The sequence below is a fragment of the Blattabacterium cuenoti genome, from assembly GCF_014251655.1.
GTDB lineage: Bacteria > Bacteroidota > Bacteroidia > Flavobacteriales > Blattabacteriaceae > Blattabacterium > Blattabacterium cuenoti_I.
Window position 1 is genome coordinate 529,042 of record NZ_CP059225.1, and the last position, 57,671, is coordinate 586,712.

49 protein-coding genes, 2 tRNA genes and 2 pseudogenes (2 of these 53 only partly in view) are annotated in these 57,671 nt (G+C 24.6%); 28 read left to right on the forward strand and 25 right to left on the reverse strand.

Annotation, left to right across the window (positions count from 1 at the left end; translation table 11 throughout):
• The 5 genes in view from ubiE to H0H63_RS02595 are tightly spaced (at most 35 nt apart) and all read left to right on the forward strand, a layout consistent with a single transcriptional unit that may run on beyond the window.
• On the forward strand, positions 1-410 hold the 3' portion of the coding sequence (gene ubiE, locus H0H63_RS02575; protein WP_185858451.1) for a bifunctional demethylmenaquinone methyltransferase/2-methoxy-6-polyprenyl-1,4-benzoquinol methylase UbiE. 325 nt of this gene lie to the left of the window's left edge; 410 of the gene's 735 nt are visible here — the last part of the coding sequence; its start codon lies off the left edge, out of view; the stop codon is at positions 408-410.
• A 35-nt stretch (positions 411-445) separates the two neighbouring features.
• Positions 446-1,960: a GH3 auxin-responsive promoter family protein gene (locus H0H63_RS02580; RefSeq protein WP_185858452.1), complete on the forward strand. Its 1,515-nt coding sequence runs from the start codon at positions 446-448 to the stop codon at positions 1,958-1,960.
• Between the two features lie 33 nt (positions 1,961-1,993).
• Positions 1,994-2,260: a 30S ribosomal protein S15 gene (rpsO, locus tag H0H63_RS02585; RefSeq protein ID WP_185858453.1), complete on the forward strand. Its 267-nt coding sequence runs from the start codon at positions 1,994-1,996 to the stop codon at positions 2,258-2,260.
• A 32-nt stretch (positions 2,261-2,292) separates the two neighbouring features.
• Positions 2,293-4,476: a polyribonucleotide nucleotidyltransferase gene (locus H0H63_RS02590; protein ID WP_185858454.1), complete on the forward strand. Its 2,184-nt coding sequence runs from the start codon at positions 2,293-2,295 to the stop codon at positions 4,474-4,476.
• Positions 4,477-4,486: 10 nt separating this feature from the next.
• On the forward strand, positions 4,487-5,350 hold the full coding sequence (locus H0H63_RS02595) for a sigma-70 family RNA polymerase sigma factor (RefSeq protein ID WP_185858455.1): 864 nt from the start codon (positions 4,487-4,489) through the stop codon (positions 5,348-5,350).
• A 15-nt stretch (positions 5,351-5,365) separates the two neighbouring features.
• Here the strand turns inward: H0H63_RS02595 and H0H63_RS02600 are convergent.
• The 3 genes from H0H63_RS02600 to H0H63_RS02610 all read right to left on the reverse strand — a co-directional run bounded on the left by H0H63_RS02600 (position 5,366) and on the right by H0H63_RS02610 (position 6,774).
• Positions 5,366-5,439 (reverse strand) — tRNA-Arg (locus H0H63_RS02600).
• Between the two features lie 37 nt (positions 5,440-5,476).
• Positions 5,477-6,235, reverse strand: a complete 759-nt coding sequence (gene tpiA / locus H0H63_RS02605; protein ID WP_185858456.1) for a triose-phosphate isomerase — start codon at positions 6,233-6,235, stop codon at positions 5,477-5,479.
• Between the two features lie 17 nt (positions 6,236-6,252).
• Positions 6,253-6,774: a DUF1599 domain-containing protein gene (locus H0H63_RS02610; RefSeq protein WP_238784397.1), complete on the reverse strand. Its 522-nt coding sequence runs from the start codon at positions 6,772-6,774 to the stop codon at positions 6,253-6,255.
• Positions 6,775-6,797: 23 nt separating this feature from the next.
• Between H0H63_RS02610 and folP the strand changes: the two genes are divergently transcribed.
• From folP to H0H63_RS02635, 5 genes are all read left to right on the forward strand, one after another.
• Positions 6,798-7,634, forward strand: coding sequence for a dihydropteroate synthase (gene folP / locus H0H63_RS02615; protein WP_185858457.1), 837 nt, complete (start codon positions 6,798-6,800; stop codon positions 7,632-7,634).
• Positions 7,635-7,662: 28 nt separating this feature from the next.
• Positions 7,663-8,439: a diadenylate cyclase gene (locus H0H63_RS02620; RefSeq protein WP_185858813.1), complete on the forward strand. Its 777-nt coding sequence runs from the start codon at positions 7,663-7,665 to the stop codon at positions 8,437-8,439.
• Positions 8,440-8,450: 11 nt separating this feature from the next.
• The gene (locus H0H63_RS02625) at positions 8,451-9,749 is read left to right on the forward strand and encodes a UDP-N-acetylmuramoyl-tripeptide--D-alanyl-D-alanine ligase (RefSeq protein WP_185858458.1); all 1,299 of its coding nucleotides are present in this window, start codon (positions 8,451-8,453) and stop codon (positions 9,747-9,749) included.
• 76 nt (positions 9,750-9,825) lie between these two features.
• The gene (gene pdhA, locus H0H63_RS02630; RefSeq protein WP_185858459.1) at positions 9,826-10,833 is read left to right on the forward strand and encodes a pyruvate dehydrogenase (acetyl-transferring) E1 component subunit alpha; all 1,008 of its coding nucleotides are present in this window, start codon (positions 9,826-9,828) and stop codon (positions 10,831-10,833) included.
• 19 nt (positions 10,834-10,852) lie between these two features.
• The gene (locus H0H63_RS02635) at positions 10,853-11,986 is read left to right on the forward strand and encodes a dihydrolipoamide acetyltransferase family protein (protein ID WP_185858460.1); all 1,134 of its coding nucleotides are present in this window, start codon (positions 10,853-10,855) and stop codon (positions 11,984-11,986) included.
• On the opposite strand, the gene H0H63_RS02640 is transcribed toward H0H63_RS02635, so the two are convergent.
• Positions 11,970-12,674, reverse strand: a complete 705-nt coding sequence (locus H0H63_RS02640) for a TerC family protein (protein WP_185858461.1) — start codon at positions 12,672-12,674, stop codon at positions 11,970-11,972. The genes H0H63_RS02635 and H0H63_RS02640 overlap by 17 nt on opposite strands.
• Before the next feature lie 3 nt (positions 12,675-12,677).
• Positions 12,678-14,504, reverse strand: coding sequence for an ABC transporter ATP-binding protein (locus H0H63_RS02645; RefSeq protein ID WP_185858462.1), 1,827 nt, complete (start codon positions 14,502-14,504; stop codon positions 12,678-12,680).
• Positions 14,505-14,656: 152 nt separating this feature from the next.
• Here H0H63_RS02645 and secD point away from each other — a divergent pair, with 152 nt between their 5' ends.
• Complete coding sequence (gene secD / locus H0H63_RS02650; RefSeq protein WP_238784398.1) at positions 14,657-17,278, forward strand: protein translocase subunit SecD; 2,622 nt, start codon at positions 14,657-14,659, stop codon at positions 17,276-17,278.
• Positions 17,275-17,517, forward strand: a complete 243-nt coding sequence (locus H0H63_RS02655) for a Sec-independent protein translocase subunit TatA/TatB (protein WP_185858463.1) — start codon at positions 17,275-17,277, stop codon at positions 17,515-17,517. Before secD ends, H0H63_RS02655 begins: the two co-directional genes overlap by 4 nt.
• On the opposite strand, the gene H0H63_RS02660 is transcribed toward H0H63_RS02655, so the two are convergent.
• Genes H0H63_RS02660 through H0H63_RS02670 form a run of 3 tightly spaced genes read right to left on the reverse strand, consistent with a single transcriptional unit; the run spans position 17,514 to position 21,363 of the window.
• Positions 17,514-19,637, reverse strand: a complete 2,124-nt coding sequence (locus H0H63_RS02660) for a SurA N-terminal domain-containing protein (protein ID WP_185858464.1) — start codon at positions 19,635-19,637, stop codon at positions 17,514-17,516. The two genes, H0H63_RS02655 and H0H63_RS02660, sit on opposite strands and share 4 nt — an antisense overlap.
• Position 19,638: 1 nt before the next feature.
• Complete coding sequence (locus H0H63_RS02665) at positions 19,639-20,904, reverse strand: hemolysin family protein (protein WP_185858465.1); 1,266 nt, start codon at positions 20,902-20,904, stop codon at positions 19,639-19,641.
• Between the two features lie 9 nt (positions 20,905-20,913).
• The gene (locus H0H63_RS02670) at positions 20,914-21,363 is read right to left on the reverse strand and encodes a hypothetical protein (RefSeq protein ID WP_185858466.1); all 450 of its coding nucleotides are present in this window, start codon (positions 21,361-21,363) and stop codon (positions 20,914-20,916) included.
• A gap of 122 nt (positions 21,364-21,485) precedes the next feature.
• Between H0H63_RS02670 and H0H63_RS02675 the strand changes: the two genes are divergently transcribed.
• Positions 21,486-21,558: transfer RNA gene (locus tag H0H63_RS02675), tRNA-Phe, on the forward strand.
• A gap of 9 nt (positions 21,559-21,567) precedes the next feature.
• Here H0H63_RS02675 and H0H63_RS02680 read toward each other — a convergent pair.
• The 4 genes from H0H63_RS02680 to H0H63_RS02695 are packed head-to-tail and all read right to left on the reverse strand — an operon-like array spanning position 21,568 to position 26,261.
• Entirely contained in the window at positions 21,568-22,071 is a 504-nt protein-coding gene (locus tag H0H63_RS02680) for an OmpH family outer membrane protein (RefSeq protein ID WP_185858467.1), read from the reverse strand.
• Between the two features lie 26 nt (positions 22,072-22,097).
• Complete coding sequence (locus H0H63_RS02685; protein ID WP_185858468.1) at positions 22,098-24,587, reverse strand: BamA/OMP85 family outer membrane protein; 2,490 nt, start codon at positions 24,585-24,587, stop codon at positions 22,098-22,100.
• A 12-nt stretch (positions 24,588-24,599) separates the two neighbouring features.
• Complete coding sequence (locus H0H63_RS02690) at positions 24,600-25,331, reverse strand: isoprenyl transferase (protein WP_185858469.1); 732 nt, start codon at positions 25,329-25,331, stop codon at positions 24,600-24,602.
• A gap of 45 nt (positions 25,332-25,376) precedes the next feature.
• Entirely contained in the window at positions 25,377-26,261 is an 885-nt protein-coding gene (locus tag H0H63_RS02695; protein ID WP_185858470.1) for an NAD kinase, read from the reverse strand.
• Positions 26,262-26,360: 99 nt separating this feature from the next.
• Here H0H63_RS02695 and H0H63_RS02700 point away from each other — a divergent pair.
• The 3 genes and pseudogenes from H0H63_RS02700 to aroQ all read left to right on the forward strand — a co-directional run bounded on the left by H0H63_RS02700 (position 26,361) and on the right by aroQ (position 28,450).
• Positions 26,361-27,286 (forward strand): annotated as a pseudogene (locus tag H0H63_RS02700) (mevalonate kinase family protein).
• Between the two features lie 16 nt (positions 27,287-27,302).
• Positions 27,303-28,028 carry a pseudouridine synthase gene (locus H0H63_RS02705; protein WP_185858471.1) on the forward strand — a complete coding sequence of 242 codons (726 nt, stop codon included), beginning with the start codon at positions 27,303-27,305 and terminating at the stop codon, positions 28,026-28,028.
• Positions 28,025-28,450 carry a type II 3-dehydroquinate dehydratase gene (gene aroQ / locus H0H63_RS02710; protein ID WP_185858472.1) on the forward strand — a complete coding sequence of 142 codons (426 nt, stop codon included), beginning with the start codon at positions 28,025-28,027 and terminating at the stop codon, positions 28,448-28,450. The genes H0H63_RS02705 and aroQ overlap by 4 nt, the downstream gene beginning before the upstream one ends.
• Before the next feature lie 6 nt (positions 28,451-28,456).
• Here the strand turns inward: aroQ and H0H63_RS02715 are convergent, their stop codons facing one another.
• The 4 genes from H0H63_RS02715 to H0H63_RS02730 are packed head-to-tail and all read right to left on the reverse strand — an operon-like array spanning position 28,457 to position 31,550.
• Positions 28,457-29,239, reverse strand: a complete 783-nt coding sequence (locus tag H0H63_RS02715; protein ID WP_185858473.1) for an alpha/beta fold hydrolase — start codon at positions 29,237-29,239, stop codon at positions 28,457-28,459.
• 17 nt (positions 29,240-29,256) lie between these two features.
• The gene (locus H0H63_RS02720; protein WP_185858474.1) at positions 29,257-30,009 is read right to left on the reverse strand and encodes a ribonuclease III family protein; all 753 of its coding nucleotides are present in this window, start codon (positions 30,007-30,009) and stop codon (positions 29,257-29,259) included.
• Positions 29,999-31,258 carry a beta-ketoacyl-ACP synthase II gene (gene fabF / locus H0H63_RS02725; protein WP_185858475.1) on the reverse strand — a complete coding sequence of 420 codons (1,260 nt, stop codon included), beginning with the start codon at positions 31,256-31,258 and terminating at the stop codon, positions 29,999-30,001. Before fabF ends, H0H63_RS02720 begins: the two co-directional genes overlap by 11 nt.
• A 22-nt stretch (positions 31,259-31,280) precedes the next feature.
• Entirely contained in the window at positions 31,281-31,550 is a 270-nt protein-coding gene (locus tag H0H63_RS02730) for an acyl carrier protein (RefSeq protein WP_185858815.1), read from the reverse strand.
• A gap of 97 nt (positions 31,551-31,647) precedes the next feature.
• Between H0H63_RS02730 and H0H63_RS02735 the strand changes: the two genes are divergently transcribed.
• The gene (locus H0H63_RS02735) at positions 31,648-33,228 is read left to right on the forward strand and encodes a phosphoenolpyruvate carboxykinase (ATP) (RefSeq protein ID WP_185858476.1); all 1,581 of its coding nucleotides are present in this window, start codon (positions 31,648-31,650) and stop codon (positions 33,226-33,228) included.
• On the opposite strand, the gene H0H63_RS02740 is transcribed toward H0H63_RS02735, so the two are convergent.
• Complete coding sequence (locus H0H63_RS02740) at positions 33,223-33,798, reverse strand: riboflavin synthase (protein ID WP_317168041.1); 576 nt, start codon at positions 33,796-33,798, stop codon at positions 33,223-33,225. The genes H0H63_RS02735 and H0H63_RS02740 overlap by 6 nt on opposite strands.
• A gap of 52 nt (positions 33,799-33,850) precedes the next feature.
• Between H0H63_RS02740 and pdxA the strand changes: the two genes are divergently transcribed.
• Positions 33,851-34,891: a 4-hydroxythreonine-4-phosphate dehydrogenase PdxA gene (pdxA, locus tag H0H63_RS02745; RefSeq protein WP_185858478.1), complete on the forward strand. Its 1,041-nt coding sequence runs from the start codon at positions 33,851-33,853 to the stop codon at positions 34,889-34,891.
• On the opposite strand, the gene H0H63_RS02750 is transcribed toward pdxA, so the two are convergent.
• Positions 34,886-35,122 carry a FoF1 ATP synthase subunit delta/epsilon gene (locus H0H63_RS02750; protein WP_185858479.1) on the reverse strand — a complete coding sequence of 79 codons (237 nt, stop codon included), beginning with the start codon at positions 35,120-35,122 and terminating at the stop codon, positions 34,886-34,888. The genes pdxA and H0H63_RS02750 overlap by 6 nt on opposite strands.
• A gap of 3 nt (positions 35,123-35,125) precedes the next feature.
• Positions 35,126-36,640 (reverse strand): F0F1 ATP synthase subunit beta, encoded by a 1,515-nt coding sequence (gene atpD, locus H0H63_RS02755; protein WP_185858480.1) that lies wholly within the window; start codon positions 36,638-36,640, stop codon positions 35,126-35,128.
• A 78-nt stretch (positions 36,641-36,718) separates the two neighbouring features.
• Between atpD and H0H63_RS02760 the strand changes: the two genes are divergently transcribed.
• Positions 36,719-37,666 carry a bifunctional riboflavin kinase/FAD synthetase gene (locus H0H63_RS02760; RefSeq protein ID WP_185858481.1) on the forward strand — a complete coding sequence of 316 codons (948 nt, stop codon included), beginning with the start codon at positions 36,719-36,721 and terminating at the stop codon, positions 37,664-37,666.
• On the forward strand, positions 37,638-40,259 hold the full coding sequence (locus tag H0H63_RS02765) for a PD-(D/E)XK nuclease family protein (RefSeq protein ID WP_185858482.1): 2,622 nt from the start codon (positions 37,638-37,640) through the stop codon (positions 40,257-40,259). Before H0H63_RS02760 ends, H0H63_RS02765 begins: the two co-directional genes overlap by 29 nt.
• Here H0H63_RS02765 and leuB read toward each other — a convergent pair.
• The 4 genes from leuB to H0H63_RS02785 are packed head-to-tail and all read right to left on the reverse strand — an operon-like array spanning position 40,253 to position 44,497.
• Positions 40,253-41,311, reverse strand: coding sequence for a 3-isopropylmalate dehydrogenase (gene leuB / locus H0H63_RS02770; protein ID WP_185858483.1), 1,059 nt, complete (start codon positions 41,309-41,311; stop codon positions 40,253-40,255). The genes H0H63_RS02765 and leuB overlap by 7 nt on opposite strands.
• Positions 41,308-41,898 (reverse strand): 3-isopropylmalate dehydratase small subunit, encoded by a 591-nt coding sequence (gene leuD / locus H0H63_RS02775; protein WP_185858484.1) that lies wholly within the window; start codon positions 41,896-41,898, stop codon positions 41,308-41,310. The genes leuB and leuD overlap by 4 nt, the downstream gene beginning before the upstream one ends.
• Positions 41,873-43,279, reverse strand: a complete 1,407-nt coding sequence (gene leuC / locus H0H63_RS02780; RefSeq protein WP_185858485.1) for a 3-isopropylmalate dehydratase large subunit — start codon at positions 43,277-43,279, stop codon at positions 41,873-41,875. Before leuC ends, leuD begins: the two co-directional genes overlap by 26 nt.
• A 12-nt stretch (positions 43,280-43,291) precedes the next feature.
• On the reverse strand, positions 43,292-44,497 hold the full coding sequence (locus H0H63_RS02785) for a 2-isopropylmalate synthase (RefSeq protein ID WP_185858486.1): 1,206 nt from the start codon (positions 44,495-44,497) through the stop codon (positions 43,292-43,294).
• Between the two features lie 266 nt (positions 44,498-44,763).
• On the opposite strand from H0H63_RS02785, the gene H0H63_RS02790 reads away from it, so the two are divergent.
• Positions 44,764-46,194 carry a hypothetical protein gene (locus H0H63_RS02790; RefSeq protein WP_238784399.1) on the forward strand — a complete coding sequence of 477 codons (1,431 nt, stop codon included), beginning with the start codon at positions 44,764-44,766 and terminating at the stop codon, positions 46,192-46,194.
• Between the two features lie 405 nt (positions 46,195-46,599).
• Positions 46,600-47,874: a tyrosine--tRNA ligase gene (gene tyrS, locus H0H63_RS02795; protein ID WP_185858488.1), complete on the forward strand. Its 1,275-nt coding sequence runs from the start codon at positions 46,600-46,602 to the stop codon at positions 47,872-47,874.
• Here tyrS and era read toward each other — a convergent pair.
• A complete protein-coding gene (era, locus tag H0H63_RS02800; RefSeq protein WP_185858489.1) occupies positions 47,871-48,749 on the reverse strand; it encodes a GTPase Era in 879 nt (292 codons plus the stop codon). The two genes, tyrS and era, sit on opposite strands and share 4 nt — an antisense overlap.
• Positions 48,739-51,384, reverse strand: a complete 2,646-nt coding sequence (gene clpB, locus H0H63_RS02805) for an ATP-dependent chaperone ClpB (RefSeq protein WP_185858490.1) — start codon at positions 51,382-51,384, stop codon at positions 48,739-48,741. The genes era and clpB overlap by 11 nt, the downstream gene beginning before the upstream one ends.
• 91 nt (positions 51,385-51,475) lie before the next feature.
• Here clpB and prfB point away from each other — a divergent pair.
• The 6 genes and pseudogenes from prfB to menD all read left to right on the forward strand — a co-directional run.
• Positions 51,476-52,554, forward strand: a pseudogene (prfB, locus tag H0H63_RS02810) (peptide chain release factor 2).
• A 45-nt stretch (positions 52,555-52,599) separates the two neighbouring features.
• Positions 52,600-53,991 (forward strand): type III PLP-dependent enzyme domain-containing protein, encoded by a 1,392-nt coding sequence (locus tag H0H63_RS02815; protein WP_185858491.1) that lies wholly within the window; start codon positions 52,600-52,602, stop codon positions 53,989-53,991.
• Complete coding sequence (speB, locus tag H0H63_RS02820) at positions 53,979-54,863, forward strand: agmatinase (RefSeq protein WP_394798817.1); 885 nt, start codon at positions 53,979-53,981, stop codon at positions 54,861-54,863. The genes H0H63_RS02815 and speB overlap by 13 nt, the downstream gene beginning before the upstream one ends.
• 9 nt (positions 54,864-54,872) lie before the next feature.
• Positions 54,873-55,565 (forward strand): (d)CMP kinase, encoded by a 693-nt coding sequence (gene cmk / locus H0H63_RS02825; RefSeq protein WP_185858493.1) that lies wholly within the window; start codon positions 54,873-54,875, stop codon positions 55,563-55,565.
• A gap of 26 nt (positions 55,566-55,591) precedes the next feature.
• Positions 55,592-56,326 (forward strand): 3-oxoacyl-[acyl-carrier-protein] reductase, encoded by a 735-nt coding sequence (gene fabG / locus H0H63_RS02830; RefSeq protein WP_185858494.1) that lies wholly within the window; start codon positions 55,592-55,594, stop codon positions 56,324-56,326.
• Between the two features lie 16 nt (positions 56,327-56,342).
• Positions 56,343-57,671, forward strand: partial view of a 2-succinyl-5-enolpyruvyl-6-hydroxy-3-cyclohexene-1-carboxylic-acid synthase gene (gene menD, locus H0H63_RS02835; RefSeq protein WP_185858495.1) — the 5' portion only. Its footprint extends 363 nt past the window's final position; only the first 1,329 of its 1,692 coding nucleotides appear in the window; its start codon is at positions 56,343-56,345; the stop codon falls past the right edge of the window.

The following is a 57,671-nucleotide window of genomic DNA, read 5'->3' on the forward strand; positions in this document are numbered from 1 at the left end:
TAATTCAAGGATTTTCTCAAAAAATGCCATTTGAAAATAATATTTTTGATATAGTAACTATTTCTTTCGGATTAAGAAATTTTCAATATATTCATTTATCTATGAGAGAAATATATAGAATTTTAAAACCTTTAGGAATATTAGGAATATTAGAATTTTCTAATCCTTCCAACTATTGGATAAAAAAAATATATAATTTCTATTCTCATTTCATAATGAGAAAAATAGGAGGGTTGTTATCTAACAATTATAACGCTTATAATTATTTAAAAGAATCTATTCAATCCTTTTCCTATTTTTGTGAAAAAAAAATGAATAAACTTTTAAAATATCATCAATTTGATACAATATACATACAAAAATATACTTTTGGAATTGTGACTATTTATTTTTATTTGAAAAAAACTTAAAAGATAATTTTTCATCTACTTTAAACTTTATTCCGATGATCAAATATTTATGTGGATATTTTACATCTTCTTTTCTTAAAAAAAGAATAAAAAATATAGAATCTTTTATGCGTTATCCTATAGAAATTCAGAATCAATTAATTCATCAATTAATTTTTTACGCTAGAGATACTGAATTTGGAAAAAAATATGGATTCCGTGATATAAAAAAATATCAACAATTTGATGAAAGAATTCCCCTATGTAAATATTCGGATTTAAAATCTATCATTAAAAGAATCCGAAAAGGGGAAAAAAATATCCTTTGGCCAGGATCCGTTAAATGGTTCGCTAAATCTTCTGGAACTACAAATGCAAGAAGTAAATATATTCCTGTTACTTCATTTTCTATGAACGAATGTCATTATAAAGCGGGAAAAGATCTATTATCTATTTATATACATAATCATCCAAAAACAAAAATATTTTTTGGAAAAGCAGTTCGTTTAGGAGGAAGCCATAAATTGTATAAAAATTATAATACGTTTTATGGAGACTTGTCTTCTATTCTAATTAAGAATATGCCTTTTTGGGCCGATTATATTTGTATTCCTGGTAAGGAAATAGCTTTAATGAGCGAATGGGAAAAAAAATTAGAAAATATTATAATAAAAACCGTAAATAAAGACGTTCGTATTATGCTTGGGGTTTGTTCTTGGATATTGATCCTTTTAAATAAATTTTTGAAAAAATTTAATAAAAAAAAAATTAACGAAATATGGCCTAACATAGAAGTAATATTTCATGGAGGAGTAAGTTTAACTCCTTATATTCATCAGTATGAGAATTTGTTCGAAAAATCTATTAATTACTATAATGTATATAGTGCTTCAGAAGGTTTTTTTGCTGTTCAAGATAAGAAAAATGTAGAAGATCTTTTACTTTTATTAAATCATGGAATTTTTTATGAATTTATTTCTGTTAAAGATATAAATGAACCAAATCCTAAAATTTTATCCCTTGATAAGGTTGAATTGAATAAAAATTATGCACTTGTTATTTCTACCAATGCTGGATTATGGAGATATATAGTTGGAGATACTATTAGATTTACAAATTTATCTCCATATAGAATATCTATTTCAGGAAGAACTTCACATTATATTAATTCTTTTGGAGAAGAATTAATTATCGAAAATGCAGAAAAAGCTTTAAACGTCGCTTGTATAAAAACAGATTCTATTATTCATGAATATACAGCTGGACCTATTTATATAAATAAAAAAAATTCGGGAGCTCATGAATGGATTATAGAATTTAAAAAACATCCCAAAAATTTAGTCGATTTTAGAGATATTTTAGATAAAGAATTAAAATTTTTGAATTCAGATTATGATACTAAACGATATAAAGATATTGTTTTAGGTCCACCTATTATATATGTAGCTAGAAATGGTTTATTTTATGATTGGTTAAAAAAACATAAAAAACTTGGAGGACAAAACAAAATACCTCGTTTATCTAATGATAGAAAATATATCGATTCCATTTTAAAAATGGAAAGGATATGATTATTAAAAACATTTATTTATAACTTGATCATTATGACTATTATAGAGAAAAAAAAAGAAATATTCAAAACTTATGGAAAATCTATTCATGATACAGGATCTGTACAAGGACAAATTGCTTTATTTACTTATAGAATCAATCATTTAAGTAGACATCTAAAAAATAATAAAAAAGATTTTAATACGGAAAGAACTTTAGTAAAATTAGTGGGTAAAAGAAAAAAATTGTTAAAATATATAGAAAAACGTGATTTCAACAGTTATAAAAATATAATTAAACATTTAGGATTAAGAAAATAGCGTTTTACTACATTATTATTTAAAAAGAAAATATGCAACAAGATATAGTAAAGGAAACCGTTTCTATGAAAGATGGACGAACTATCGTTATAGAAACCGGTTTATTAGCTAAACAAGCTGATGGAGCGGCTATTGTACGAGTACAAGATACCATGTTATTATCTACTGTAGTGATTTCTAAAGAAATAAAAAATAAAACAAATTTTTTTCCCTTAATTGTGGATTATAGAGAAAAATATTCGGCTGGGGGAAAAATTCCTGGAGGTTTTATAAAAAGAGAAGGAAGACCTTCCGATGAAGAAATATTGACTATGAGATTGGTCGATCGTGTATTAAGACCTATGTTTCCAAAATATTTAAAAAAAGAAATACAAATTATGATTTCTTTACTATCATATGATCATACTGTTTTACCAGATGGATTAGCAGGATTAGCCGCATCAACAGCTTTATCTGTATCAGGGGTTCCTTTTTATGGACCAATATCAGAAATACGTATTATTCGAATTAAAGGAGAATTTTTTATTAACCCTAGTTTAGATCAATTAAAAGAAGCCGATTTAGATTTAATAGTAGGTGCGTCAAAAAATTCAATTATCATGATAGAAGGAGAAATGAAAGAAGTAAAAGAAGATGAATTTTTGAAAGCTATTATTATGGCTCATGAAGCTATAAAACCTCAAATAGAAGCTCAAATACGTTTATCTAATAAATTGATAAAAAATCGTTTTTATAGTGATGAAACGATGAAAAATACAGCTATAATAGAAACAGAATATGAATTTTTAGAAAAAAAACTTTTTACTTTTTCATATGAAAAAATAAATGAAGTTTATAGCAATTTTTTAGATAAAAAAAACAGATCTATTCAAGAAAAAATTATCTTAAACAATTTTAAGAAACAATTTTTAATAGAAGAAGAAATAGAAAAAAAAGAAATTTTCATTGATCAATCATATGAAGAAATCAGAAAAAAAATAATCAGAAATTTAATTTTAGAAAAAGGGATTCGACTGGATGGAAGATCTAATCGACAAATACGTTCTATTTATAGTATTGTTGATTATTTACCTGGAGTACATGGATCTGCTTTATTTTCAAGAGGAGAAACCCAATCTTTAACCACAGTGACATTAGGATCGTCTTTAGATGCTAATAGAATAGATAATGTAATCATGGAAAATCAAGAAAAATTCTATTTACATTATAATTTTCCTCCCTTTTCCACAGGAGAAATTCGTCCAATAAGAGGGATATCTAGACGTGAAATAGGTCATGGAAATTTAGCTCAACGTGCACTAAAAAATATGATTCCTAATAATCCATATACAATTCGTGTTGTATCAGATATTTTAGAATCTAATGGATCTTCTTCTATGGCTACAGTTTGTGCTGCTAGTTTAGCTTTAATGGATGCTGGAATTTCCATTAAAAATCCAGTATCAGGTATTTCTATGGGGTTATTCATGGAAAATGAAAAACAAGTTATTATATCCGATATACTAGGAGAAGAAGATCATTTTGGAGATTTAGATTTTAAAATAACAGGAACAAAAAATGGAATTACAGCTTGTCAAATGGATGTAAAAAAAATACAAGGACTCACATATAATCTTTTAAATGAAATTTTAATACAAGCTTTAGAAGGTCGTCTATTTATTTTAAAAAAGATGCAAGAAACTCTTCCTAGATATAGAAAAAAAATGAAAACCAATGCTCCAAAAATATATACTTTTACTATTCCTAAAGATTTTATAGGTTTAGTAATAGGACCTGGTGGAAAGGTAATTCAAGAAATACAATCCTGTACAAATACAAATATAATTATTGAAGAAAAAGGGAATGTTGGTTATATTGAAATTATTGGAAAAGATGATGAAAAAATAGAAAAAGCTATTAATAGGATCAAAAAAATAGCTTTTGTTCCTGAATTAGGAAAAATTTATAAGGCTAAAGTAAAATCTATAAAAGATTTTGGAGCATTCGTAGAGATAGCTAAAGGGGTAGAAGGGTTGTTACATATTTCAGAAATAAGATGGGAAAGACTAAATAATATAGAAGAAGAATTCCATATAGGGGACATTATCGATGTAAAATTTATGGGAATGGATGAAAAAAATAAAAAAATGAAACTTTCTAGAAAAAGACTATTTCCTCGTCCAGTAAAAAAAGAAAGTATATTATCCAAAAAACAAAGAAAAGAAAAAAAAAGATAAAAAAAGAAATATGAGACAACTTAAAATAACTAAACAAGTAACAAATCGTGAATCAGAATCCTTGGATAAATATCTTCATGAAATTGGAAAAATACCATTATTAACTCCAGAAGAAGAAGTGGAATATGCTCGTAAAGCAAGAAAAGGAGATCCTACCGCTATAACTAAATTGGTAAATGCAAACTTGCGATTTGTGGTTTCTGTAGCTAAACAGTATCAAAATCAAGGATTAAGTTTATGTGATTTAATTAATGAAGGAAATTTAGGACTAATAAAGGGAATTTTACGATTTGATGAAACTAGAGGATTCAAATGTATATCTTATGTGGTTTGGTGGATAAGACAAGCTATTTTACAAGCTATAGCTGAACAATCACGTTCTATCAGACAACCTACAAACAAACTAGCTTTATTAAACAAAATATTAAAAACTTTTGCTCAATTAGAACAAGAATTACAAAGAACCCCTTCTACAAGAGAAATTGCAGACCATTTAAACATGAATGAAAAAGATGTCGAAGAATCTATAAAAAATTCAGGAAGACATGTATCCATGGATGCCCCTTTAATAGAAGGAGAAGATTCTAATTTATATGATTTGGTTAGATCGGATGAATCTCCTCGTCCAGATGAACATTTAGAGAAAGAATCTCTACGAAAAGATATAAAAAGAATTTTAGAAACTTTGAGCGAAAGAGAACGTCGTGTTATTATTTTACATTTTGGGTTAAATGGGTCTCCTCCAATGACTTTAGAAGAAGTTGGACAATCATGTGATTTGACAAGAGAACGTGTTAGACAAATAGAAAGTATAGCGTTAAAAAGATTAAAACATTCTTCTAGAAGTAAAATTCTTAAACCTTATTTAGGATAAAAAGGATAAAAAAGGTGACCTCGAAGGGACTCGAACCCATAACCTTCTGATCCGTAATCAGATGCTCTATCCAATTAAGCTACGAGGCCTATATTCAATTTCACTTAAATATACATACTACTTCAATTATGATTGAACAATTTTTAAAAATTGTTCTAATTTTAGAGAAGAATTTCCTACAATCCCTCCATCTATATCTTTTTGTGAGAATAGGTTCTTTGCATTAATATCATTGATGCTTCCTCCATACAAAATAGATATAATTTTTGAAAAATTAACCCCATATTTATCGGAAAATAAAGAACGAATAAATTCATGCATTGTTTGAGCTTGTTCCAAGCTAGCAGTTTTTCCAGTTCCAATAGACCAAACTGGTTCATAAGCAATATGAAAAGATCTAACTTTATCTATAGAACATTGAAAAACAGTTTCTGATAATTGTTTTTTTACTACGTGAAATTGTTGATTATTATTTCTTTCAACATTCGTTTCTCCTACACAAAAAATAATATTTAAACCATATTTTAATGCAATTTTTATTTTCTTTAGTAAAAGATCATTTTTTTCAAAAAAAAATTCTCTCCGTTCACTATGTCCTAATATAACGTTTTTGATTCCTATAGATTTTAACATAGAAGCTGATACTTCTCCTGTATAAGCTCCTTTATCCATGTAATGAATATTTTGAGCCGAAATATCTAAAATAGTTCCTTGTAATATTTGATTTGAAATATGTAAAAAAGGAAAAGAAGGAGCAATAATAATTTTCTTACTATGATTTATTTTTTTTTCATAAATAATTTGTAATAAATTCCTAAGAAAAGAAGTTGTTTCATAAAAATCATGATTCATTTTCCAATTTGCAATAACAATTTTTTTTCTCATTTTTTTGTGTACAACAATTAATAATTTTTTTTTACTAATAATAAAATGGTTTCAATTAATATTTGAAAATAAAATCCTTCTAATTTTTGAAATGATAGAAATGATATCTCTTTTTTCAAAGATAACATTTTATCTAAAATACTACTAATAGATTGATTTTTAAAAACATATACATTAGTACAAATACAATTTGTTATCTTTTTAAATTTTTCATTATAAAGACGAATAACATCATTATGTGATATTTTATTAATATTTAATACAAAAAAAACATCTAATTTTATCAACATTATAATAATATAATTTATAACATCTATATATGTATCTATTATTTTTTCTTCTTTTACTTCTTGATATCCTTTAGATTCAATATTTTTTATTCTAATCACCTTAATCAAAATTTGATCGGTCATAGAAGAATGTTTCAAATATTTCCATGAAACATCATAATATTTTAATTTACTTAAAAATAATTTTCTACATTTTTGAATAATCAAATCAATAAAAGAATCATTCATATCATTTAATTTTACATACATAGTTAAAAATATGTCTTTTAATAATGATAATTAATTTTGGAGGATCTTTATTACATTTTAATGAACCAAAAATTATGGGAATTGTTAATATAACTCCTGATTCTTTCTATGATGGTGGAAAATTAAATTCTGAATATCGAATATTACAACATGTTGAAATTTTATTAGATGAAGGATCTGATTTTATAGATATAGGTGGGTGTTCTACGAGACCAGGATCAAAATTAGTTTCTGAAGAAGAAGAGTTAAAAAGAGTAATAAAACCTATTCGTTCTATCATAAAACATTTTCCAAATGTAAAAATATCTATAGATACTTTTCGTAGTAAAATAGCAAAAATAGCTGTAGAAGAAGGAGTGATTATGATCAATGATATATCAGGAGGGGAATTAGACAAAAATATGTTTTCCTTACTGGGACAGTTAAATATACCATATATATTAAATCATATGAAAGGAATTCCTGAAAATATGCAAAGTGATCCATTTTATAATGAAAATATAATCACCGAAATAAATAAATTTTTTTCTAAAAAAATTTATTATTTAAAACAATATGGAATTCAAGATATTATTTTGGATCCTGGATTTGGATTCGGAAAAACATTAAAACAAAATTTTCAATTATTGAAATATTTGTCTTTATTAGGGTTTCAAGATCATTTAATTCTAGTAGGAATTTCTAGAAAATCTATGATTAAGGATCTTTTAAAAATAAATATAGAAAATTCTCTCAATGCGACATCAATCCTTCATACTATGTCTCTTATAAATGGGGCCAAATTATTACGGGTTCATGATGTAAAAGAAGCTATAGAATGCATTAAATTAGTACAATATTATTCTGGAAAAATTTTATAATTCATTAATATATATATTATTTTTGTGCATAAATCTTTTGTTTTTATCGAAAATTTCTTTTATTGATATTTTAGATGTCTTTTTAGTTGCTATTATTTTTTTACAGATCTATAGATTAGTCTATAGCACTCCTGCTTTAAATATTTTTTATGGAATCATTGCTACTTTTATCTTCTGGAAAATAGTAGAAATCTATGAAATGAAATTTCTCAGCATAGTTATGAGTGCTTTTTTCAAAGGAGGTTTTTTAGCTTTAATTATTGTATTTCAACCGGAAATTAGGAAATTTCTTCTTATAGTGGGAAGCAGAATTTTTTTTAAAAAATTTATTTTTTCTCTTTTTAAAAAATCTGTAATTTCAATAAAAACTGAAACTATAGATAGCATAGTAAAAGCTTGTGCCATTTTCTCAGGAGATAAAACAGGTGTTTTAATAGTTATTCAATTACATCAAGATTTAAAAGAATTTATTCAAAATGGAGATGAAATGGATACTAAGGTAAATATTCCTATATTAGAAAGCATTTTCTATAAAAATAGTCCATTACATGATGGGGCTGTGGTCATTATAGAAAACCGAATAAAAAAAACAAGAGCAATTCTACCTGTCTCTTACAATAAAGAAATCCCATCTCGTTTAGGATTACGTCATAGAGCTGCTATTGGATTATCAGAAAAAACAGATGCCATCTGTCTGGTTATTTCTGAAGAAACAGGTTATATATCTTATATTAAAGATCAAAAAAGAACTATCATTACTAATATTAATAATTTGAAAACAAAACTAGAAAAAGATTTACTGTAATAATTTTTTTTATGAATATTAAGGATATATATCAATTATACACAACATCTTCTGGAATAGAAATAAATAGCAAAAAAGTAAAAAAAGGATCTCTTTTTATAGCTTTGAAAGGAAAAAATTTTGATGGAAATAAATTTTCTCATGAAGCTATTTCAAATGGGGCCCTATTAGCCATAGTAGATAATAAATTTTTTTCCTGTAAAAAAACTGTTCTTGTAGAGAATAGTATAGATTTTTTACAAAAATTAGCTACGTACCACAGAGAAAAGCTTAATCGTATTCCTATCATTGCAATTACAGGAAGCAATGGAAAAACAACAACAAAAGAGATTCTAATTTGTATTCTTTCTAAGAAATATAAAAAAGTTCATTATACCAAAGATAATTTAAACAATCATATAGGAATTCCATTAACAATACTTTCCATGTCTATAGATACACAGATATCTGTTATAGAAATTGGAGCTAGTCACGAAAAAGAAATAGAAAATATGTGCTCTATTATTAATCCAGATTATGGATACATTACTAATTTTGGAAAAGCTCATTTGAAAGGATTTAAGAATATGAAAGGTGTTATTCGTGGAAAATTAGAATTATATGATTTTTTGAAAAAAAAGAAAAAAGTAGTATTTGTAAATGGAGACGATCCTATCCAACTGTCTAATAGTATAGGAATGAATAGGTATATTTTTTCGGAAAAAAAAGAAATAAATCCCAATATCAATATTAAATACTTGTGGAAAAAAAGTAATTTGAAATCAATTTTATATGTTGATAATATCACAATAAGTTCTTCCTTAGTAGGAAATTATAATCTATACAATATAGCTTCTTCTATAGCTATTGGTAATTATTTTAAAATTCCTTTTAACGATCTAAAAAAAGCAGTAGAAGAATACATTCCTAATAATAAACGATCTCAGGTTGTCGTAAAAAAAAACATTAAAATCATTATAGATTGTTACAATGCTAATCCTACTAGTATGATAAAAGCTTTGACGTTTTTTAACGATCATATAAAAGGAATAAAAATGGTTATATTAGGAGATATGCTAGAATTAGGAGTTTTTTCTAATTACGAACATCAAAAAATAGTTTCTTTTATAGAAAAAAGCAATATTGACGTAACATTTTTAATTGGAAATATATTTTTTCATGTTAATACTTCTTACAGAATAAAAAAATTCCTGAATAAAAAAAATTTCATTGAATGGACCAAAAAATATATAATTCCAAAAACTGATTATGTTCTTCTTAAAGGTTCAAGAGAATTAGCTTTAGAAAATCTTGTTTATTTCATTTCATAGAATAATTATTTGTAAATTGGATCTTAAATATTAAATTTGCATACGTTAAATAATTCATAAAATTATTTTTTCTTTTATGAAAGAAATCACTATGGAAACCTATATCAAGTGGTTTAGAGATATGTCTTTTTGGAGAAAATTTGAGGATAAATGTCGTAGTCTTTATTTAAACCAAAAAATTAGAGGTTTTTTACATTTATACAATGGACAAGAGGCTATTCCTGCAGGATTAACTCATGCTATGGATATGTCTAAAGATAAAATAATCACTGCTTATAGATGTCATATTTTACCCATTTCTATGGGAGTAGATCCAAAAAAAGTAATGGCAGAACTTTTAGGTAAAAAAACAGGGACTTCCCTTGGTATGGGAGGATCTATGCATATTTTCAGTAAAAAACATCGTTTTTACGGTGGACATGGAATTGTAGGAGGGCAAATACCATTAGGAGCTGGGATCGCCTTTGCTGATAAATATTTCAATCGAGAATCGGTTACTATCACGATTATGGGAGACGGAGCCGTAAGACAAGGTTCTTTACATGAAACTTTTAATATGGCTATGATATGGAAACTACCTGTTGTATTTATATGTGAAAATAATAAGTATGCTATGGGGACTTCTGTAAAAAGAAGTACTAATATAGAAGAAATTTATAAAATAGGATTATCATATGGAATGCCATCTTATCCTGTGGATGGAATGAATCCTGAAAAAATAGCACAGGCAGCTTCTACTGCGATAGAAAGAGCTAGAAAAGGAGATGGAGCCTCTTTCTTAGATATTAAAACCTACAGATATAGAGGACATTCAATGTCGGATGCAGAATCATATAGAAGTAAAAAAGAAGTATTTTTATATAAACAAAAAGATCCTATTCTAAAACTAAAAAATATTATACTAAAAAATAAATGGGAACCTGAAGAAAATTTAAATTTCATAGAAAATGAAGTAAAGAAAGAAGTAGAATCTTGTGTTGAATTCGCTAATAAATCGGATTATCCTTCTTTGGAAGAGATGTATAATGTTGTTTATAACGAAAAAAATTATCCTTTCTTAGATAAAGAAGTTATATCTTCATAAGAAGAAAAAAAAATATTATATGGCGAAAATAATATCTATGCCAAAATTAAGTGATACTATGGAAGAAGGAACTGTAGTAAAATGGAACAAAAAAATAGGAGATAAAGTTTCGGAAGGTGATATTTTAGCTGAAATAGAAACAGATAAAGCCACTCAAGATTTTGAAATAGACGTGAATGGAATTTTACTTTTTATTGGAGTAAAAGAAGGAGAAAAAACACGTGTTGATGATGTATTAGCCATTATAGGAAAAGAAGGAGAAAATATTAATCATCTTATTTCAAAATCAAAAAAACAAAAAGAAAAAAAAGAAGAAGAAAAAAAAGATGATAGGATATTTATTTCTCCTTTAGCAAAAAAAATGGCTAAAAGTAGAGGGATCTTTATAAATGATATAAAAGGCAGCGGAGAATACGGAAGAATCGTTAAAAGAGATATTGAATCTTATGAAAGAAAAAAATCCAAAAAAGATTTAGAAAGTAAGAGTCACAGTACTATGAGAAAAAGTATAGCCAAACATTTAACTTTTTCTAAATTTTCAGCCCCTCATTATTATTTATTTAGTAAAATATGTGTAGATGAATTAATTGATCTTAGAAAAAATTTAAATGAAAAACTTTCTTATGAAGAAAAAATATCATTTAATGATATCATTATAAAAGCTGTAGCTCTTTCTTTAAAAAAACATCCTGATATGAATGTATCTTGGGATGAAGAAAAAGTTTTATATCATTCTAATATTCATATAGGAGTGGCAGTAGCTGTTAAAGATGGATTAATAGTTCCAGTTATTAGAAATGCAGATAAAAAATCATTGTTACAAATATCAAAAGATATAAAAGATAAAATATCACGTTCAAAATTAAAAAAAATACAACCGGAAGAAATAGAGAACAGTACTTTTACAGTTTCTAACTTAGGAATGTATGGAATAGAATCTTTTACTTCCATTATTAACACTCCAAATTCATCTATTTTATCAGTAGGATCAATTATGAGGATCCCCATTGTTAAAAATTCTGAGATAAAAATAGGAAATATCATGAAAATTACATTGTCTTGTGATCATAGAATTATAGATGGAGTTATAGGTAGTAAATACATTGATTCTCTTATAAAATTTTTAGAAGATCCCATTAGAATATTGCTTTAAATTTTTTCTTGATCCAAGAAAAAAAAATGGAGAATCCAAATATTAAAAGAGTCAATAAAGAAAATATTCCTTCGGATGAAAAAAAACTAAGTTCCTTTTCATTAAAAGAAGAAAGAATAAGTTTTATTCCAAGAATAATGATTATATAAAAAGAAGAATTTTTTAATTCTGGAAATCTATCCATTAATCGAATAAAAAATTGTGCAATTAATCTTATTGATAAAATACCTATAAATACCCCTATAATAATCAATAACAAATTTTCTGAAATAGCAACAGATGCAAATATATTATCTATAGAAAAAGATAGATCCATCATCTCTATGAAAAAAATAATTTTCCAAAAAGAATATTTTTCTTTTCCATTTTTTGATAAAAAACTATTTTTTTTGATTAAATAATTTAATCCTATAAAAATTAAATATAAACCACCTAATGGTTTGAACCACCATATTTTTATTAATGTAGAAGCAAAAAATAAACATAATCCTCTAAAGAAATAAGCTCCAATCATTCCATATTTTATAGCTTTTTTTCTATCTTCTTTTCTTAGATTCGTAATCATAGAAGCCAATATAACTGAATTATCTATGGATAAAATACTTTCTATCAAAAAAAGATTTCCTATAATAGCAATAGATAAAATAGGATGATCAATAATATCTTTAATATATTTTTCGATATTCATTTTTCAAAAATTTTTCAAAGATAGTAACTCACTATAAAATCCTTTTTTAGAAATTAGAGATTTATGTTTCCCTTGTTCTACAATTTTACCTTTTTCTAATACCATAATATGGTCTGCATTTTGTATAATAGTAGAGGATAATCGATGTGCTATTACTAAAGAGGTTCTATGATTTAAAGCTTTTTGAACTGCTAATTCTGATTCTGTATCTAAAGAATAAGTCGCTTCATCTAAAATCATAATTGGAGGATTTCTTAATATAGCTCTGGCTATACTGATTCTTTGTTTTTGTCCTAAAGACAGTTTATTTCCATTATATCCAATAATTGTATCATATCCTTTTGGAAATCTTTTTATAAAACAATGAGCATTTGCAATTTTAGCCGCTTTTATAACAGAATTTAATGATATTTTTTTTTCTACTCCCAGTACTATATTATTAAAAAAAGAATCATTAAAAAGAACTGGTTCTTGAGTTACCATTCCCAATAATTTTCTATAATCTTTAATTTTTAAATATTTAATATTAATACCATCAACAATTATTTCTCCAGATGTTACATTATAGAAATTAGCTAATAAATTAGCGATAGTAGATTTACCACTTCCTGATTTTCCTACTAAAGCTATAGTTTTTCCTTTTTTTAAAGTAAAACTAAGATTTTTGATTAAAAAAAATTTATTATGATTAAATGATACATTACGAAATAAAATTTCATTTTTAAAACTAAAAATAGATTTAGATCGAATGATATTATTTCCATTTGAAATACATTTAGTATCCAATATTTCTACAATACGTTCCGCTGCAGCTTTTCCTTTCTGAATACTGGATATGGAATTCACTAAATTTTTTGCAGGATTAATAATTTGAAAAAATAATCCTATAAAAGGAAAGAGTATTTCCGGAGCCATTCCTTTTTTTTCTAGAAAAAGTTTTCCTCCATACCAAATAATTAAAATCATAGTAATAGAACCTAAAAGTTCACTGATTGGAGAAGCTAATTCCTTTTTTCTATTTACACGAGAAGATAGTATTTTTTGATATTCAGATACGTTTTCAAAACGTTTTTGCATCTTTTTTTCAGCATTAAATATGCTAATAATTTTAGTAGAATTTAAAGTTTCTTCTACAACAGAAAATAATTTTCCCAACTGATTTTGAGCTCCTCTAGCATCTTTTTTAAGACTATTTCCTATAATAGAAATAAAAGCACCCATTAAAGGAAGTAATAAAAGTACGAATAATGCTAATTGATAACTCATAAAAAATAAGGTTAATAAATGAAATGAAAGCATAATAGGAGAACTAATTAGATTAGCTAAAGCATTAACAATAGATAATTCTATTTCATTCACATCATTAGATAATCTAGACATCAAATCTCCATTTCTTTTGTTTGAGAAAAAAATGATGGGAAAAGACAATATTTTTTTATGAAAATCGTTTCTAATATTTCTAACAATAGAAGTTCTTATTCCAATTAGAAAGTATTCCGCTAAATATCGAAAAATATTACGAATGAAAAAAAGTAAGATAATAAAAATACAAAATATGGATAGAGTATTTATTTTTCCATATTCCTCTGATAATATTTTTATGTATTCGTGAAAATATTTAATGAAACAATCAAAATAACCATTAAAATAATTTAAAGATATTGTTTTATTTTTTTTTTCGGAAACTTCTAATAAAATACTTAATATAGGGGAAATAGATATAATAGACACCACTGAAAATAAAGAATGTAAAAAATTACATGATATATTAATAATGTAATGATATTTATAAGGTTTTGAATAAGATAAAATTTTTTCAAGTGCATTCATTTAATCAAAGGTAGTTATAAAATTTTTTAATGGAAATTTTTTATTTTTATAAAATGCGTATAAAAAATTTTTATATTATTTGTATAACTATTATACTAACTATAATTTGTTCATATTATATATTTCTTAGTATAATAAATAAAAAAAGAATTTTGAATCTAGGTTTAGATTTAAAAGGGGGAATTAGTATGATTTTAGATATATCCGAAAAAGATGTATTAAAACAACTTTCTGAAAATTCTAAAAATGTTTCTGAAAATTCTAAAAATGAATTTTTTGAAAATGCATTAAAAAATGCAGATCATAAAAAAAAAGAAAATCCAAATACAGATTATGTATCTTCTTTCATTAATTACTTTGAAAATAGAAAAATTGGGTTATCATCTTTTTTTGAAAATAAAATAGAAAAAATTGATTCCAATACTTCAAATACAGAAGTAGAAAAATTTATCAGAAAAGAAATAGAATCATCTATTATTTCTATTCAAAATATTTTAAGATCTAGAATAGACCAATTTGGAATTACACAACCAAACATACAAAGAATCCAAAATTCCAATAAAATTTTAATAGAATTATCTGAAATTAAAGATATAGATAGAATAAAAAATATTTTAGAAAAAAAAGCAGAATTACATTTTTTTGAAATTTTCAGTTTACAAGAAATCCTTCCATATTTTAATACAATGAATCATCTTTTTTACAAAGAAAATTACGTAAAAAAAAAATCTTTTATAGATATTTTGAATCTTTCTTATATTAAAGATCCAAATACAGTAGGACTGATTCATAAAAAATATAAGAAAATAATTTCCAAATTTTTAGAATTAAATAAAACCAAAGAAGCTTTACCATATCATTTACATGATATAAAATTTTTGTGGGGATACAAAAATTTGGGAAATTTTTTTCAACTATTTGCTGTAAAAAATACTAAAGAAGAAATGTCTCATTTAGAGGTAGAGGATATGGGGATTCGTGCTTATAAATCTTTTGGTCCTTTTAATGAAGTTTTTATAAACATAAAGATGAATGAAAAAGGAATGAATAAATGGAAAATATTTACTGAAAAAAATATAGGAAAATGCATAGCAATAGTACTTGATGATTATGTTTATACTAATCCTTTAGTAAAATCCGTTATTTCAAATGGAATGTCACAAATATCTGGACATTTCTCTATACAAGAATCTAATGATTTAGTAAATATATTAAATACAGGAAAATTACCTACTTCCATAAAAATTGTTCAAACAGAAATAATAGGACCTTCTTTAGGAAAAGAATCTATTCAAAAAGGAATTCAATCTTTTTTAATAGCTTTATTTTTTGTATTTTTTTGGATGATTTTTTATTATAGAATTTTAGGTTTATATGCTAATATTCTTCTTATTTTTAATATAATATTTATTTTTGGTATTCTGATTTCTATAAATGCAGTATTAACTTTTCCTGGTATTGCAGGAATCATATTAACATTAGCAATATCTATGGATGCAAATATTTTAATTTTTGAAAAAATTAAAGAAAATATAAAAAATAAAATCCATTTTTTAGCTTCTATTAATAATAGTTATACTTTACAAGGAGCTTTATCTTCTATCATAGATGGTCAATTAACTACTTTATTATGCGGAATTATTTTATTTTACTTTGGAATAGGCCCTATTAGAGGTTTTTCTACTACCTTAATTATTGGAATTATCACATCTATGTTTACCTCTATTTGTATAGGAAGGTTATTTTTAGAGTCGCATTCAAAAAAATATCAAAAAATTACTTTTAGAAACAATAATCTACTTTCATATTTATTTCATAAAAGGGTCAATTTTTTATCTAAAAGAAAATTGGTTTATACCATCTCTTCTATTTTTTTAATCACTAGTATATATTCTATGATTTTTAAAGGATTTAATTTTGGATTAGATTTTGTAGGAGGACGTTCCTACGTAATTCTTTTTGACCGTAAAATAGTCCCAGAAAAAATATATAAGATTTTATCAAAAACATTTGTAGAAAAAGGGATCCCTTCATTTCCAAATATTAAAAGATTTGGAAATGAAAAACAACTAAAAATAATAACCAAATATAAAATAGGAGAAGAAAATATAAAAGTAGATGAAGAAATCATGAAAAAAATATTTTTTTCTTTAAGGAGTTATTTTTCTATCAGTTTTAAGGATTTTAAAAATATAAAAAAAAATAAAAATTTAGGCATTTTATCTGCTGAAAAAATTGGCCCTTCAATAGCAAAAGATATAACTAATAGAGCCTTTATTTCTATTATTATTTCTTTAATAGGAATATTTCTTTACATTTTTATCAGATTTAAAAAATGGCAATTTGGATTAGGAGCTGTAGGAGCCTTAATCCATGATATAATTATTGTACTTGGAATATTTTCTTTTTTTCATAAAAAATTTCCTATTTTAGAAATAGATCAAAATTTCATAGCTGCATTATTAACCATAATAGGTTATTCTATTAATGATACCGTAATTATTTACGATAAAATCAGAAATATTTCTGGAAAAACAATATGTAAAAATTCTATTAATAACGGTATTATTCATTCTATAACTAGAACTATGAATACATCATTTATCACTTTATCAGTAATTTTTATCATTTTTTTATTTGGAGGAATAGTAATTCGTAGTTTTATGTTTGCTTTATTTATAGGAGTCATTGTAGGAACTTACTCTTCTATATTTATAGCCCCATCTATAGTATATGATACTTCTAAATTTTTAAAAAATAAAATAGAGAAATGAAAAATTTTTTATTTATTAGTATTGAAGAAAGTTTCTTTATCATTTTTGTAGCTATACTCATATTTGGACCAAAAAAAATAACAGATATAGCTCGTGAATTAGGGGAAGGGGTTCGATATCTGAAAAATGCTAAAAATAAAATTAAAGATGAAATTATGAGGACAAATAACATCAATAAACCTATTCAAGATAATAAAAAAATAAAAAAACCTCCTTATTCTGTAAAACGAAATAATTAAACATTTTTTCTAAAATCCTTTATTTTAGATTGTTTTATTAAAACATCTCCCAATTTTTCTAAAATGCTTTTTCTTAAAAAAGAATTTAAATATTCTATTTCATAAGAAAAATAAGAAGGATTTTTGTATGTGTAAAAACGTTTTAATGGTCTTATAAAAAAGATGCCTCTATTTCCTAATATAGGTTTGGAAGTTTCATATAATTTTGAGGAAAAAGCAGCCCCTACTACTTTTGGCTCTTGATAATTTTCAATCATAGAATAATAAAAATTGATTTTACAATATTTATTTATTTTCTTTGAAAAAAATAAAGCGATATCTTCCAAATTTTTATGAAAAAACTTCTTTCTATTTTTAGAAAAAAAGTTCTCTATTTTTTTATTTATTAAAATAGGAATCAAATTATTTTTTAATTCTTCAATAGGAAATCCTTTTTTTTGAATTTTAGATAAAAACACTATAACATAATCTTTATTTACAGTTGAAAATACTTTTATATCCCCTTTTTTTCTTTTTTTTTCGTAAGACCAATTGATGATTTCCTTATCTAATCCAGTATTTAATCCATGAATATTCCATTTCCATGGAACATTTTTTATTTCTTCTAAAAAGATAGTTTCGTACCTTTTTTTTCTTGCATTATTAATAAATGTATTTAAATTAGAAGTTTTATTTTCTTTTATGAATCTAATAACATTTCTATAAATAGATTCTTCCGTTTTTTTTGATGGAATCAGTTTTTTTATGATAATAGAAAATTGATAAACAGGTTGTAAATCTTTTTTATCATCTATTCTAATAATATGATAACCAAATTTAGTTTCAAATAAACCTACTTTTCCTATTTTATTCCTAAAAGAAAAAATATCAAAATTTCCAGTATTATTTTGTTCTCCATATTTTATCCAACCTAGACTTCCTCTATTTTTTTTTACATGAAAAAAATCATCTGATTTTTTCATAACAAAAGAATTAAATGTTTCAGGATTTTTTTTAACCGTATTATATATATTTTTAGCTATTCTTTCAGCTTCTTTTTTACTTCTTCGATTATAAAAACGTATAGATTTTTTATGACAAATTAAGATTTGTCTAGGTAAAACCAAATTATGTATTATTTTTTTTCCAGTTAATTTAGCTATGATATAAATATTGTTTTCTTTAACAGGACCGAACATACTTCCAATCTGATTATTTTTTTCTATAAAATATTGTAGAGGAATTGGAAGATTCTTTTTTAAATAAAAGTTAGAATCAAAAGGTTTTTCTGATTCTCTAGAAACAATTATAGAATTATAATTAGAATGTTTAAATTCATGAAATAATTCTTTTATTTTAAGGTTCATATTTTTTTCATCATCTAAGGATGGATGAGAACGAATAATAACAAAACTTAAATTTCTTAAATCTTCTTTTTTATAGAGATACTTGTTGATTCCAATATAATTTCGAATATCATTACTTTTTATACAAAAATATTTGTTATCTATTTCTGAATAAGGAATAAAAATATAATCAATGATTGAAAAAGAATTTTTTTCTTTATAATTCAGTTCAGCTTCTATAGAAGAAGTATTCAATCCATACATTAACATTTCTACATATTTCTTAGAAAGAATACTTCTATTGATACTTCTTTTTTCAGAATCCCAAATATTTCTTTCTTCTTCTATTTGAGAATTTATATTATTATTCCTATATAAATTGCTCAAATATAATTTGAATTTATTTATATCCATTTTTCCTTTTTCATCTTGAAAATCTATAATTTTACTATATATAGATTGTTTTTCCATAGTATCCCAAAAATCTTTTTCTGTTTTTTGTATTCCTAATCTTTCTGCTTGTTGGTTTAATACTTTTTCGTGTACCAATAATTTCCAGGCATCATCTTTTAATAAATAATCTGGGGTTCCTTCACGAAATCGTTTTAAAAAACGAAAATAACTAAGATATTCTTCTAGATAAATGTCATCTCCATTCACTTTTCCTATTACATTGGGATTTTTAGAAAAAAATTTTAAAATAATATTAGGATCTAATATAAAAAAAACCAAAGAAATACTTATCAAAAAGAAAATTAACCATGTATTTTTTCTAATTTTTTCTAAAAAACTCATTTCAAAACTTTTTTTTAAGAAAGACTTCCTCTATTTTATTCTTAGATACTTTTTTTATTTCAATAAACAAATTTTTATTGATAATTATTTTTTCTCCATATTTTGGTATATCTTTTGTGCAAGCAACTATTAATCCACCCAAAGTCTCGTATTTTTCAGATTTAGGAAGATCTAAATTATACTTCGTATTAATAAAATCAATTTCTAAACGTGCCGAAAATAAAAATTCATGAGAGTTTAATTTTTTATTTAACAAAATATTTCCATCATGTTCATCCTTGATATCTCCAAGAAATTCTTCCAAAATATCTTCTATAGTAATTAATCCTGCTGTTCCTCCATATTCATCTAAAACTATAGCTATGCTTCTCTTTTTTCTAATTAAAAGATCCATTATTTCTCTAATAGGAGTAGTTGTATAAACTAACTCTACAGATCTAATGATGGAATCAATATTTTTTGGTTTTTTTAATACTTCTAAATAATGAATATATCCTATAATATTATCTATATTGTCTTTATAAATTACAATTTTAGATAATCCACTTTTAGTCAATATATTACATATACTTTCCATAGAAGAAACCCTCATATTAGAAGAAATAATTTCTTTCCTAGGGACCATACATTCTCGCGCTTTTTTTTCATAAAAATCTAAAGCTTTATGAAAAATTTCAATTTCATGTTCTACAACATCTTTTTCTTTTACTTTTCCCTCCATATTTTTCGATAAAAAATCAATGAGATCTTCTTTATCAAAAAAATTTTTTTTATCATTTTCTTTTTCTCCTAAAATTTTTAGAAATACATCAGAAATCCAAATAAAAAAATTTGTAATAGGAGAAAAAACCTTACATAATAAATATGCAGGAACAATAAATAAACTTAATAATTCATTAGAATATACACTAAATATTAGTTTAGGAATAAATTCCCCTACAATTAAAATAATAGAAGCAGAAAAAACCGTTTCTAAAAAAATAATCCATAAAGAATTATTCAATAATCCTTTTGGTAAAAGAGAAAAAAATAATTTTCCCATATAAATTCCATATACAACTAAAGAGATAGTATTACCTATTAACATTGTTGTTATAAATTGTTTAGGATTATTAATACTTTTAGAAAGAAGTTTAGATCTGAATGATCCTTTTTTTTTATTTAGTTCTATCTGAAATAAACTAGAAGAAATTAAAGCCATTTCCATTCCAGAAAAAAAAGCGGAGATGAATATAGTAATAAAAACTATACTAATATGAACAATCATATGTTTTTATTAAATAGATAAAGTTCCACTAATATTTTTCAATTTAATGCTTCTAAAATTTTCAGAAGCTTCAATCCCATTTATTGCATATAATTTAGTCCCATTTTTTGGGTTATATATCATTGTGTATTTATCATTAAATATTTTTTTTTGTTTTCTATTCCAAAATATTTCTTTTGTTTTCAATAAATACCCTTGATCATTTATAATTCGAATGTTTCCTTTAATATGATAAAAAATTTTATTTCTTGATTTTACCCAATTAGCATGAATATATGTATACTTATTTTTATTATTTTCATAAATAAATAGATCTAATCCTTTTGGAAAAAGAGTATAATAAGAGTCTTCTTTTATAAGAGGAGAATAAATTGAAAATTTCAATAAACCTTTTTCTTTATACAAAAGATTCGTTTTAATAAAAATTTTTTGAATAATCCTTCTTCTATTTGTTTTCATATACTTATACTTATCCTCTTTTTTACAGGAAAAAAGAAAAAGAACAAATAAAAAAAGTATGATAATAAAATTTTTCGATTTAATACTTATTATTTTATTGTACTTTTGTTTATTCATTTTATGGTATCTTAGCTCAGTAGGTAGAGCAAAGGACTGAAAATCCTTGTGTCCCCGGTTCGATTCCGGGAGATACCATATTTATAATTATAATCCTAACTCTTTCTTTACTTCTTCGGTAATATCCCCTCCTTTATTAAACAAAACTCCTTTTCCAGGACTACAATCATCAACTCTTATGATATTTTTATCTTTTTCTATTACTTTAATAATAGCATTTTCTATTTTTTTATAAATAGGATTTAACAATTTATTTTGATTTTTTGCTAAATCATCTGATGCTATTTTTTGATATGCATGTGCTCTTGCTTGTAAAGTTTCTAGTTCTTTTTTTAAAATAGGATTTTTATTCCTTTGAAATTTTTCCGCTTTTCTATGAAATTCTTTTGCTAATTTATCTAATATGTTTTCATGCATTTTGCTAATTTTAGACAGTTCTTTTTGAGCTGTATAAAAATCTGGCATTTTTTCTATAATAATCATACTATTCAGACAAACTATTCTTTGATTATTCTCTTTAGAAAAAGAATAAAATGAATATCCAAATAAAAAGAAAAATAACAAAAAATAAAAAATTGTATTTTTTTTCATAACGATTTTTTTTTGTATTTATTATATTATAAATCTTTTCCTATCACAAAATGTGTTTTCCATTTGGATTTTTGACCAATTATATTATCTATAGGATATCCGAAATCTACTCCAACTAATCCTATTAGGGTCCAAAAAAAACGAATTCCAATCCCAAAAGATTTATTCATCGTAAGTAAATGAAATTCTTTGTAAGAAGAATTTAGATTACCTCCTTCCAAAAAGAAATTTGTCCAAATTTTTAAGTTTGGAAAATCTTTAATTAAATAACGAGTTTCCAAAACCAATTTATCATAAATAACTCCTCCATTACTTGGAATGTTATATTTAAAATGAGTAGAATATCCTCTTAATGGAATAAAATCTTTATCTGATCCAAATGATCTATTCCTCATTCCTCCCATATAAAATTTTTGAAATGAATACAATTCATTGGAATAATCTAAATTTTTATAGAACCCCATATATCCAAATTCTCCTCCTAATCTTAGAACTACATTTGTTATAATTTTTTTATACCAAGAAAAAATTATCTTGAATTTATAATATTCCATCCATTTGTTTTTTTCATTATTAAAAATAATAGAATATGGAAGAGTAAATATGCTATTTAATTGTATTTTTGATCCTACAAATGGAAAGATGATATTTGGTTCTGTAGACATTCTTTCTAATGAAATCAAATAACTAAGATTGTTGAATTGACGTTGTTTATGATATGAATTAGATGAAGTTTCTTTTTTATAAATAAATTTTTCGTAATCTATAGATGTTCTCATTATAGAATAAGGATCCAAAAAAGTTAAATACTTATTTAGTTGAAGGGATGTTCCTATTTTTTCCAAAAATTGTTTTTCATCAATTTTAGTAGTTTCTTTAGTAGTTTCATCATTTTTCATTTTATTGATAGAATAAAATCCTTTTAAAGTGATAGATATTGGATTTGTTTTCTCAATCCAAGGTTCTGTAAAAGAAAAACCATAAGACGAAAAATCTTTTCCTAATTGACTAAAAATCATTAATTTTTGTCCATCTCCTTGAGGGATAGGGTTCCATCCCCTATAATTAAAAAGGTTAACTAAAGAAAAGTTCCCAAAATTTAATTTAAAATTTCCAATTATTTTTTTCATATTTTTACCACCAAAACCTCCATGAAATTGAAATTCATTAGTGTTTTTTTCTACAACATGCCATTCAATATCCAAGATACTATTTTTTTTATTTGGTATAATTTCTGGATATACTTTTTCAAAAATATTTAATCCAATTAAATGAGATAAACTTTCTTTTATCTTTTTAGGAGAAAATAGTTCTCCTGGATATGTTTCTAATTCTCTTCTAATAACATGATCTTTAGTGATTGAATTCCCTGATATATTCACTTTATTTATATACACAGGATTGTTTTCTTCTACTTGTATTTCTAAATTTATTTTATGTTCGATGATTTTCTTTTCTATAAGTTTTATATTCACAAATAAATAACCTAAATTCAGGTAAGTAGATAGAATACTAGGAGAAGAATAATTGAAAACATTTTTTTTTATTTCAATTTTATTATAAATATCTCCTTTCTTATAAAAAAAAATTTTTTTTAAATCATCTGTTTCTATTTTTTTATTTCCTAAAATATTTATATCCCCTAAATGATACTCATTCCCCTCAAAAATCTTTATTTTTATTCCATAATTACCAGAACTTTTTTTCCACACAGAATCTAAAAATACTTTTGCATCAAGAAATCCTTTTGATTCATATTTATCTGTAATATTTTTCAAATCTTTTATTATATTTTCCTGAACAAAATTAGGAGTTCCAATGATCGGTATATAAAAAATTTTTTTAGTTTGAACCATGAAATTCAATAATTCTTTTTTACTAAAAACTTGATTCCCTTCAAAAAATATTTCTTCTATACCAATTTTCTTTCCTTTATCAACATCTATGTACAATAGATTTCCATTCTCATTTTTAATGATTTTATTTTTTATGTTAATTTCATTAAACCCCTTATTTTTATAATATTCTTGAATATCATTTTTAATATTTTGAATCATATTATCAGAAATATGATCTCCTGTTTTTATTTTTTTTATAGTCGTAAACTGATCTTTTTTAATCCCTTTTACTTTTACTTCATGAATTTGTACTAAATCTTCTAATTCAAAAAATAAATCAACTAAATTTCCATCTATATCTTTTTTATAGATAGATATGTTTTTAAAAAGATTACTTTTCCATAATTTATGGATTACATTATCTATTTGTTTTCCACCAATATTTATTGATTCTCCAGGAAAAATTCCAGATAAATTGGAAATAAAATGGCTATCATATTTTGTTTTTCCTATTATATGAATTTTTCTTACAATTACAATTACATTCGACTGGTTAATATTTTTATTAATATCAATAGATTTATTATTATCAAATAATAAATCTATTTCTTTATTATTGGATGAATAAACTTGCTGTAATATTATTATTATTAAAATAATAAAGATATTTTTTTTCATGAAATTTAAAAATTATTTCACGTTTCCAAAACGACGTTTTCTATTTTGATAATTTATTATAGCTTCAAAAAAATCCTTTTTACGAAAGTCAGGCCATAAAATATTTGTAAAATATAATTCTGCATAAGCAGACTGCCAAAGCAAAAAATTACTAAGACGTTGCTCTCCACTAGTTCTAATAATTAAATCTACATATGGTAAATCTTTGGTATATAAATGATTATTAAAAAAAGAATTATCTATATCTTCTAATGATAATAAACCCTGATATACTTTTTTGGCTATATTCTTTGTTGCTCTTAAAATTTCTTCCCTTGCACTATAACTGAGTGCCAAAATCAAAGTTCCAGATGTATTATTTTTAGTTTTTTTCATGAAGAAAAATAATTCTTTCTGAATAAGATTAGATAATCTTCCAATTTCTCCTATAGTAATAATTTTTAAATTTTTTTCATGAATTTCTTCTAAATGAATTTTTAAATTAGTATGAAATAAATGCATTAAACTATCTATTTCTTTTTTAGGTCTACTCCAATTTTCCGAAGAAAATACAAATAATGTCATATAAGGAATTCCTAGTTCTTTGCATCCATTTATAGTATCTTTTACCGAATAGATTCCTCTTTCATGACCAAATGTTCTTAGTTTTCCTCTTTTTTCGGCCCAACGTCCATTTCCATCCATAATAATAGCTACATGATTAGGTAAATTATTATAATCTATTTTATCCAGTAATTTTTTCATAAAAATATACAACAAAGATAAAAATAAAAAAACAAAGATTTTTATTCAATTTCTTTGATCCATTCCCCATAAAAGTTTTTCTCGTAATGTTTTATAATAAGTATTTTTTTCTTCTTGGAGAAGATATATATAAAAAGGAGCTTTTTGGATAGATAATTCATTATCTTTATTCAAAGAAATAAGTCTGGTATCCATTGATAAAGAATAATATTTTACACGACTATGTACTTTTAAATGAACTGTTTGATGATCTGATATAATTAATGGACGTGAAAATAAATTATGTGGAGAAATTGGAGTTAACACAAAATTATTATTTTCTGGACTAATAATAGGGCCTCCACAACTTAAAGAATATCCAGTAGATCCAGTTGGAGTAGAAATAATTAATCCATCGGCCCAATAAGAAGTTAAAAATTCATTATCAATATAAACATCTATAGTAATCATAGAAACCGTTTCTTTTCGTAGAATTACAATTTCATTCAATGCAAAGTTAAAAAACTTATGATCATATAGAATAGAAGTTTTTAACCACAATAAACTTCTAGGCATTAAATAAAGTTTTCTATTGAAAATTTGATCTATTTTTTGAATAAAAACATCTTTATTGAAAGTAGCTAAGAATCCCAAATTACCTGTATTAACTCCAACTATAGGAATCCCGGTATCTCTTATCAATGTAATGGCAGATAAAATGGTACCGTCTCCTCCAAAAGTAAACATGAGACTAAAATCTTTAGTTAATTCTTTGTAGTGAGAAATTACAGGAAAATCTAAATTTTCGAACTCTTTAAAAGAAGATAAAATATTAGAAAATGATTTTTCAATATAAATTTCTATGGAATGATCACATGCATAACCTATGAACTTATTCAAATAATCAATATTTTTTTTTCCAATGTTTTGTCCATAAATGGCTATTTTCATAAAAAAAAAAAAAAGAAAGATAAATGTACAAAAAAAGATTAATTCAGTTTTTATTAAATTTGTTTTCTTAGTATTTATATTTACAATCAATTAAAAAAAATGAAAAAAACCTTTTTTCCTGCAAAAATATTATTGTTTGGAGAATATGGAATTTTAGAAAATTCTATAGGACTTTCTATTCCACATAATCTTTATAAAGGAACTTTGAAAAGTTATTACAAATTCAATAAGGATATATTATGGTCCCATTATGAAATAAAAAAATATTATAATTTCTTATCCCTATTAGAAAAAAAAAACAATTTTTAGTAAAATTAGATTTAAAAAAATTACATGAAGATATAAAAAACGGGATATTTTTTCATTCAAATATTCCTCAAAAATATGGAATAGGAAGTTCTGGAGCTTTAGTTGCTGCTGTTTATGATAAATATGCAAAAAATAAATTAAAAGGAAGCTGGAATGAAAATACAATAATTTTAAAGAAAATATTCAGTCAAATGGAATCTTTTTTTCATGGAAAAAGTTCAGGGATCGATCCATTGATTTGCTATTTTAATTTGCCTTTACTTATACGTTCAGAACAAGATATTTCTACTGTAGGTATTCCAAAAAAAAAAGAAGGAAAAGGTGCTATATTTTTATTAAATACTGGAATCCCTAGTAAAACTCATTCTATGATACAAATTTTTTTCAGAAAATTAAAACATGATAAATTTAAAAAAATTTTGAAAGAAGAATTCATTAAATACAATGAAATTTGTATCGAAGCTTTTTTAAAAGAAGACTTCCCTATTTTATTAAAAAATGTTAAAAAACTTTCTATTTGGATTTTTCATCATTTTCGTCCTATGATTCCGAAAAATTTTTGGAAAATATGGAAAGAAGGTATATATAGCAATATCTATTATTTAAAATTATGCGGTTCTGGAGGAGGGGGTTTTATTTTAGGATTTACTACAAACTATGAATTATCTAAAAAAAAATTAAAAAAATATACGATGAAAGTGCTTTTTCATTTTTAATTTTCATAAACATAAAATGGAACATAAAAAAATTAAATTAAATCGTTATTTATCTAATGCTGGAATTTCTTCCAGAAGAAAGGCCGATAAACTTATTCAATATGGAGCTATAGAAGTTAATGGAAAACCTATTTTAAAATTAGGAAGTACAATTCATGTAGATGATACTGTCACATATTATGGATCTAAAGTTAAAATTAAAAATAAAATTTATATACTACTTAATAAACCTAGAGGTATTATTACTTCTACAAAGGATCAATTTAAACGAAAAACAGTGATGAATTTAATTCCAAATTATTTTGGATACAAAATATTTCCTGTAGGTCGATTAGATTATTCTACTACAGGAGTTTTACTTCTGACAAATGATGGATTTTTATCTGAAAAATTAACTCATCCAAAATATCACGTTAAAAAAATATATCATGTATCATTAAACAAAAAAATTAAAAATGAAGATTTAGAAAAAATTAGAAAAGGAAAAATATATTTGAGAGAAGGAAAAGTAAAAGTTATTTTTATAGAAAAGAGTAATATTAATAATCAAGTAAAAATTGGAATTTCTATAGGATGGAACAGAATTATTAAAAGAATTTTTAAAAAATTAGATTATAAAGTTATTCGATTAGACCGAATTAATTTTGGTGGATTATCCAAAAAAAATATGAAAACGGGATATTGGTGTTTATTAAAAAAACAGGAAATTAAAAACATTTTTGGAAAAAAATTTGTTATATGAAAAAAATAATCATCATCAATGGTCCTAATTTAAACCTTTTAGGAAAAAGAGAACCAGAGTTGTACGGAAGTGAATCCTTTACTGAATTTCTTAAAAAATTAAAAATGAAAAGACCATTTTCTAATATGGATATTATTTATTATCAAAATAATAGTGAAGGAAAAATTATAGATATTTTACATTCCGTTGGATTTCAATCTAATGGAATTTTACTGAATGCTGGGGCTTATACTCACACTTCTATAGGAATTGCAGACGCTATCAAATCCATTTCTACTCCAGTTATAGAAGTCCACATTACTAATATTCATTCTAGAGAATCTTTTAGAAAAAAATCATTTCTTTCTTCTGTTTGTAAAGGAACTATTTTTGGATTTGGATTAAAATCTTATGAATTAGGAATCATTAGTTTTTGTTTGTAGTATTTTTTAAATACGATAAAGAAAATTTTTATGATTAAAATCAAATTTAGAAAGCCATTTTTTTAATATATCTATGAATTTTTTTGGATGTTCCATCATAGGAACGTGTCCACATTTATCTATCCAATATAATTCTGAATGAGGTAATAATCTATGAAATTCTTTTGCTATTTCTGGAGGAGTAACATGATCTTGTTTTCCCCATATTAAACAAATTGGTTGGTGAATAAAAGATAGATCTTGGGACATATTATATTTCATAGAACTTTTAGCAAGATATAAAGTTTTCATTCCCTTATTTTTATCATTCACGATACGGAAAACCTCATCTACTAATTCTTTAGTAGCTATATTGGGATCATAAAATACTTCTTGTGATTTTTTTTTAATATATTCATAATTTTCTCTTTTAGGAAAAACATATCCAAAAGATTTTTCAAATAAACCTGAACTACCTGTTAAAACTACAGAATGAACTAAATCTTTCCTTTTTTTTGCTATAATTAAAGCAACATGTCCACCAAGAGAATTTCCTACTAAAGTAGCCTTTTTAATATTCATTTCCATTATAAATTGAATGACATATTTAGATAAATGATAAATATTTGTAAGAAATAATGGCATTTTATAAAGTGGTAATGAAGGGATGATTACTTTATAACCTTTTTCTGAAAAAAAATCTAGAATAGATTGAAAATTACTTAATCCTCCCATTAATCCATGAAGTAAAATCAAAGGATGTCCTTTTCCCTTTTTTACATGAGGAAATTTTTTTTCTTTATTAAACATAACAAATTTTCTTTCTATTATTTTATTATTTCTTTATGTATGGATTTTATTTCTTTTTTAACAATAAAGTAAGCTTTTTTTGCCGCTATTTCTTCTGATTTTTTTTTTGAGGAACCTCTTCCTTTAGTTTGTATTCCATATTCTAACACTGTAAATTCAGATAAATAAGTGATCATATTTTGATCTTTATTTTCTACTTCTCGAAAAGTTTTAAAATTAATTATAAATTTATTTTTTTGAGACCATTCAATCATCCATACTTTATAACTAAAAATTTTATTTTGTAATTCCATAATATTTACATGAGTATGTAAAATTTTTTTATGGACAAAATCTTTACTACCTTGATATCCTATTTCTAAATAAATAAATCCTATTAAAGCTTCCAGTGTATTTCCTAATATATTATCCGATATAATAGGTTTATTAGAAAAAATATCTGGGATAGTTAATTTTCTAGATATTTCATTTAAATTTTTTCTACATACTATTTTAGATCGTATTTGAGTTAACTCTCCTTCTTTTTTATCAGGAAATTTTTCACATAAAAAATGTGATATAATAGAATTCAAAATAGCGTCTCCTAAAAATTCTAGTCTTTGAAAATTAAGAGAATAACTTTGATTTGAATTTACTTTTTTTGTGGAGAAACTATAAATAAATACTTCCTTTAAAAATTTAGTATTTTTTGTACAATATCCTAATATTTTTATTAGTTTTTCTACTAAAATAGAATCTTCATCTTTTTTCAAAATGGTTCTAAATAACATTTATTTTTTTGAATAAAATACAAACATTGTGTCCTCCAAAACCAAAAGTATTACACATACTAATTTTAACTTCTCTTTTTATAGCTTTATTTGGAGTAAATTTAATTTTAGGATCTATGTTTTTATCTATATGAAATAAGTTAATAGTTGGAGGAATAATTCCCTTTGTTAAAGGTAGTATAGAAGCTACTGCTTCTATTGCTCCAGCAGCACCTAATAAATGTCCTGTCATAGATTTTGTAGAGTTAATATTTATATTATAAATGTTTTCATGAAATACTTTTTGAATTGCTTTTATTTCTGCTAAATCTCCTAATATAGTAGAAGTTCCATGGGAATTGATATGATCCACGTCTTTATATTTCATTCCTGCATCTTGAATAGCAGCTTTCATTGCTAAAATAATTCCTTTTCCTTCTGGATGAGGTGCCGTCATATGGTAAGCATCTCCAGACATTCCTACTCCACCTATTTCAGCATACATATTTGCTCCTCTTTCCTTAGCATGTTTATATTCCTCAAGAATAAGACAACCAGCTCCTTCTCCCAATACAAATCCATCTCTATCTTTATCAAAAGGACGAGAAGCTGTTTGATAATTATCATTTCTAGTAGATAATGCATGTAAAGCATTAAAACCTCCTACTCCACTTTGTGTAATAGCAGCTTCAGAACCCCCTGTTACTATTATATCAGCTTTTCCTAAACATATTAAATGATATGCATCTACAATAGCATTAGAAGAGGAGGCACAAGCAGATACAGTAGCGTAATTTGGACCATGAATTCCATAATTCATAGAAATAAAACCAGCAGTAATATCTATAAGCATTTTAGGAATAAAAAATGGACTAAATCTAGGATATCTACCCCCATTTACATAATCTGAAATAGATTTTTCTAAATTGAGAAGGCCTCCAATTCCAGACGCCCAAATAACTCCAATTCTTTCCCTTCTTTCTTTAAAAAAATTAATTCCACTATTTCTTATAGCTTCTTCAGAAGCTATAATTCCATATTGTGCACAAGGATCCAATTTTCGTCTTTCTTTTTTACTAAAAAAAATACTCGGATCATAATCTTTTAATTCACAAGCAAATTTTGTTTTATACTTATCGGTATTAAAATAAGTGATAGGAGCACACCCATTTTTACCGTTAACAAGAGAAATCCAGTATTCATCTATATTATTTCCTATAGGAGTAAGAGTCCCCATTCCAGTAACTACTACTTTTTTCAATCTATCCATATCATGATACTAAAATGTCATCTTATTTTTCAGATTTTTGATCGAGATTTTTTTTCTCTATCAAAAGATCTTCTATGGCCTGTATGGCTTCTCCTACTGTTGTTATTTTTTCGGCTTTTTCATCAGAAATACTAATATTAAATTCCTTTTCAAACTCCATAATTAATTCTACTATATCTAAGGAATCTGCTTCTAAATCATTGGTAAAACTAGCAGAAGGAATAATATCTTTTTCATCTACACTTAGTTTTTCTACGATAAGAGCATTAACTCTAGATGCAATATCAGACATAGGATCATAATTTTTTTTATGATACAAAATTAGTAAACTTTTATAAAATCATATATAAATTTGTCGTATTACAAAAAGTAGATAAAATAAATAATATATGATTCCTTTTTCTATAGAAAATTACGGTATATTTAAATCATCCGAAAATTGGCAGTTAACTCCTAAGGAATTACAAAATATTATTATTCAGCAAGGAATGGGAGTAGAAACTAAATCAGGGGTATTAGCAATTAATACAGGTTTATTTACTGGTAGATCTCCAGAGGATAGATTTATTGTTAAGGATTCTATTACGGAAAAAAAAGTTTGGTGGAACAAAAAATTTAATCAGTCTTTCAATCTAGAAAAATTTGATGATTTACATCAAAAAATAATTCGATATTTATCAGGAAAAAGATTGTACCTTAGAGATGGATATGTTTGCTCTGATAAACGTTATCAATTAAATATCCGTACTATCTGTGAATACCCATGGTCTGATCTATTTATACATAATCTATTTTTTAGATTTCAAAAAATTGTAAAAATTTTACCAGATTGGTTATTGTTTTGTGCACCAGGATTTCAATCTAACCCAGAAAAAGACGGAACATCCCATAAGAATTTTTCTATTTTAAACTTTTCTAAAAAAATAATTCTAATTGGAGGATCTGGATATACAGGAGAAATAAAAAAATCTATATTTTCCGTTTTAAACTTTATACTTCCTATATATAAAAATGTATTTCCAATGCATTGTGCTGCAAATATAGGAAAAGATGAAAAGGATACAGCTCTTTTTTTTGGATTATCTGGAACTGGAAAGACCACAATTTCTAATGATCCTAATCGAAATTTGATAGGAGACGACGAACATGGTTGGACTGATGATAATATTATTTTTAATTTTGAAGGAGGATGTTATGCAAAAGTATGGGGGATTTCTAAAAAAAATGAACCTATGATTTATAATGCTATCAAAAAAGGAGCTATGTTAGAGAATGTTTCTTTTAAAAAAGGAACTAGAGAAGTAAATTTTTTTGATGATTCTATTACTCAAAATATGAGGATCAGTTATCCTATTTACTTCGTAAAAAATATTGAAAATAAATTATCGTCTTCTAATATAAAAAACATTTTTTTTCTAACATATGATGTTTTTGGAGTTTTACCTCCTATAGCTAAATTAAATAAAGTTCAATCTTCTTATTATTTTTTATTAGGATATACCTCTAAAGTAGCCGGTACAGAACTTCATATAAAAAGACCAATAGCTACTTTTTCTTCTTGTTTTGGAGCTCCATTTATGCCTTTACATCCGATTCAATATACTAATATGTTTACGAAAAAATTAGATAATACAAAAATAAATGTTTGGATGATCAATACTGGATTAATATCAGGTAAATATGATTCAATATATCGTATAAAATTAACTGATACTAGAAAAATAGTACAAAATGTTTTAGACGGAATTTTATTAAAAGTTCCTTATGAAAAATATCCAGTTTTCAATTTTCAAATACCAAAATATTGTCCAGGAATATCTTCTCGAATTTTGAACCCAAAAAATTCATGGGAAAATGAAAAAAGATATCAAAATCAAGTAAAAATACTGGCAAAAAAATTTATTGATCATTTTGAAATATACAAAAAATACGTTGATAACAATATTTCCTATGGAGGTCCTATTTTATAAAGAATAATTGTTATTAAGATATTTAGCAATATATTTTCCTATAATATCAAATTCTATATTCACAACGTCTCCAATTTTCATAAAATGAAAATTGGTTTTTTCATAAGTATAAGGAATAATGGATATACTAATATTATATCTAGTACATGTTCTTATAGTGAGACTTATTCCATTGATAGCGATAGAACCTTTTTCTACAACTATATGATTTAGTTCTTTTTTAGATTTAAAGAAAAAAATCCAGCTTCCATCTCTACTTTCTATATTTTGAATTATAGCAGTTGTATCTACATGTCCTTGGACAAAGTGTCCATCAAATCTTTCCTTCATCATAATTAATCCTCTTTCTAAATTCACCTCATCCTTAAGTTTTAAATAATTTAAATTGGAACATAATAAAGTTTCTTCAGAGGCTATAACTGAATAAGTTTTTTCATTAACATCTATAATTGTTAAACATATTCCGTTATGACAAATACTTTGATGGATTTTTATTTTATATGAAAATGGATTGTAAAAGGTAATATAAAGATTTTTTCTATCACGGTTTAATTGTTGTACTTTTGTCATGCATTCTATGATACCAGTAAACATAATTATTCTAATTTTCTTTTTAAATTAAATGAATTACATAAAAAAAAAAATTAAGGTAGGTTTTACTACAGGTGATATTAATGGAATAGGAATTGAAATATTTTTAAAAGTATGTATGAAAAAAAAGATTTTAGATTTTTTTACTCCAATATTATTTGGATCTGTTAAATTGTGCTATTATTATAAAAAAATTTTAAATCTAGAGTTCAATCATATTCGAGAAATTAAAAATTTTAAAGAAATTGTTGATCATAAAATTAATGTGTTCAATATTTGGAAAGAAGATACTCAATTTGAGTCTATAAAAATTAATCATCCAGATTCAGGAAAATACCCTATTACATCTTTAAAAAAAGCTGTAAAATCTTTAAAAGAAGGAAAAATAGATGTATTAGTAACAGCTCCCGTAAACAAAAAATGTATGAATTTAAAAGGTTTTTCATTTTTTGGACATACTGAATATTTACAAAATGTTTTAGAAGGAGAATCATTAATGGTAATGATCCACGATTTATTAAAAATAGCTTTAGTCACCAATCATTTGCCTTTAAAGAAAATAAGTTCAGAATTAAACGTAAAAAAAATAATAAAGTCCATAAAAATTTTACGTAAATCTCTAATTATAGACTTTTTTATAGAAAAACCTAAAATTGCAGTTTTAGGATGTAATCCTCATTCTGGAGATAATGGACTAATAGGAGATGAAGAAAAAACAAAGATTAAACCAGCTGTTGATAATTTATTTCAAAAAAAAGGATGGTTAATTTTTGGACCTTATTCTTCAGACAGTTTTTTTGGGAATCACAGTTATCGAAATTTTGACGCAATTTTAGCTATGTATCATGACCAAGGGTTAATCCCTTTTAAAACCTTAACTTATAATCAAGGAGTTAATTTTACAGCTGGTCTTTCTCATATTAGAACTTCTCCAGCCCATGGAGTCGCTTATGATATAGCTAAAAAAGGAGTAGCAAATGAACATTCTTTTGAAGAGGCCATTTTTAATGCTATAAAAATATTTAAAAATAGAAAAGAATATATGAAACTATCTTCTTATAAACCATCATAAAATCACTAAAATAAAATTTTTTTTCACTTGTAAAAATCCTCCCTCTATTTTAATTTCTTGAAATTGATCAATATTTTCTATATAAAATTTTATAATTCCATTTCCCAATACAGAAATAAAAGGAGCATGATTTTTTAGTATTTGAAAATAACCATATAAGCCAGGAGCTATAATAGAAACTATATTTTTTTGATATAAAATTTTATTGCAATAAACGATCTTAATTTTCATAAATTAAGTTGATAACATTTTTTTTCCATTTTCTATTACTTGTTCTATTGTTCCTTTTAAATTAAAAGCTATTTCCGGAATATGATCCAATTTTCCATCTATTATCATATTAAATCCTTTAATAGTGTCTTCAATATTCACAAATTCCCCTTCAATTCCTGTAAATTGTTTAGCTACATGAAATGGTTGAGATAAAAAACGTTGAACACGTCTAGCTCTAGAAACTATTAATTTATCTTCTTCACTTAATTCTTCTATCCCTAAAATAGCTATAATATCTTGTAAAGAATTATACTTTTGTAAAATTTCTTTAACACGTTGTGCACAATCGTAATGATTTTTGTTGATAATATCTGGAGATAAAATACGTGAAGTAGAATCTAAAGGATCTACTGCAGGATAAATCCCCAAAGAAGCTATTTTTCTAGAAAGAACTGTTGTTGCATCTAAATGTGAAAATGTAATAGCAGGAGCAGGATCTGTTAAATCATCTGCAGGAACATAAACAGCCTGTACCGAAGTTATGGATCCTTTTTTTGTAGAAGCAATTCTTTCTTGCATCGATCCCATTTCAGATGATAAAGTGGGTTGATAACCTACAGATGAAGGAATTCTTCCTAATAAAGCTGAAACTTCTGATCCAGCTTGAGTAAAACGAAATATATTATCTATAAAAAACAAGACATCTTGACCTTTTTTGTTTCCTATTATAGATTGATCTCTATAATATTCAGCCAATGTTAATCCAGATAAAGCAACTCTAGCTCTAGCTCCAGGAGGTTCATTCATTTGTCCAAAAACAAAAGCAGCTTTGGATTCTTTTAAAGATTCTTTATCTATTTTAGATAGATCCCAGTTTCCTTTTTTCATGGATTTCATAAAGGAATCTCCATATTTTATAATTCCAGATTCTAACATTTCTCTTAATAAATCATTACCTTCTCTAGATCTTTCACCTACTCCTGCAAAAACAGATTTGCCTCCATGTACTTTAGCTATATTATTTATTAACTCTTGTATCAATACAGTTTTTCCTACCCCTGCTCCTCCAAATAATCCAATTTTTCCTCCTTTTGGATAAGGTTCTATCAAGTCAATGACTTTAATCCCTGTATACAATATTTCTATATCTGTAGATAAATCTTGAAACGTTGGAGGATCGTTATGAATAGGTCTATTCATAGAATTGTCGATATTTCCTAATCCATCAATACAGTTTCCCAAAACATTAAAAACCCTACCATTAATAGATTCTCCTATAGGAACGCTGATGGGTTTATTTAAAGATTCAACTTCTAGACCTCTTTGTAATCCGTCGGTAATTTCCATAGAAATACAACGGACATTTTTGTCTCCAATATGTTGTTGAACTTCTAATACTATTTTAGTTTTTTTGGTTAATTTTACTTCTAAAGCATCGTAAATTTTAGGAAGATGAGATCCTTTTTTAAAAGAAACATCAATTACTGGTCCTATAATTCTAGTAATAATTCCCTTTAATTTTTTCTTATTCAACATTATACAATTCTTTTTTTTTATAATCTAAAAATTATATCTTTGTATTATGTAAATGTAAGAGAAAAAAAAGTAAAAATTTTGAAAATTTATTCACTTATTGATGAATTTTCGTCTATTTTTCCATGTTCATTAACACTAGGAGTTTTTGATGGAGTTCATATGGGACATCAAAAGATTATCAAAAACTTAATTTTTAAATCTGATAAAAAATATTCTACAGTTCTACTTACTTTCCATCCACATCCCAAAGAAATATTAAATCCTAAAGAAAATTTTTACTATTTAAATACTCTTTCAGAAAGAATATCTAATTTAAAAAAAACAGGAATCAAACATTTAATTATTCATCCTTTTACTATAGACTTTTCTAGATTAAGTAAAAAAAATTTTTTTTCAAAAATTTTCCATTTAAAATGGAAAATTCAATTAATTATTATTGGATATGATTTTCATGTAGGAAAAGATAAAAATGATTCTTATGAAGAATTGAAAAAGATAACCAATTATCATGGAATCAAAGTTCATCAATTAAAACCTTATAAAATACAAAAACAAACGGTTAGTTCTACTAATATCCGTAAATCTCTTATATTGGGAGATATAGAATGGGCCAATAAAGCTCTTGGATATTTTTATCCGTTATCGGGTTATGTTATTAGAGGAAAAGGAATAGGAAGAGGGATTAATTTTCCAACGGCCAATATACAAGTAAATTCAAAAAAATTAATTCCAAAAAAAGGTGTTTATGCAGTAAAAATTAATTATATAGATAAAACTTATCATGGTATGTTGAATATAGGAACCAATCCTACTATTAGTAATAATAAAACAATTAAAATAGAAGTACATATTTTTGACTTTTTTGGAAATATTTATGGAAAAAAAATAGATATTTTTATAATTCATATAATTAGAAAAGAAAAAAAATTTAATACTCTTCAAGAACTGAAAGATCAAATTCATAGAGATAAAATAAATATTAAAAAAATTTTTTCTTGTGAAAAAAAAAATAGATCATATAATTAAACATCTATTAAAAAAAATAGATGTTAGTCATAAATATATATTTATATCAAAATATCCCACTACTATAGAATATATAAAAAACAAACATATATCAAAATTAGGATATGATACTAAATTTTTTACTATAGAAACATTTTTAGAGAAAATTTCTGGACTACAAATTTCGGATAATTATTCCATACTTCTTAACTTTTTTTCTTTATTCAAAGAAAATGATTTATCAGAAAAAAAATGGAAAAATTTTTTTCATTGGGGTCCTAAAATATTAAATGATTTTCAAGATATAGATACCAGTATGGTAAATCCCGATATCTTTTTTTATTCTGTGATTTCCGCAGAAAAAATAAAACAATGGGATCCTAATAATTCAAAAAAAACAAAATTTATTTTTTGGGAAAAAATACATAAATATTATTACATTTTGCAATCCCAACTTTTAAAAAAAGGAATCACTTATCCAGGGATGCTTTTTAGAATCATTATTCCTCATTTAAATTTTTTTTTATCTAAAATTTCAAATACAAAAATTATTTTCATAAAAGAAATCATCTTAAATGAATATGAGAAAATATTTGTTAGAAAAATTGTTCAAAATCATCAAGGATTTTTTTATGATGTATATAATATAAAAAAAAATAAAAAAAAAGATTCTAAATGTATAAAAATAATTGAAGTTTCAAAAGAAATAGAACAACTAAGAATAGTAAAGGATATAATATTTCAATTAATTAAAAAAGGAGAAAAACCTCATAATATACTTCTTATTCCGGGAAACAATTCTTTGACGATTCCTTTATTAAATTACCTAAAAAGATTAAAAATCAATCAATCTATAAATATTAATTATTCTTTTAAAGAAAATCCTATCTACTACACTTTTTATAACATTTTTCAATTTTTATTAAATAAAGAAAAACTAAATAAATTCAATAGAAAAGATGTGATCAATATATTATCAAATGGATACATACAAAAATTTTTCTTGAAGAAAAATTCTTTATTAAAAAAATTAAAAATGGAAAATAATTCCAATTTTATTCCCGAAGAGGTTATGAAAAAACATTTATTAAAAAATGACTTATGGATTATTTTTCAAACTCCTACTAATAATATAAAACTTATAATTTCAAGCATTATAAGTTTTATTAGAAAACTAAAAAAACTATTATTTGCAAACAGCAACAAACACTGTTTAGAATTAAAATTTCTTGTTAAGTTAGAAAATTATATACAAAAAATAAAAATAATAATTAGAAAAAAAGAAAAATGTTTCTACGGAGTTAATGATATCCTTTACATATATAAGCAATTTTCCAATATGGAAAGTATACGATATATACGTAAAAATACAAGAGGTTTATATATAACTAACTTCTTAGATATTTATTTTAAAAATTTCGAATCAGTCATTATTACTTCTTTTAATGAAGGAGTTATTCCTCCAAATATGAAAAGTAATTCTTTCATTCCCTTTGATATTAGAGAAAAATTACATATCAATCATTTAAATAATGATTTTTATTTTCAACATTTTTTAAGAATTTTTCAATCTTCAAAAAAAACGTTTTTAATATATAAAAATCAACCAGATGAAATAAATTCTGGAGAAAAAAGTCGTTTTATTCACCAAATAGAAATCGATTCAGAAATTCCAATAGAAAAAAAAATTCATAATATATATTCTAATATGAAGACCCATAAAAGGGTGGAGAATCCTATTGTTATCGAAAAAACACAATCTATTATTCATCATTTACATCAGTTAGTTAATAAAGGATTATCTCCTTCTTCTATCCATTTATATAATTATAATCCTCTCTTATTCTATTATAAAAAAATACTTAATATAAATCTAAATGATGTAGAAAATTTTTCTTTCAAAAAAGAAATAGGAAAAATAACTCATAAAACATTAAATATTTTATATTCTCCCATAAAAAATAATTTTATAACCATAAATCGTATTCATGAGATGAAAAATATCTATGAATATATTATAAAAAAAAAACTTTTAGAAAAAAAAAAAATAATTAAGGAGAATCAAACATTATTTTATTATATCATAACAAATTATGTAAAAAATTTTATTTCATGGGATGAAAAATTGATTCAAAACGGACACAAAATTTTTTTAAGAGAAATAGAATGCAATCTTTCTACAAGATTAAATATTGGATCTATCCAAGTGAATTTACATGGAATTATTGATCGTATAGATGAGTGTGACAAAATTACTCGTATTCTAGATTATAAAATAGGATTTTCAAAAACAAAAGAGATGAACGTATCTTTAGAAAAAATTGAAAATATTTTTATAAATCCAAATTATTCTAATATTATGCAATTACTTATTTACGTTTATTTATGGTTTAAATATTACGGGTTTATAGAAAAATCAAAAAAATTACCTATTTTAGGAATCATTTCTCCTGATAAGAATGGAGATATATCACAAGTTTCTATAAATTTTTTTCAGGAAAAAAAAATAAACATCACATATGGAGACTACAAAAAATACTTTCTTCCATTCCTTATCAATAGAATTTCAGAAATTTTAAATTCAAAAATACCAATTATAGAAAAAATTTATTGATTTTTAATATATTTTTCTATATAATTTCCCACTTCTTCTGTTGTTGAACAGTTTTCCGAATCAATAATATCTGGAGTACATATTTTTTTATCTATAGAATCTTTAACAGCTTTTTCTACAATTTCTTTTTCTTCATACATTCCAAAATATTCTAACATCATAGCTCCTGAAAGGATACATCCTAAAGGGTTTGCAATATTCTTACCTGCTGCTTTAGGATAAGATCCGTGGATAGGTTCAAACATAGATTTATGATCTCCTATAGAAGCAGATGGTAGTAATCCTATCGAACTTGTAAGAACACTAGATTCATCCGAAAGAATATCTCCAAACATATTATCCGTTAAAATAACATCAAATCTATTAGGATTTAAAATCATTTGCATAGCGGCATGATCTATATATAAAAAATCTAGATAGACATCTGGATAATCCAATGCCATTTTTTGAATTACTTCTCTCCATAACCTAGATGTTTCCAAAACATTAGCTTTATCTACTAATGTTATTTTTTTCCTCCTAGTTACAGCAGCTTTCAAAGCCATTTCTCCAATTCTTTCAATTTCATTTTTAGAATATATACAATAATCATAAGCCTTTTCTCCATCATCAAAACGACCTTTTTCTCCAAAATAAATACCTCCTGTTAATTCACGATAAATAACAAAATCTACCTTTTCTAATAATTCTTTTTTTATAGGAGACTTATTAATTTCAGAATAAAGGACTACAGGACGTATATTACAATATACATTCATTATTTTTCTCAATTGTAACAATCCATCTTCGGGTCTCATCCCTCTCGGATTATGATCATGTTTGGGATCTCCTACACAACCAAATAAAACGGCATCTGATTTTAAACAAGTATTTATAGTTTCTTTTGAAATTGGATATCCAAATTTATCTATTGCTACAGATCCAGCTAAAATTTTTTTATATTGAAAATTATGACCATATTTTCTAGCTATAGAATTCAAAACTTTTATTGTTTGTTTCATGATCTCAGGGCCTATTCCATCTCCTTCTATTACAGATATTTTTTTTTTCATATTCTTTTATTTTTTTCGAAAATTTCCACTTCTTTTTTAAGAGAAACTAAAAAATCTATATCATCATATCCATTTAAAAAACAATTTTTTTTGTATGGATGTATCTCAAACTTTTCAAATTCTCCTGTTTTTAAAATGGTAACTATTTGATGAATTAAATCAATTTTTATTTCTATTTTCGGATTATTTTCAGTTACAAAAAATAATTTTTTTAAGAAATATTCGGATACTTCTATAGGAAGTAATCTATTGTTTAATGCATTTTCTTTAAAAATATCAGCAAAAAAACTAGATATTATAACTCTAAATCCATAATACAAAAGAGCCCATGCAGCATGTTCTCTACTAGAACCACAACCAAAATTTCTTCCAGATAAAAGAATTTTCCCACAAAAATTAGGATTATTTAAGACAAAATCTTCATTTATAGATCCATCTTTTTTATAACGCCAATCTATAAATAGATTATTTCCACATTCTTCTCTTTTAATTTCTTTTAAAAAACGAGCTGGAATAATTTGGTCTGTATCAATATCCTCTACAGATAATGGGATAGCTCTACTAATTAATGTTGTAAATTTTTTCATGAATATATTGATTTACGTCTACAATTTTACCTTCAATAGCAACAATAGCTGCTGTTAAAGGACTAGCTAACATTGTACGAGATCCTGGCCCTTGTCTTCCTTTAAAATTTCTATTAGATGTAGATAAACAGTATTCACCAAAAGGTATTTTATCCTCATTCATTCCTAAACACGCAGAACATCCAGGTTGACGAAATTCGAATCCAGAATCTTTAAAGATTTTATCCAATCCTTCTTTTTTAGCTTGTTGAACTACCTGATTTGATCCAGGAACTATCATCACATGGACATGATGAGCTTTTTTTTTCCCTTTGACAATAGAAGCTACTAATCTTAAATCTTCTATTCTAGAATTAGTACAACTTCCTATAAAAATATAATGAATTTTTTTACCTATTAAATATTCTCCTGGGATAAAACCCATATAATCCAAAGATTTATTGTATTCTGATGAATTATGTTTTGGAATAGGTTCATCTATCTTTATAGCCATTCCAGGATTTGTTCCATAAGTTATCATGGGATAGATCTCTTTAGTATTGAAGGTATATTCTTTATCAAAGAATGTATCATCATCTGTTTTTAAATAATTCCAATACTCCATTATATCTTGTATATTAGATTGTTGAAATAAAGAATTTTTTCTTTTTTGAATATAATCAAAAGTGATTTTATCTGGAGCGATTAATCCTCCTTTTGCTCCCATTTCAATACTCATATTACAAATAGTCATTCTTCCTTCCATACTCATTTTTTGAATAGAAGGACCAGTATATTCTATAAAATGACCAATACCTGCATCTACTCCTAATTTTGATATCATATACAAAATAACATCTTTTGGAGTAACTCCTTTTCTCAAATTTCCATTTAAATGAATTTTCATTTGTTTAGGCTTGGATAATAATAGGCATTGACTAGCCATAACCATAGTTACCTGACTAGTTCCAATTCCAAATGCTATACATCCAAAAGCCCCGTGTGTTGAAGTATGGCTATCTCCACAAACTATTGTCATTCCTGGCAAAGTATAACCCAATTCAGGTCCTATAACATGAACTATTCCGTTATTTTTATGCCCTAATTGATACAAAACAATTCCATATTTATTACAATTATTTGTTAATAAATTAATTTGTTTTCTAGATAAAGGATCTTTGATAGGTAAATGTTGATTCACTGTAGGAACATTATGATCTACTGTAGCAATTATTTGTTTTGGTCTAAAAACGGATAAATTTTTTCTTTCCAATTCTAAAAAAGCTTGAGGGCTTGTCACTTCATGAATGTAATGTCTATCTATATAAATCACATATACTCCACTTTCTAATTTTTTTACTATGTGATTATTCCAAATTTTATCAAATAATGATCTTGACATTTTTATGACATTTTATACAACATTTATTCTTCTACTACTAGTATTAGAATGTAATATTTTTTTGTTATTATTAGCTTTTTTTAATATCGTTTTTAATTCTTTATCAGTAATTTCTTTCTTTTTATCTGCATATTTTAAAAAAATAGAATAAACCAAATCTAAAAATTTCTTACTCAAAGAATGACCTAATCGTTCATAACGATAAGCTAATGCTGCTCTTCCACTTCTAGCTGTTAGAATAATGGAAGATTGATTTATTCCAACATCTTCCGGATTAATACTTTCATAAGTCTCCCTTTTTTTTATAATACCATCTTGATGTATTCCAGATGAATGAGAAAAAGCATTCAATCCTACAATAGCTTTATTAGATTGAACTTTCATTCCTGTACATTTGGATACCAAGTGACTTGTAGAAAAAATTAATTTTGTATTTATATTAGTAAATAAATTCAAATGAGAATTTTGTTTAATGATCATAACAATTTCTTCCAAAGAAGTATTTCCAGCTCTTTCTCCAATACCGTTTATTGTACATTCAACTTGTTTCGCCCCATTCATAATTCCATATAAAGAATTAGCTGTTGCTAATCCTAAATCATTATGACAATGAGTAGATAATGTAACTTTATGAATCCCTTTTACATTTTCTTTTAAAAAACGTATTTTTTCTCCATATTCTTTTGGTAAACAGTATCCTGTTGTATCAGGAACATTAATTACCGTGGCTCCATGTTTTATCACATTTTCACAAACTTTCGCAAGAAATTCATTTTCTGTACGTCCTGCATCTTCTGCATAAAATTCTACATCTTCTACAAATTTTTTAGCATATTTAACTGCACATATAGCTTTTTCTATAATTTTTTCTGGAGTACTATTAAATTTATATCGAATATGATAAGAAGATGTTCCTATTCCCGTATGAATTCTAGGTCTATTAGCATATTTTAGAGCTTCTCCTGCTATTTCTATATCTTTTTCTACAGCCCTAGATAATGCACAAACTACAGTTTGTAAAACAGATTTACAAATATTTTGAACAGATTGATAATCTCCTGGACTTGAAGTAGGAAACCCTGCTTCAATTACATCTACTCCCAAAGATTCTAATTGTTTAGCTATTTTTACTTTTTCTTTAGTATTTAATTTACATCCTGGAACTTGCTCTCCATCTCGTAAAGTTGTATCAAAAATTTGAATTTTTTTCTTTTTCATATTCTTAGATCGTTTGATAATTTCAAAACTATTTTTTCCAAAAAGAAAATAGAAATAAATTATTGTAATAGTTACAATATCTAATTATAAAAATTATTTTATATTTTTCTATTTTTCAAACAAAATATCATTATATAATTACAATGTCTAATTATAATAATAAATCAGATCACCTTTTTTTATTAATTCAAACTTTATCAAGTTCCGAGAAAAGAAATTTTAAACTTTATACTCAACGAATAAAAAGAAATAAATGCTCTAAGTTTATGAACCTTTTTGAAATAATGAGCAAAATGAATCATTATAACGAAAAAAAAATATTAAAAAAAACTACCATAAGTAAAATACAGTTATCCAATATGAAGGCTCATTTATATAAACAAATATTGATTAGTCTTAAATTTTTACATACTGAAAAAAATTATGATCTACAAATACGTGAATATTTAGATTTTTCTAAAATTTTATATAATAAAGGTTTATATATTCAAAGCTTGAAATTTTTAGGAAAAGCAAAAGTTATTGCTAGATATTATGAGTGTAATACTATTCTTTTAGAATTAGTTGAATTTGAAAAAATGATAGAATCTCAACATATAACCAGAAGTCTTTATTCTAGATCTGGAGAATTATCTGCAGAATCTAAAGAATTGATTGAAAAAATTAAATGTAATAATGCCTTATCTAGTCTTTCCTTAGAATTATATGGATTATATTTAAAAGTGGGATATGTAAGAAATGAAAAAGATAAAATATTTATAGAAACATATTTTCGTACAAATATTACAAAATTCGATATTGATAAACTTAGTTTTTATGAAAAATTGTTTCTATATCAAGCTCAAGTATGGTATCATTATATTAGGCAAGATTTTGTAATGTGCTATAGATCATCTTATAAATGGGTTGAATTATTTCAAAATTATACAATAGCAAAAAAAATAGCACCTGTAAGTTATTTAAAAGGATATCATTATTTATTAGATACCTTATTTTACTTAAATCATTATTCAAAGTTTGTTAATGTATTTCAACAATTTGAAAAAGAAGTTAAAAATGGAGAAATACTGATCAATGGAAATACTAGAATATTAATTTTTATGTATACATATACAAATCGTATAAACAAGCATTATATGGAAGGAAGTTTTTCGGAAGGAGTAAAAAAAGTAATTCCATCATTATTTATTGATTTTGAAAAAATTTATACTCATTTAGATTCTCATTATATAATGATACTCTATTACAAAATAGCCTGTTTATACTTTGGAAGTGGGGATAACTCTAATACTATTTTTTATTTATCCAAAATTATGGAAAATAAAAAAAAAAATTTACGACAAGATTTACAATGTTTTGCTAGACTTTTACATTTAATCGCTTGTTATGAAAGTGGATTAGATGAAAATATGGATCAAAAAATTCAATCAACATATAGATTTTTTATCCAAATGGATGATTGGTATGTTGTACAAAAAAAAATTATTCATTTTTTCAAAAAACTTGGAAATGTATATCCTCATCAAATAAAAAATCAATTTAAAAAATTAAGAGATAAATTAATTAAATATTATGATCATCCTTATGAAAAAAGAACTTTTCTATATTTAGATATTATTTCTTGGCTTAATTCTAAAATTCAAAATAAATCTGTAGAAGCAGTTATAAAAGAAAAATTTATAAAAACTAATTTATAATAAAAACATAATTCTAAAAAATAGAATCATTAAATATGAGAAAACAAAATTTATAAAAAATCTTAATAAAGATAAATTATAGAAATGTTGATTAGATTCAATTATTAAATAAAGAAAAATGAAGATGCTAAAAAATAACTTGATGATAATCAATATTATATATCTAGATATAGCTTTTTTATATTTTTTTTTTCTTATAAAAGAAGAAAAAAAGAAAAAACAACTACTGATAGGTAATAAGAAAATATATATTTTTAATACATAAAAAAAATCTTTTTCAAAAAAGAAATACACAAAAATTATATGAATTAAACTAAAAAAAAAAGTAAAAATATTATATCCTATAATTTTTTGTATCATTTATTTTTATTTAAACTTAACTTATTATATAGCTAAATTTTGTATATGCAAAATATTATGAAAGAACTCTCATGGAGAGGTTTAATAAAGAATAAAGTAACTGGAATAGAAAATCTATTAAAAAACCCAACTACTATATACGTTGGGTTTGATCCAACATCGGATTCTCTTCATTTAGGAAACTTACTTCCTATTATCGTATCGATTCATTTTCATAAAATGGGACATAAATCCTTAATTTTAATTGGTGGAGCAACCGGTTTTATAGGAGATCCTTCTGGAAAAAATGAGAGTAGAATTTTTATAAAAAAAAAAATACTACAGAAAAATACGACTTCTATAAAAAATCAAATATACAATCTTTTAAAAATTTATTCAGGAAAAATAGAATTATTCAATAATTTTGATTGGATTCAAAATTTTTCTTTTTTAGAATTTATTCGTGAAGTAGGAAAATATTTTACTGTAAATTATATGATCTCTAAAGATTCTGTAAAAAAAAGAATTAACGATAAAAAAAACGGAATATCCTTTATGGAATTTTCCTATTCCCTGATCCAAGGATATGATTTCTTTTATATGAATCAAATAAAAAATTGTCAATTACAAATTGGAGGATCTGATCAATGGGGAAATATCATCACAGGGATAGAATTAATAAAAAAGAAAACAGGTAAAAAAGTATATGGAATAACTTTTCCTTTAATAACAAAATCTAATGGATCCAAATTTGGAAAAAGTGAAACAGGAGAAAACATATGGTTAGATAAAAATAAAACATCTCCATATAAATTTTATCAATTTTGGATGAATGTTTCCGATACGGAAATAGAAAAATATATAAAAATATATACTTTTTTATCTCAAGAAAAGATTAATAAGTTGATTTTACAACATAAAGTAAATCCAAGTCAAAGACTTTTACAAAAAAAATTAGCTTATGAAATTACTAAATGGGTTCATGGAGATCATATTTCTAAAGAAATAAAAAAAATTACACATTTATTATTCGAAAAAAAAAATGAACCTATCCAATTATTAGATGAGAAGACTTTTGAAGTGATCTATGATCATATACCTCATATGTCTTTTTCTCGAGAAAAATTTGAAAAAGGAATTTTTTTATTAGATCTTCTAAAAAAAAGTGGTTTTTTTTCTTCTAAAAGTGAAGCAACCCGTGCTTTAAAAGCCAATTCTATTTCTTTTAATAAAATTATCGTAAAAGAAAATATAGAAATCAAAAAAGAAAATGTGATAAAAAATAAGTTTATTCTATTCCAATTTGGAAAAAAAGAATTTTTTATGATAAAAATTATTTAATATCCAAAATGTTTCAATTTCTTGAAATCGTATCTCCAATTAAAACAAATTTTCACATGAAATTTAAGTTTTATTTTTTTTCTGAAAAAAGATTCCATACTCTTTACAGAAAAGAACTTCAATTTTTTAATAGTCAATCCTTTTTTTCCAATTAAAATTCCTTTTTGAGAATTCTTTTCTACATATATAGAAGAAAATATATATATAAAAGTTTTTTGTTCTTTAAATAATTCAGTTTGTATTTCTACGGAATATGGAATTTCTTGTTTATAAATAAAAAATATTTTTTCTCTAATAATTTCATTTACAAAAAAACGTTCTGATTTGTTACTTAAAAATTCTTTGGGATAATAAGGAGGATGTTCAGATAATAAAGTTATAATTTTGTGCATTAATAAATCTATATTTATTTTTTTTAATGCAGATATTGGTAATATTTCTGAATGAGGAAATAATTTATGCCAATAATTAATTGTATCATATAATAAATCTTCTTCTTTTTTGATTGATATTTTATCAATTTTATTGATTAATATAATCATGGGTATATTATTATTAATATTATCAAACATAGAAAAGTATTCTAATTTTCCGATTTCTGTTGTAAACAGAATAATATCAGCATCCTGTAATGATTTTCTAACATACTGCATCATAATTTTCTGCATCGGATAATAAGGATGAATTATTCCTGGAGTATCAGAAAAAATAATTTGAAAATTAGATCGATTAACAATTCCAAATATTCTGTGACGAGTTGTTTGTGGTTTGTTTGTTATAATAGAAAGTTTTTTTTCCACAATAGAATTCATTAAGGTAGATTTTCCTACATTAGGAAGTCCTATAATATTAACAAAACCAGACTTATGAAGCATTATTTGATGGAATATTAACATGTTCCAATGTATTCGATTTACGAAATACAATTCCTTTTTCTTTGAAAAAATCAATTAAAACATTATGATTTTTCTGTATTTTTCCTATCAATATTTCTTTGGAAAGATTATTTAATATATCATGTTGAATCACTCTTTTTAAAGGTCTAGCTCCAAAATGAGGATCATATCCTTTTTCTGATAAATATTCTATAGCTTCATGAGTATATTTTATACAAATGTTTTTTTTATTTAATAATAATTCTCCTAATTTTTTCATTTGTAATTTTACAATATTTCTAATTTCTTTTCTAGAAAGAGGCTTAAATAAAATAATTTCATCAATACGATTAATGAATTCAGGTTTTACAATATCTTTTAATAAATCTATTAAAACTTTTTTTGTAGTTTCCATTTTATTGGAAGATATTTCTTGGTATAAATGATCCTGAATAATGTCCGATCCAATATTAGAAGTCATAATAATAATAGTATTCGTAAAATTCACTGTTCTACCTTTATTATCTGTTAATCTTCCATCATCTAAAACTTGTAATAGTATATTAAATATATCTGAATGAGCTTTTTCTATTTCATCTAATAAAATAACACTATAAGGACGTCTACGTATAGATTCTGTCAATTGACCACTTTCATCATATCCTATGTATCCAGGAGGAGCTCCTATAAGTCTACTAATAGAATGTCGTTCTTGATATTCACTCATATCTATACGAACCATATTATTTTCATCATCAAATAAATATTCCGCTAATGTTTTAGCAAGTTCGGTTTTTCCTACTCCTGTACTTCCCATAAAAAGGAAAGATCCTATAGGTCTTTTCTCATCTTGTAATCCAGCTCTGGAACGACGTATTGCATTTGCTACAGATTGAATAGCATCATTTTGTCCAATTACTCTTCTATGTAATTCTTGTTCTAAAAATAAGAGTTTTTCTTTTTCACTTTTCAACATTTTAGTAACAGGAATTCCAGTCCATTTAGATACTATTTGAGCTATATCTTCTCTAGAAACTTCCTCTTGAATCATTTTATTCCCTTTATATTCTTGTTTTTTTAATTCGTTTTCGAATTCTTTTACTTTATTTTCTTCTTCTTTTATTTTTCCATATCTTAATTCTGCTACTTTACCATAATCTCCTAATCTTTCTGCTTGTTCTGATTCAAACTTAAAATTTTCTATTTTATCTTTAGATTTTTGAATCCCTTCTACTAAATCTTTTTCGCTTTGCCATTGTATTTGTAATTGCATTTTTTTCTCATTTAATTTAGATAATTCTTTTTTTAAAGGAATCAATTGTTTTTCGTCATTTTCTCTTTTCAAAGCTTCTATCTGTATTTCCATATGCATTATTCTTCTATGTAGAACATCTAATTCTTCTGGCTTAGAGTTCATTTCCATTCTAAGTTTTGAAGCCGATTCATCTATAAGATCAATTGCTTTGTCTGGTAAAAAACGTTCATTAATATAACGTTTAGATAATTCTACAGCAGCTATAATAGATTCATCTTTGATTCTAACTTTATGATGACTTTCATATTTTTCTTTAATTCCACGTAATATAGATATAGCATCCGTAAAAGATGGTTCATCAACAAATACCTGTTGAAATCTTCTTTCTAAAGCTTTATCTACCCTAAAATATTTTTGGTACTCATTTAAAGTTGTCGCTCCTATAGCTCTAAGTTCTCCTCTTGCTAATGCTGGTTTTAAAATATTTGCGGCATCCATAGCCCCTTCTCCACCTCCAGCTCCAACTAAGGTATGGATTTCATCAATAAATAAAATAATTTCTCCATTTGAAGATAATACCTCCTTTACTACAGACTTAAGACGTTCTTCAAATTCTCCTTTGTATTTAGCTCCTGCAATTAAAGCAGCCATGTCTAAAGAAAAAACTTGTTTATTCTTTAAATTTTCTGGAATATCTCCACTAATAATTCGATGAGCTAATCCTTCAGCTATAGCTGTTTTTCCTACTCCAGGTTCTCCAATCAAAATTGGATTATTTTTTGTTCTTCTAGATAAAATTTGTAAAACTCTACGTATTTCTTCATCACGTCCAATAACAGGATCTAATTTTCCTTTATAAGCCCATTCATTAAGATTTTTTGCATATTTTTCTAAGGAATTATATGTATTTTCTGCCATAGGAGAAATTACATTTCCACTTTTTTTTCTAATAATTTCAATTACTTTTTTTATTCCATTTTCCGTAATTTTTTGATCAATTAACAATTGTGAAGTTTTATCATTACTCATAAAAATTCCATAAAAAATATGTTCTATAGAAATAAATTCATCTTTTAATGTTTTAGCATAATCTTCTGCTAGAATTAACATTTTTCTAACATGAGAACTAAAATGTTGTGATAGAGAAGAATCACTAAGTATTTTTGGATAAGAATAAATAAGACGATCTAATTCAATTATTAATAATTTAGGATTAACTTTTAATTGTTTTAAAACAAAAGGTATTATATTTTCTTCGATGTCTAACATTGATTTCAAAATATGAGCGTTTTCAATAGATTGTTGATTGTTTTTTAACGCAATATCTTGTGATTTTTGTATGACTTCTTGTGATTTTATTGTAAACTTATTAAAATTCATATTATGAAATGAAATTTTTATTTTCCAATTTATAATAAATAAAAAAGATTACAAGTAGATAATTATTATAGAAAATATTTATTTTAGCGTTATGGTAAAAAAAGAAGAAATTCAATCTATTTCTGAAAGAATAAAAAAAATTCATGATCTATTAAAAATAGATCATATTCGAGAATGTTTTGACAAAAAGAAAAAAGAAATATCAGATCCCCATTTCTGGAAAAAAAAAAATCTAAAAATTTTATAGAACAGATGCATCAAATCAAAACATGCATCCAAGATTTTACAAAACTCAAAAATGCATTAGAAGAATTAGAAATAATATACTCTCTTTCTAAGGAAGAAAATTTAGAAAAAGAATTCAAAATACAATTACATAAAACTAAAAATTTAGTTTCAAATATAGAATTAAAAAATCTTTTCTCAGAAAAAGAAGATTCCTTAAATGCTATCTTACAAATTTCTTCTGGAGCAGGAGGAACTGAAAGTTGTGAATGGGCTTCTATGTTAATGAGAATGTATTTCATGTGGGCTGAAAAAAACAATTTTTCCGTGAAAAAAATTCATTCAGTATATGGTGATATTACTGGAATAAAATCTGTAACTCTAGAAATAGATGGTATTTATGCTTTTGGATACTTGAAAGGAGAAAATGGAGTACATAGATTAATACGGATATCCCCATTTGACAGTAATTCCAAACGTCATACTTCTTTTTCTTCTGTTTATGTTTATCCTATGATAAATTACAATATAAACATAAAGGTAAAAACATCTGATATTCAATGGGAAACTTTTCGTTCTAGTGGATCTGGAGGACAAAATGTAAATAAAGTAGAAACAGGGGTTCGTTTACGTCATAATCCTACAGGAATTACGATAGAAAATACAGAATCTCGTTCTCAAATACAAAATAGACAAAAAGCTTTACAACTTTTAAAGTCTAGATTATTTGATCTAGAAATCATGAAAAAAAACAAAGAAAAAGAAAAAATAGAATCCGGAAAAAAAAAGATAGAATGGGGTTCTCAAATAAGAAATTACATTATGCACCCTTATAAATTAGTAAAAGATTTAAGGACCGGTTATGAGACTACAAAAATACAATCTGTAATGGATGGAGAAATAGATATTTTTTTAAAAAAGTTGTTAATTCAAAAAAAAATATAAATATTTGTTTGTCAATTTTTCTCTATTTATTTAGATAATAATTCAATGAAAATTCGTTATGCTGATCTAATAGATCAAACTTTTGATTTTCCTACTGAGGAATTTACCATTAAAAATAATTTTCTAGAATTTCATGGAATTCCATTAATGGATCTTATCCAAAAATATGGAACTCCTTTAAAGTTTACATATTTACCAAAAATATCTCAAAACATAAAAAAAGCTAGAAAATGGTTTGAAAAAGCCATTAATTATAATCAGTATAAAAATAAATATACTTATTGTTATTGTACAAAAAGTTCTCATTTCTCTTTTATATTAGAAGAAACTTTAAAAAATAATATTAGTATTGAAACTTCATATGCTTATGATATAGAAATTGTAAAAAATCTTTATAAAAAGGGGAAAATTAACAAAAGTCTTGAAATTATATGCAATGGATTTAAAACTGAAAATTATATTAAAAACATATCAGAACTCATTAATAACGGTTTTTATAATACTATTCCTATATTAGATAATTCCGATGAATTAGAAAAACTTAGTTCAATTATCCATTTCCCTTTCAAATTAGGAATACGTATAGCTTCTGAAGAAGAACCTAAATTTGAATTTTATACTTCTAGACTTGGAATAGGATATAAAGACATCATTATTTTTTATTTAGAAAAAATAAAAAATAATCCTCAAGTAGAATTAAAAATGTTACACTTTTTCATTAATACAGGAATAAAAGATACTTCTTATTATTGGAATGAACTTTTTAAATGTTTGCATATTTACGCAAAATTAAAGAAAATAGCCCAAGAATTAGACATTTTAAATATAGGAGGAGGGTTTCCGATAAAAACGTCTATGTCTTTCAAGTATGATTATGAATACATGACAAATGAAATTATTTACCAAATAAAAAAATTTTGTAAGGAAGAAAATATATCAGAACCACACATATACACTGAATTTGGAGCTTATACTGTAGGAGAAAGTGGAGGAATTTTATATAGAATACTTAGTCAAAAACGTCAAAATGATAGAGAAAAATGGAACATGATCGATAGTTCTTTTATGACAACACTTCCTGATACTTGGGCTATAAGTAAAAGATTTATTATGATGGCTATAAATCGTTGGAATGATTTTTATGAAAGAGTTTTTTTAGGAGGATTAACATGTGATAGTGATGATTATTATAATTCAGAACAACATATGAATGCTATATATCTTCCTTGTTATCGTGAACATACTCCACTTTATATTGGATTTTTCAATACTGGAGCTTATCAAGATACAATCAGTGGTTATGGGGGAGTTCACCATTGTTTAATTCCTCAACCAATTCATATCTTAATAGATCATGATAATAATAATAATTTCGTATATAGAATATTTCGTAAATCACAAAGACCTAAAGAAATATTAAAAATATTAGGTTATTGAATGCTTTTCATAAAAAAAAAACTTTTGCAGGAATATCTAAAAAATACGCTACACTAGAAAAATCTAAAATAGTACTTATTCCTGTTCCATATGATTCTACTCAAACATGGAAAAAAGGATCTAAAAATGGACCTCAAGCTTTTTTATCTGCCTCAGAACATATAGAATTATATGATATTGAAACAGATTCAGAAGTATATAAAAGAGGGATTTACTTATCCGATCCTATTGTAAATTCTTCAATTTCATCAATAAAAATGGTTAATAAAGTATATCATGCTACAAAAAAATACCTTTTAAAAGAAAAATTTGTAACCCTTATTGGAGGAGATCATTCTATATCAATAGGTAGTATACGAGCTTTTGGAGAAAAATATACAAATTTAAGTATTCTTCACATGGATGCACACGCAGACTTACGTTCTAAATACAAAAATAATCCATATAATCATGCTTGTTCAATGCATGAAGCATCAATCAAATATCCTTTAATACAAATAGGAATTCGAAGTATGGATAGTTCAGAAAAAAAATACCTTCAAAAAGGAAATGTTTTTTATATGCACGTAATTAAAAATAATGATTTTTGGATGCAAAGAGTTATTCATAGGCTATCTGAAAATGTATTTTTAAGTATAGATATAGATGTTTTTGATCCAAGTATAGCTCCTTCTACGGGAACTCCGGAACCAGGTGGGTTGCATTGGTATACAACTTTAGAATTTTTGAAAACAGTTTTTCAAGAAAAAAAAATTATAGGGTTTGACATCGTTGAACTTTTACCAAATAAAAAAGAATCTTCTACGGACTTTTTAGTAGTCAAACTTTACTATAAATTATTATCGTATAAATATGAATTAATCAATAAATAATAATAAAAGATGAACCATAAAATCATTATAGCTGTAGATGGATATTCTTCATCTGGAAAAAGTAGTTTAGCAGAAGCTATCTCTAAAAAATTAAAATATAAATATATAGACACCGGATCTATGTATAGAAGTATAGCCTTATTAGCTATAAGAAAAAAAATTTTTAATAGTGATTTGTGGAATACAAAAAATTTCATTCCTATTCTTAGGAATATAAATTTTAAATTTAAATGGAATAAAAAATATAAAAAAACGGATATTATTTTAAATAATGAAAATATACAATCTGAGATTAAAACCCTTCAAGTAACAAAAAAAGTGAGTTTAATCGCTCAAATACCAGAAATTCGTGAAAGATTAACGATTATACAGAGAAATATTGGAAAATACAAAGGAGTAGTGATGGATGGAAGAGATATAGCAAATTCTATTTTTCCTAAATCAGAATTGAAAATATTTATGAAAGGATCTATAGAAGTTCGTTCTTATAGAAGATACAAAGAACTTAAAAAAAGAGGAGTAGACATTACATATGAAGAGGTTAAAAAAAATATTTCTCAAAGAGATTTTATGGATACTTCTCGTAAAATTTCTCCACTCAAAAAATCTATAGATTCTATAGAAATAGATAATACATTTCTCAGTATAGAAGAACAATTGAATTTTGTATTTAGACTAATAAATAATCAACATCTTTTATAAAATAAAAAAATATAATGATCAATCATATGAAATTATTAAATGGAAAAATAGCTATAGTTACAGGTGGATCTGGAGATATAGGAAGATCCATCGTAAAAACTTTTTATAAACATGGAGCCAATATTATTTTTACATTTTTTTCATCTGAAAAAGAAGCAAAACAATTGGCTTTTGAACTAAAAAGTTCGGTAGAAGCATATCAAATTGATCTTTCAAATTTAAGTTCATCCGAAAATTTAGTAAAAAAAGTTATAAAAAAATATGGAAGTATAGATATATTGGTAAATAATGCCGGTATTATAAAAGATAATTTTTTACTAAAAATATCAAAAGAAGATTGGGATTCTGTAATAAAGACTAATTTATATTCTGTTTTTAATTTAACCAAATATGCTATTTATCCAATGATAAAACAAAAAAAAGGAAGTATCATAAATATGAGTTCTGTTATAGGAATAACAGGAAATATTGGACAATCTAATTATGCAGCATCTAAAGCAGGAATTATTGGGTTTACTAAATCTATAGCTAGAGAATTAGGTAAAAAAAATATTCGTTGTAATGCTATAGCTCCTGGATATATTACTACAAAATTGAATTCTCATCTTCAATCTAAAATAAAAAAAAATTGGATAAAAAACATTCCATTAAAAAGACCAGGAACCCCTCAAGATATAGCTAATTGCACTTTATTTTTAGCTTCAGATTTATCTAATTATATTACTGGTAGTGTTTTAAATGTGAATGGAGGACTCATTTAAATTATCATAATTAATAATGTATTCAAATAAAAAAATTGTACAAAGTTTAGGTGAAATTTTAAAAGCAAAATCGATATTTAATATCGTAATATCTCCAGGATCTAGAAATGCCCCTATTATTATACATTTTACGCAATACAATATTTTTAATACCTATAGCATTGTAGATGAACGTTGTGCTGCTTTTTTTGCCTTAGGAATTGCACAAAACATAAAAAAACCTGTAGTTCTTAGTTGTACATCTGGATCTGCTGTTGTTAATTATTATCCAGCAGTTACAGAAGCCTTTTATCAAAGAATTCCACTTATTTTGATTACTGCAGATCGTCCAAAAGAAATCGTAAATGTATTTGAAGGACAATCTATTCATCAGGAAAATATTTTTCATCATCATGTAGAAATATCTGTTCAACTTACAGAAAATGAATCTAAATCATCTTTATGGTACAATGATAGATTAATTAATGAATCCATAAACAAATGTATTTTTAAAAAAAAACCTATACATATTAATATTCCTTTTTCAGAACCACTTTATAAAACTACAGATCGTTTACAAGTAAAACCTAAAATTATAAAAACTATTCCTATAAAAAATTATATTGAAAAACCTAAATATTATGAAAAAGAAAAATATCTATGGAATAAATATAAAAAAAAAATGATTTTATTAGGATTATTTTATCCAGAAAAAAATATGAAAAATATTTTAAGAAAATTAAGTATAGATCCTTCTATTGTTATTTTTACGGAAACTACTTCTCATATATATGGAAAACTTTTTTTCTCAAATATAGATCAACTTATTTTTAGTATGACCATTCAAGAATGGAAAAATCTAAAACCTCATATTTTACTAACTATAGGAATAAATATTATATCCAAAAAAATAAAATTCTTTTTAAGAAAATTTCCACCAGTATATCATTGGCATATAGGAAGTAATTATGAAAATTATCCAGATACTTATTATAAATTAACCACTTATTGGCCTATAAATCCAGAATTATTTTTTAAAATTTTTTATAATAATTCTATTTATCAATGTACTTCAGACTATAGATATAAGTGGGATCAGTTAAGAAAAAAAAGAATAAAAAAACATAAATTTTTTTTAAAAAAAGAAAAAAGTTTTTCAGATCTAAAAGTCCTTTTTTTTGTGTTTAAAACTATTCCTAATAATTCTATTCTTCAATTAGGAAATAGTATGATAATAAGATATTATCAACTTTTTGAAAAAAAAAAATGTACTATTCAATCTTATTGTAATCGTGGAACTTCAGGAATAGACGGATGTGTTTCAACTGCTATAGGTACTTCGGTAAGTAGTAAAAAAAGAGTTACA

Bases quoted from the DNA above. Each gene is read 5' to 3' on its own strand.
- H0H63_RS02790 (WP_238784399.1), top strand. From the start codon at position 44,764: ATGAACCTTTTTGAAATAATGAGCAAAATGAATCATTATAACGAAAAA.
- atpD (WP_185858480.1), bottom strand. From the start codon at position 36,640: ATGTTGAATAAGAAAAAATTAAAGGGAATTATTACTAGAATTATAGGA.
- tpiA (WP_185858456.1), bottom strand. From the start codon at position 6,235: ATGAGAAAAAAAATTGTTATTGCAAATTGGAAAATGAATCATGATTTT.
- H0H63_RS02635 (WP_185858460.1), top strand. From the start codon at position 10,853: ATGGCGAAAATAATATCTATGCCAAAATTAAGTGATACTATGGAAGAA.
- H0H63_RS02735 (WP_185858476.1), top strand. From the start codon at position 31,648: ATGATTCCTTTTTCTATAGAAAATTACGGTATATTTAAATCATCCGAA.
- H0H63_RS02815 (WP_185858491.1), top strand. From the start codon at position 52,600: ATGAAAATTCGTTATGCTGATCTAATAGATCAAACTTTTGATTTTCCT.
- H0H63_RS02690 (WP_185858469.1), bottom strand. From the start codon at position 25,331: ATGAAAAAATTACTGGATAAAATAGATTATAATAATTTACCTAATCAT.
- era (WP_185858489.1), bottom strand. From the start codon at position 48,749: ATGCTTCATAAGTCTGGTTTTGTTAATATTATAGGACTTCCTAATGTA.
- H0H63_RS02720 (WP_185858474.1), bottom strand. From the start codon at position 30,009: ATGTTATTTAGAACCATTTTGAAAAAAGATGAAGATTCTATTTTAGTA.
- H0H63_RS02645 (WP_185858462.1), bottom strand. From the start codon at position 14,504: ATGAATGCACTTGAAAAAATTTTATCTTATTCAAAACCTTATAAATAT.
- H0H63_RS02595 (WP_185858455.1), top strand. From the start codon at position 4,487: ATGAGACAACTTAAAATAACTAAACAAGTAACAAATCGTGAATCAGAA.
- H0H63_RS02680 (WP_185858467.1), bottom strand. From the start codon at position 22,071: ATGAAAAAAAATACAATTTTTTATTTTTTGTTATTTTTCTTTTTATTT.
- tyrS (WP_185858488.1), top strand. From the start codon at position 46,600: ATGCAAAATATTATGAAAGAACTCTCATGGAGAGGTTTAATAAAGAAT.
- cmk (WP_185858493.1), top strand. From the start codon at position 54,873: ATGAACCATAAAATCATTATAGCTGTAGATGGATATTCTTCATCTGGA.
- H0H63_RS02715 (WP_185858473.1), bottom strand. From the start codon at position 29,239: ATGTTTAATAAAGAAAAAAAATTTCCTCATGTAAAAAAGGGAAAAGGA.
- leuB (WP_185858483.1), bottom strand. From the start codon at position 41,311: ATGAAAAAAAAAATATCTGTAATAGAAGGAGATGGAATAGGCCCTGAG.
- fabG (WP_185858494.1), top strand. From the start codon at position 55,592: ATGAAATTATTAAATGGAAAAATAGCTATAGTTACAGGTGGATCTGGA.
- clpB (WP_185858490.1), bottom strand. From the start codon at position 51,384: ATGAATTTTAATAAGTTTACAATAAAATCACAAGAAGTCATACAAAAA.
- H0H63_RS02665 (WP_185858465.1), bottom strand. From the start codon at position 20,904: ATGATTGTTCATATTAGTATAGTTTTTATTACTATATTCATCTCCGCT.
- H0H63_RS02785 (WP_185858486.1), bottom strand. From the start codon at position 44,497: ATGAAAAAGAAAAAAATTCAAATTTTTGATACAACTTTACGAGATGGA.
- pdhA (WP_185858459.1), top strand. From the start codon at position 9,826: ATGAAAGAAATCACTATGGAAACCTATATCAAGTGGTTTAGAGATATG.
- folP (WP_185858457.1), top strand. From the start codon at position 6,798: ATGATAATTAATTTTGGAGGATCTTTATTACATTTTAATGAACCAAAA.
- pdxA (WP_185858478.1), top strand. From the start codon at position 33,851: ATGAATTACATAAAAAAAAAAATTAAGGTAGGTTTTACTACAGGTGAT.
- H0H63_RS02625 (WP_185858458.1), top strand. From the start codon at position 8,451: ATGAATATTAAGGATATATATCAATTATACACAACATCTTCTGGAATA.
- H0H63_RS02740 (WP_317168041.1), bottom strand. From the start codon at position 33,798: ATGACAAAAGTACAACAATTAAACCGTGATAGAAAAAATCTTTATATT.
- H0H63_RS02705 (WP_185858471.1), top strand. From the start codon at position 27,303: ATGGAACATAAAAAAATTAAATTAAATCGTTATTTATCTAATGCTGGA.
- H0H63_RS02590 (WP_185858454.1), top strand. From the start codon at position 2,293: ATGCAACAAGATATAGTAAAGGAAACCGTTTCTATGAAAGATGGACGA.
- H0H63_RS02640 (WP_185858461.1), bottom strand. From the start codon at position 12,674: ATGAATATCGAAAAATATATTAAAGATATTATTGATCATCCTATTTTA.
- H0H63_RS02670 (WP_185858466.1), bottom strand. From the start codon at position 21,363: ATGAAAACAAATAGAAGAAGGATTATTCAAAAAATTTTTATTAAAACG.
- fabF (WP_185858475.1), bottom strand. From the start codon at position 31,258: ATGGATAGATTGAAAAAAGTAGTAGTTACTGGAATGGGGACTCTTACT.
- H0H63_RS02660 (WP_185858464.1), bottom strand. From the start codon at position 19,637: ATGAGTTTTTTAGAAAAAATTAGAAAAAATACATGGTTAATTTTCTTT.
- H0H63_RS02610 (WP_238784397.1), bottom strand. From the start codon at position 6,774: ATGTATGTAAAATTAAATGATATGAATGATTCTTTTATTGATTTGATT.
- H0H63_RS02580 (WP_185858452.1), top strand. From the start codon at position 446: ATGATCAAATATTTATGTGGATATTTTACATCTTCTTTTCTTAAAAAA.
- H0H63_RS02730 (WP_185858815.1), bottom strand. From the start codon at position 31,550: ATGTCTGATATTGCATCTAGAGTTAATGCTCTTATCGTAGAAAAACTA.
- leuC (WP_185858485.1), bottom strand. From the start codon at position 43,279: ATGTCAAGATCATTATTTGATAAAATTTGGAATAATCACATAGTAAAA.
- rpsO (WP_185858453.1), top strand. From the start codon at position 1,994: ATGACTATTATAGAGAAAAAAAAAGAAATATTCAAAACTTATGGAAAA.
- H0H63_RS02655 (WP_185858463.1), top strand. From the start codon at position 17,275: ATGAAAAATTTTTTATTTATTAGTATTGAAGAAAGTTTCTTTATCATT.
- H0H63_RS02695 (WP_185858470.1), bottom strand. From the start codon at position 26,261: ATGAAAATAGCCATTTATGGACAAAACATTGGAAAAAAAAATATTGAT.
- H0H63_RS02685 (WP_185858468.1), bottom strand. From the start codon at position 24,587: ATGAAAAAAAATATCTTTATTATTTTAATAATAATAATATTACAGCAA.
- aroQ (WP_185858472.1), top strand. From the start codon at position 28,025: ATGAAAAAAATAATCATCATCAATGGTCCTAATTTAAACCTTTTAGGA.
- leuD (WP_185858484.1), bottom strand. From the start codon at position 41,898: ATGAAAAAATTTACAACATTAATTAGTAGAGCTATCCCATTATCTGTA.
- H0H63_RS02750 (WP_185858479.1), bottom strand. From the start codon at position 35,122: ATGAAAATTAAGATCGTTTATTGCAATAAAATTTTATATCAAAAAAAT.